A 57206-nucleotide genomic window follows, 5' to 3' on the forward strand; every position below is an offset into this window, starting at 1 on the left:
ATGTCGGGCAAGATCATCAACATCCACCACTCCTTCCTGCCGAGCTTCAAGGGCGCCAACCCTTACAAGCAGGCCTACCAGCGCGGCGTCAAGCTGATCGGCGCAACCGCCCATTACGTCACCGCCGATCTCGACGAAGGCCCGATCATCGAGCAGGACACCGCCCGCATCACCCATGCGCAGTCGCCCGACGACTATGTCTCGATCGGCCGCGACGTCGAAAGCCAGGTGCTGGCGCGCGCCATTCACGCCCATATCCATCACCGCACCTTCATCAACGGCAATCGCACAGTCGTCTTCCCGGCCAGCCCCGGAAGCTACGCCTCAGAACGCATGGGCTGAGAGATGGGCGAGGTCATCGACGGCAAACTTGTTGCTGCATCCGTAATCGAGACGGTCAAGAGTGCGACGGCAGCGCTGGAAAAGATGAGCGGCGTCACCACCGGCCTCGCGGTCATCATCGTCGGCGACGATCCGGCAAGCCACGCCTATGTCGGCTCCAAGAGCCGCATGGCCAAGGAATGCGGCTTCAAGTCCGTCCAGCACACGCTGCCGGCGGACACGAAGCAGGAAGAGCTCGCAGCGCTTGTCGCCACGCTTAATGCCGATCCGTCGATCCACGGCATCCTGGTGCAGTTGCCCCTGCCGAAGCCGCTCGACAGTGAACCGATCATCCAGTCGATCCTGCCGGAAAAGGATGTCGATGGCCTCAGCGTCGTCAATGCCGGCAAGCTCGCCACCGGCGACCTGAAGACCGGGCTGGTCTCCTGCACGCCCGCCGGCGCCATGGTCTTCGTCCGCCGCACCCATGGCGAGGATCTCTCCGGGCTCAATGCCGTCGTCATTGGCCGTTCCAACCTGTTCGGCAAGCCGATGGCGCAATTGCTGCTCAACGCCAATGCGACGGTGACGATGGCTCACTCCAGAACCAGGAACCTCGCCGAGGTCTGCCGCAATGCCGATATTCTGGTCGCTGCCGTCGGCCGGCCGGAGATGGTCAAGGCCGATTGGGTCAAGCCCGGCGCAACCGTTATCGACGTCGGCATCAATCGCGTCCCGGCCCCCGAAAGAGGCGAGGGCAAGACCCGGCTCGTCGGCGACGTTGCCTTCCGCGAAGTCTCCGAGATTGCCAGCACCATCACGCCCGTGCCCGGCGGTGTCGGTCCGATGACCATCGCCATGCTGATGGCCAACACCGTCATCGCCGCTCATCGCGCTGCAGGGCAGGTGCCGCCAAAGTTTTGAGTGGAATGCCGTCTGGCGGGCTTGCCATGACGCGAAAGATTTATATACTCAGGAAACAAATATTCCGTAGAGGAAATAAGAGGGAACGGAAATGGCTCTATCATGGCGTTTCTCCGCCTTGGCGGATCGGCATCGCGCTCTGGGATCGAAGCTCGAAGACTGGAGCGGTATGGGAACCGCATGGACCTACGAGAAGGACATGTCGGAAGAGCATGTCGCGGTCCGCACCAAGGCCGGCATCATGGATGTCTCGGGGCTGAAGAAGGTGCATCTGGTCGGCCCGCACGCCATCGCCGTCCTCGACTACATCACCACCCGCGACCTGACGAAGATCTATCCCGGCCGCTCGGTTTACGCGACCATGCTGAACGACCGCGGCCACTTTACCGACGATTGCATCGTCTATCGCACCGGCCCGAATTCCTGGATGCTCGTGCATGGATCCGGCTCCGGTCACGAGGAAGTCGTCAAGCAGGCGGCGGGCCGCAATTGCGCGGTACTCTTCGACGACGACCTGCATGACCTGTCGCTTCAGGGTCCGCTTGCGGTCGACTACCTCGCCAAATACGTGCCCGGCATCCGCGACCTCAAATATTTCCACCACATGCAGACGACGCTGTTCGGCGCGCCCGTGATGATCTCGCGCACCGGCTATACCGGCGAGCGCGGCTACGAGATCTTCGTGCGCGGCCAGGACGCCGTGATGGTCTGGGACAGGATCGTCTCGGAAGGCAAGGAGATGGGTATCATCCCCTGCTGCTTCTCGGTCCTCGACATGCTGCGCGTCGAAAGCTACCTGCTGTTCTACCCCTACGACAATTCTCAAATGTATCCCTTCGCCGACCAGCCGCCCGGCGACAGTCTCTGGGAACTCGGCCTCGATTTTACCGTCAGCCCCGGCAAGACGGGCTTCCGCGGCGCCGAGGAACATGCGCGCCTCAGGGGCAAGGAGCGCTTCAAGATCTTCGGCATGCTGATTGACGCCGACGGACCGGCCGATCTCGGCGATGAGGTTTTTGCCGACGGCAAGAAGGTCGGCGTCATCACCTGCCCGAGCTATTCCTCACTGACGAAGAAATCCATGGCGATCGCCCGCCTCGACGTTGACAAGGCGGTGCACGGGACGAAACTCGAAGTCCGCGGCAAGACCGTCAAGGCAGCCGCCACCGCCCATACGCTTCCCTTCGACGATCCGGAGAAGAAGAAGAGGATTGCCGTAGGTTAAGGAGCACGCCAATGCTCGTCGCAGGCATCAAGAGCCGACCAGTCTATAGGGGCCTGACCATCCAGCCGCGCGCCCGGCGGCACATTTTCGCACTCGAAGGGGAGGGCGCCAAGGCTCTCCTCGATCAGCAACCCGCGCTTGACGACACCGCTCTTTCCCGCAGCGAAATCCTCTATGTCGCCCGCGGTTCTCAAGGGTCCGGCCTCGATGAGTCCCTGCGCCGGCTCGGCGCCGACATGTTCTTCACGGCGCCGACGATCGCAACGCTGCTCTTCCGACTGAAGGGCTCGCTCGCCACGGCCCATATGGGCACTCGGCTTTATATCTCCGGCACGGAAGGCTTCATCGGCCAGGCGATGCTCGTGGCGCTTGATTACGGCATGGACCACGCCTCCATCATCACCGAGCATCGCGGCTCGCTGGCCAGGCGGGTGCAATGCGTCCATTGCAAGGGCATCACGGACGACGTCACCACCAGCCCCTTCGCCTGCAGCCATTGCGGGCTGACGCTTCTCGTCCGCGATCACTATTCGCGGCGGCTCGCCGCATTCCAGGGCGTCAACATCGACGCGGAAGAGCCAGGCAGCGCGCCTCAGCCAGAGGAGTTGTTCCTTTGAGCGGCGGCACTGAAATTCCCGTGCGCGTAGCGCGGATCACTCCGATCGCCGAGCGTGTCAAGCGTTTCCGCTTCGAGCGACTGGATGGCAAGCCGATGCCGTATTTTTCAGGCGGCGCCCATATCATCGTCTCGATGAACGATGGCGGCCATATGCGCCGCAATGCCTATTCGCTGATGTCTCCCCCGCATGACTGCGCGGCCTATGAGATCAGTGTGCTGCATGTCGAGGATTCACGCGGCGGCTCCACCTTCATGCATGAGAAGGTCAACGAAGGCGACGAGCTGAAGGTCAGCTATCCCGTCAACCTGTTCCAGCCCGACTGGCGCGGGCGCAAGCATCTTCTGATCGCCGGGGGCATCGGCATTACCCCCTTCATCGCGATGATGGAGCAGTTTTCCCGCGAAGGCGCCGCCTTCGAGCTCCATTACGCCATCCGAACACGCGACCGCGGCGCCTACTGGCGGGAACTCCTGGAGCGCTACGGTCCGCATCGCATCAAGATCTATTGCGACGCGGAAGGCGGCGCCATCCCGCTGACGCGTCTGCTCGAGTGCCAGCCGCTCGGCACGCATCTCTATGTCTGCGGCCCCTCCGGCATGATCGACGGCGTGATGAAAGCAGGGCTCGATGCCGGCTGGCCGGAGCAGAACCTGCATTCGGAACGGTTTCTTTCCTCTCTGCCCGGGAAGCCCTTCACGATCGAGCTTCTACGCTCCGGCAAGACTGTGAGGGTCGGCCATCACGAAAGCATGCTGGAGGCGATCGAGGCGGCCGGCGTCGACGCCCCCTTCCTCTGTCGCGGCGGCGCCTGCGGTCAATGCGAAACGGCGGTCGCCGTGTGCGAGGGCAAACTGCTGCACAACGACGTCTATCTGACAAGCGAAGAAAAGGCATCCGGCAGCAAGGTGATGATCTGTGTTTCCCGCTTCGAGGGGAACACGCTGCATCTTGATCTCTGACGGCATCGAAAAAGGAGACCGGACATGGCAATCGCCTTCAAGCAAGAAACATTCCGGAACGATTTCAGCTACCGGAACAGCCCTGGGAATATCCGTCGTTTCCCGTTTCCCTTCGACCGCGACGAATACATGTATTCGGTCAACATGGAGCCGCATGTGCGCGGCCGGGCGGGAACCGTCTACGAAAACCTGATAGATGTCGACGAGCATTACGTCGCCGAGATGCAGGATCGGGCGCTGGTGCTGAAGGAAGATCCGTTGCGCTACCAGGCGCTGCCGCACATGATGAGTGCGCAATGGGATACGCTCGAACTTCTGATGGAAGAGCAGGCGGCGGGTTATCCCGACCACTTCACGCTGATCCGCGACGGCGACCAGTGGCGCTGGATCAACCGGCCGCTCGGCATCGACGACAGCTTCACCTTCGGCGATGCCTCGACGCTGCCCTATGAGCCCTTCGAATATATCACCCGCCAGGCCCAGGGCGATTTCTGCATCGTCGATCAGCGCGACGGCAATCTGTGGATGGATGCCGGCATGGTGACGACGCAGGCTGACTGGTCGCTCGATTTCGACATCGGCATGAACTTCATGGAATGGCACGGGCCGGTGCCGCTCGCCCATCAGATCGGCGTCTTCGACCGGGCGCTGAAATTCCTTCTGAACCTTCAGCAGGGCAAGCCAACGCGGCGTTTCAACTGGACGATGACGATCAATCCGCGGCTCGACACCAGTCCGGAGAATTATCACAAATGGGGCCCCGACCGCACGACGGTGACGCCGGACAATGTCGGCGAGAAGGTGCATCTGCGGGTCGAGCTGCAAAGCCTCTGGCGCCTGCCGCGCTCCAACGCCATCCTCTTCGTCATCCGCTGCTACCTGATGAACATGGAAGAACTCGTCACCGTGCCGAAATGGGCGCGGCGCTTCCCGCGGGTGCTGAAGACGCTGCCGCCGGAACTGATCGACTATAAGGGCCTCACCCGCTACCGCGAGACCACGATCGACTGGCTTTCCAAATATGACGACGGGGCTCCGACCAGCCCCGGTATTTATCCGGATTGAGAGAAATGCCGTAACATCCTGAATTTCTGGATAATTACATCCTCCTTCGATTTCAGTTCGAGGAGTTATCCAGGAGACGATGCCATATAATCAAGAGGGGAATGCTTCATGACAAGAGTAGCCGTGATCGGTGCCGGTCCTTCCGGGCTTGCGCAGCTGCGCGCCTTTCAGTCGGCTGCCCAGAAGGGCGCCGAAATCCCGGAGATTGTCTGCTTCGAAAAGCAGTCGGACTGGGGCGGGCTCTGGAACTATACCTGGCGCACCGGCCTCGACGAATATGGCGAACCGGTCCATGGCAGCATGTATCGCTATCTCTGGTCGAACGGCCCCAAGGAATGCCTCGAATTCGCCGACTATTCCTTCGAGGAGCATTTCGGCAAACCGATCGCCTCCTATCCGCCGCGGGCCGTGCTCTGGGATTATATCAAGGGCCGCGTCGAGAAGGCGAATGTCCGTCACTGGGTGCGCTTCAGCACGCCGGTGCGCATGGTCCGCTTCGATGAGGCCACAAAGAAATTCACAGTGACGGCGCATAACCGCATCGAAGACCGGATGTATGACGAGGAATTCGACTATGTCGTCGTTGCATCAGGCCATTTCTCGACCCCGAACGTGCCTTATTTCGAGGGCGTGAAGACCTTCAACGGACGCGTCCTGCACGCCCATGATTTCCGCGACGCGCTCGAGTTCAAGGGCAAGGACATCCTGATCGTCGGCCGCAGTTATTCGGCCGAAGATATCGGTTCTCAGTGCTGGAAATACGGCGCGAAATCGGTGACGACGAGCTACCGTTCAAAGCCGATGGGCTTTAAGTGGCCGGAGAATTTCGAAGAACGGCCGCTGCTGACCAAGCTCGAAAACCGCACGGCGCATTTCCTCGACGGCTCGAGTAAGGAAGTCGACGCCCTGATCCTCTGCACCGGATACCAGCACCATTTCCCCTTCCTGCCCGACGATCTCCGCCTGAAGACCGCCAACCGCCTGTGGGCCGACAGCCTCTACAAGGGCGTGATCTTCGACAAGAACCCGCAGCTCTTCTATATCGGCATGCAGGACCAGTTCTATACTTTCAACATGTTCGACGTGCAGGCCTGGTGGGCGCGCGACGTGATGATGGGCCGCATCACCCTGCCCCCGGAAGAGGAATTGAAGGCAAACTTCGACATGTGGAGGGCGCGCGAGGAGACGCTCGAGGATGCCGAGCAGATGATCTGGTATCAGGGCGATTACGTGAAGGAACTGCTCGCCGAGACCGATTATCCCTCCTTCGACATCGAAGGCACCAACCGGACCTTCATGGAATGGGAACATCACAAGGCTCACAACATCATGGGCTTCCGCGATCATGCCTACCGGTCGCTGATGACCGGCAACATGTCGCCGAAGCATCATACGCCGTGGGTCGAAGCGCTCGACGATTCCATGGAGGAATATCTGCGCAACTGATGGCGGGGATGCCGCATATTTATTAGGTCCGAATCGATTTTCGGATAAAATCATTCGGCAAATTCAAAGTGCTACGGCCCCGCATGGCAGGAAGAGAGCCGTTCGTTGCGGCTCCTCCAACGTTTAAAGTAAAGTGAGTAATCCAATTCGCAACTCCTCCTTTCGAGCGAGGCCTTCATGGATTTCCAAACGAGCATTCTCGGGCGCATGAGCGGTTTTCTTTACCGCTGCCGCGCCGACGAAAGCTACACGATGCTTGAGATGACCAACGGCATCGAGCGCATTTTCGGTTACCCCGCCGACGAAATCATCGGCAACAGGACACGGACTTTCACCTCGATCATGTACGAGGAAGACGTGCCTTTGATGGACGAGGTGGTCGGGCGGGCGCTCGAGCAGCGGACGGACTGGACGATGGAATACCGCATCCGCCACGCCAATGGCCATCTTATTTGGGTGACCGAGACCGGTGGCGGAATCTGGGACGAGAAGGGTGAACTTCTCTATCTCGAGGGCAGCATCATCAATATCGAATCGCTCTATCAGCGAATCGACGAACAGACCGCCGACATGCGCGTCACCGCCTCGAAAACCAACGAGATCCTGCAGTCGCTGCGCTATCTCAAGCTGCTCGCCGTCAATGCTGGCATCGAGGCCGCGCGCGCCGGGACCGCCGGATCGGGCTTTGCGGTGCTTGCCGCCGAGATGCGAACGCTCGCCAACTCCTCGGAAGAGGCCGCACGCGCCATTTCCGACGCCCAACGCAAGGCGCAAGGCTGATCGTTACCCAAGCGATGGTTGAATTTGCGGCTCACGATGAAGGCCGTCCGGTTAACTATGTCGAGCATCTTCTAGTCGCGCTGTAATTCCAATGAGTTGGTACAATCCCGCCCGCGAAAAAGCTCGTGCCGTTGCAGGGAATGTTAAGGCCGCGTTAACCTTTTGTTAACCATACCGGCGGTAGACATGGTCAACGATTTCTTCACATAGATGACCAAAGTGCTAACAGACGCTCGCTCTATCCGCATCAAGGGCCGCTCTTTCCTGGCGGTCATGCTAACCCCAGATCTGCCGATCGATGATTGGCTGACCAGACTAGACGATCTGGCTGCCCGTTCGGCCGGCTTCTTCCTCGGACGGCCCGTCGTGCTCGATTTGTCGGACCTGCAAATCGACCGGCCGCAGCTGAAGGATCTGATCGCCGAACTTGCCAAGCGCAATGTCAGCATCATGGGGATCGAGGGCGCCCGGCCGTCGATTCTGGGCGCGGGCATGCCTCCAGCGCTGAAAGGCGGCCGCTCCGCCTCCGACATCGAGGTTCAGCCGAACGAGCCTGCCGATTCGGCGGCCAAGCCGGCAGCGACCGAGACCCGCCCCGTAACGACAACGCAATCCATCGTCATCAGGGAACCGGTGCGCTCGGGGCAGTCGGTGATCTTCCCGGAAGGCGACGTCACCATCGTTGGCTCGGTCGCCTCGGGCGCCGAGGTGATCGCCGGCGGCTCCGTCCATATCTACGGCGCGTTGCGCGGCCGAGCCATGGCGGGCTCCATCGGAAACGCATCGGCGCGAATCTTTTGCCGCAAGCTCGAGGCTGAGCTCGTCGCAATCGACGGCATCTACAAAATGGCGGAAGACATGGCTCCCAATCTTCGTGGACAGGCTGTTCAGCTCTGGCTCGAAGAGGACGCGATCATGGCGGAAAAACTGATCTGACTCGGCTGCGGCCACGGCAAAGGAGAGAGAAATGGGGAAAGTGATCGTCGTCACGTCAGGCAAGGGCGGGGTCGGAAAGACGACCTCGACCGCCGCATTGGGAGCGGCGCTGGCGCAACGCAATGAAAAGGTCGTCGTCGTCGATTTCGACGTCGGCTTGCGCAATCTCGACCTCGTGATGGGCGCCGAACGCAGGGTCGTCTACGACCTGATCAACGTCATCCAGGGCGACGCCAAGCTCACCCAGGCGCTGATCCGCGACAAGCGGTTGGAGACGCTGTTCCTGCTGCCGGCCTCTCAAACCCGCGACAAGGACAATCTGACAGCCGAGGGCGTCGAGCGCGTCATCAACGATCTGAAGCGCTACTTCGACTGGATCATCTGCGACAGCCCCGCGGGGATCGAGCGCGGCGCAACGCTTGCCATGCGCCATGCCGACGTCGCCGTGGTCGTCACCAATCCGGAAGTCTCGTCGGTGCGCGATTCCGATCGGATCATCGGCCTGCTCGATGCCAAGACCGCCAAGGCCGAACGCGGCGAGCGGATGGAAAAGCATCTGCTGCTCACCCGCTACGACGCCAACCGCGCTGAGCGCGGCGACATGCTGAAGGTCGACGACGTTCTGGAGATCCTCTCCATCCCGCTTCTCGGCATCGTGCCAGAGAGCATGGATGTGCTGCGCGCCTCCAACATCGGTGCGCCGGTGACGCTGGCGGAAAGCCGTAGCGCGGCTGCGATGGCTTATTTCGATGCCGCTCGCCGGCTCGCCGGCGAAACCTTGCCGATCACGATCCCCGAGGAAAAGCGCAATCTTTTCGGCAAGATCTTCGGACGGAGGGCAGCATGAATATCTTCCGTCTTTTCAACAAGCAGAGAACGGCACCCGCCGCCCGCGAACGCTTGCAGGTGCTCCTTGCACACGAACGCTCATCGGCCGGATCGGACCTTGTTTCGCTGCTGCGCGAGGAAATCCTTGCGGTCATCGCAAAGCATGTTGAGCTCGACCACGACAAGGTGCAGGTGACGATCGACCGCAACGAGTTTGTCTCCACTCTGGAGATCGACGTCGAAATCCCGCTGAACGCAGCCGTGCAGGCCGCTTGAGGGCAAGATCCGGGAGACGACGGAGAACCGGTCGTCGTCTCCTGAACACGAAGTGGGTTACGATCGCGGGCGCGCCTTCTGCGGATCGTAATGTGAAAGCGGCACGATCGTCGCCGGCAGGCGCTTCTGGTGGCCGTCGAGCTTGCCGATCTCGACCTCGGTGCCCGGGCTCGCATGCATCACGTCGATACGGGCGAGCGCGATCGTCTTGCCGAGAACAGGCGAGCGCGTGGCGCTGGTGACGACGCCGATCTGGGCCCGGCCGATGTGGATGCAGTCCCCATGGCCAACCGCCTCGTTGGCCTTGATATCAAGGCCGACGAGCAGATGACGCGGATGCTCCTTGCGCCGGATCAGCGCTTCGCGGCCGATGAAATCGTCCTGCTTGGATTTCAGCGGCACGGTGAAGCCGATGCCGGCCTCGAACGGATCTGTCTGGTCGGTGAATTCGTGGTGGGCGAAGATCAGGCCCGCCTCGATGCGGACCATGTCGAGCGCTTCCAGCCCCATCGGCTTCAGCCCGTGTGGCTGGCCTGCCTCCCAGACGGCGTCGAACACCGTCAGCGCATCCTTCGGATGACAGAAGATCTCGTAGCCGAGTTCGCCGGTATAGCCCGTGCGCGAGACCACGACCGGGGCTCCCTCGAATCCGCCGATGCGGCCGACGGCGAAGCGGAACCATTCGAGTTCGCCGATCGCGGGCTGGCGCGGCGCGGTCCAGATGATCTCCTTCAGGATATCGCGACTCCTCGGGCCTTGCAGCGCGATATTGTGCAGTTGATCGGTCGATGAGCGAACCCAGGCCTTGAAGCCCTTCTTCTCGGCTTGCTGACGCAGCCATATGCCGCTGAAATCATCGCCGCCGATCCAGCGGAAGTTCTTGTCGCCGAGCCTGAAGAGCGTGCCGTCATCAATCATGCCGCCATTTTCGTAGCACATCGCGGAATAGACGACCTGGCCGGTCGAGAGTTTGCGAACGTCGCGCGTCAGGCAGTATTGCAGCAGTTCCTCGGCGTCCGGGCCCGTCACTTCGAACTTCCGCAAGGGCGAGAGATCGATGACGGCGGCGCGCTCGCGGCAGGCCCAGTATTCCTCGACCGGACCTTCGGACGAGAAGCGGTTCGGCAGCCAGTAGCCGCGATATTCCGTAAAATCTCGCGTCAACGCCGAGAGGCGTGGATGGAAGGCGGTTTCGCGCGTCAGTTCGGCTTCGGCATCTGGGGTCATGCGATAGGCTACCGCTCGTGAGAATTTCTCTTTTCCGGAAAAGGTACGGACGTGGATATCGGTCGGATCCCAGCCGTTCGCCGCATCGATATCGTCAGGGCAGGACGATGAGACGCAGACGAGATCGGTCAGAGCCCGCATCAGCACGTAATCGCCGGGACGCGACCAGGGCTCGTCGAGATAGAGCTGGTTGTTGTGGTCGATATTGGTGTTGTAGAAATAGTTCAGCGCTTCCCAGCCCTTGCGCCCGGCAATACCGTAAGGCGCCAGCGCCGCGTTGAAATTGTCCGTGCAGTTGACGTGGCCGGGATAACCCATGTCGTCGTAATAGCGTGAATTGCAGGCGGTCGCGAAAGCGTCGTGGCGGCCGACCGTATCCTGAACGACCTCGACCAGCGGCTCGAAGTCGCGGTCGAAGGCCTTGGATGGCAGGCCGGGCGTGGGATAGCTGCGGCCGAGCAGCGTGCGGGTGACGGTCGAATCGAGCGCAAGATCGAGGCCCTTGTCGACCTTGCGGGCGGCAAAGGCCTGGAAATCGGTACACTGGCGCCCATAGACGTCGATGATCTGAATGAATTCGCCGGCGCGCACGAAATAGGCGGCGGCGCTTGCCGCCCGGATGCGGATATCCTCGATCGGATCGGCCGCCGGTTCCGGCAGGGCGGAGGCATAGTCGCGAATCAGCAGGCTGCGCTTGATCCGGATCTCGATCGGCGTCGCCGTATCCTGCGCCTCTGGCGACATGGCGCCGGCGGGTGCCGCAACGATCAGCAGACCCTTCATGGCAATTGTGAACTCTGCCCGGCTGCCCGGCGTCGATCCTGCCCCGAAGATGCGGAGCGCTCCGGCGGCTGCGAGATCGGCCCCGCGCCGCTGAAGTGCCGCGCGCGTGCGGGCAGCACTCTCATCCTCCGCCTGAAGAATGGCCTTCAAACCCTCGGCTGAATTGCTGAATACCGTTCCGAGACCGGCTGCCTGGAAGCGACCTTTTTCGTCAAGGAAGGAGAGTTCGCAGATCTGTCCGCCTTCGCTGTCGATGACGCTCACGCGGTCGCCCGCCTCCACGCGCACGACGACCGATCCGCCACCCTTTGCCCGGTAACGTTCCATGCCCTCCGGCAGGGCGGGATTACCGGGATAATGGACGAGGCTCGGAACGACCGTTCGGGGGCCTGGGATGACAGGATGAAGTTCTCGCATTCTACCCTCTTGGGCGATCGGCATGGCCTTCGGCATACACCCATACAGGTTACAAAATGCCTGTGGAAAGTAAAGTGATGTTGACTAAAAAGAAAATATCTTCACTATGCATCAAGAGTTCAGACTCGGAGAATCCGTCGGGAGCGCGGATCACCAAAATCATCCGAGCGGGCTTGAGACGGTCAGGGAGACACGTTCAGGGAGACGTACAGAGATACGTCCGGAACAATCGAATGGGGAATTTCACCGATGACAGATATTGTGGAGGCCGGAATTGCATCCGGCACCGAAGGTAAGCTTATACGCGCGCTCGACTGGAAGGGCGCATTCTGGGTGGCTGCGGGCGTGCCGCCGCTCGTTCTCTTCTCCATCGGCGGCATCGCAGGCACGACAGGCAAGCTCGCCTTCGTCGTCTGGATCATCTCGATGGTGATGGGTTTCCTGCAATCCTTCACCTATGCCGAGATCGCCGGCATGTTCGGCAACAAATCCGGCGGAGCCTCCGTCTACGGCGCCACCGCCTGGCTGCGCTATTCGAAATTCATCGCGCCGCTGTCGGTCTGGTGCAACTGGTTTGCCTGGTCGCCGGTGCTTTCGCTCGGCTGCGCCATCGCCGCCGGCTACATTCTCAATGCATTTTTCCCGATTCCGGCAGCCGATTCGCAAATGGTCCTCGACTGGATCGCCGCGCATGCCGCTTCCGTTACGGCCGACAGCCCCCGCGTCGCCGAATATATTGCAGCCCATGCCGGCACGACGCCTGATGATGCGGTCAAGGCGCTGCTCGGCGCCGACGGCGTCGCCGCTCTGACGCCGGCGATCCGCAGCTGGTCGCTCGCAAGCTTCAGCATTCCATACCTCGCCACCGCCAACATCAACGCCACCTTCTTCATCGGCGGCATCCTGATGCTGATCATCTTCGCGATCCAGCATCGCGGCATCTCGGAAACCGCAAGCGTGCAGAAGTGGCTGGCGATCATCGTGCTGGTGCCGCTGCTGATCATCGGCCTCTACCCGATCATCAGCGGCCAGGTCGTCGCCGCCAACGTCACCGGCCTCTTGCCGCCGACCGCCGCCTATACTGCCTCCGACGGCACCTGGAGCAATGGCGGCTGGACGCTCTTTCTCGGCGGCCTCTACATCGCCGCTTGGTCGACCTACGGCTTCGAGACGGCCGTCTGCTACACCCGGGAACTGAAGAACCCGAAGACCGATACCTTCAAGGCGATCTTCTATTCCGGCCTGGCCTGCTGCCTGTTCTTCTTCCTGGTGCCATTCGCCTTCCAGGGCGTTCTCGGCCATGCCGGTATGCTCGCCCCGGGCATCGTCGACGGCACGGGCGTTGCCGAAGCGCTCGGCGGCCTGATCGGCGCCGGCCGGGTGATCACCCAGCTGCTCGTCGTATTGATGATCCTGGCGCTCTTCCTCGCCATCATGACGGCGATGGCCGGCTCGTCGCGCACGCTCTACCAGGGTTCGAAGGATGGCTGGCTGCCGAAATATCTCGACCATGCCAACGAGCACGGCGCCCCGACGCGGGCGATGTGGACCGACTTCGCCTTCAACCTCTTCCTTCTGGCGATCGCTTCGGATGCCGGCGGCTATTTCTTCGTGCTTGCCGTCTCGAATGTCGGCTACATCATCTTCAACTTCCTGAACCTCAATTCCGGCTGGATCCACCGGATAGATTCCGGCCATATCGAACGCCCCTGGAAGGCGCCGAGCTGGCTGATCGGCCTCAACACCGTGCTCGCCTTTGTCAACGCGCTCTTCCTCGGCGCCGGCGCCAAGGTCTGGGGTTACTCCAATGCGCTCTGGGTCGGCTTCATCTTCGCGGCCCTTATCCTGCCGGTCTTCGCCTATCGCCACTATGTGCGCGACGGCGGCAAGTTCCCGGCAGGTGCGATGGAGGATCTCGGCCTCATCGGCCAGGATCTCGGTGTCAAGAAAGCCGGCATGCTGCCCTATCTCGCACTTGTCGGCGGCCTGGCAATCGTCCTTTTCGCCAACTGGTTCTTTCAGCTTCCGGCTTAAAATCGCCTCCCAAGCAGAAAAGCCGCCAAGCCGCCATGGAAACATGGCGGCTTTTTCATGCGCTGATTCTTTGATTTGATCCGATGAGGGTCAGCCGATCCGACCGAGAGGCAAACCCATTCCACCACCGTCAGACAATGGTCTCGCCGCCGTCGACGACGAGAATCTGCCCGGTCATGTAGGATGAGCGGTCCGAGACCAGGAAGAGAATGGGCTCGGCGATTTCGGAGACATCAGCCCAGCGTCCGAGCGGCACCTTCTCGGCGACATAGGCCTCGATCGCGCCGCGGCCGCCCATTTGGGCGATGAAGGGTTCGTTGAACGGCGTGTCCACCCAGCCCGGGCAGAGCGCGTTGACGCGGATGCCGAACCGGGCGTAGTCGCCGGCCATCTGCCGGGTCATCGCGATGACCGCATGTTTCGTCGTCGTATAGGCAATCATCTCGCGATCGTAGAGTACGCCCGACGAGGAAGAGGTGTTGAGGATGACGCCGCGGCCCGCCCTCTTCATCAGCGGCATGACGAAGCGAGCCGCCATGAAATGCGCTCGGACATTCAGGCTCCAGGACCTGTCGAAACCCTCGACAGCGACCTGCTCCAGATCGCCCGCCACCTGTGCGCCGGCGTGATTGTGGAGGATGTCTATCCGGCCGTGACGTTCGGCGACCGCAGCGATGCCGGCTTCGAGTGCCGTGTCGTCGGTGACGTCGAGAACAAGGCACTCAGCCCTGCCGCCGGCGGCCTCAATCCGGCGGACGGTTTCGGCGGCACTGGCGGCATTCAGGTCGGCCACGACGACGAAGGCACCTTCTCCTGCCATAATCAGCGCGCCGGCCTGGCCGATGCCCGAGCCCGCTCCGGTGACGATCGCGACGCGATTTTCAAGAATCATTGGTGTTTCCCGTTCAGTTTGTTGTTTTCTCGCGCATCAGAAAGCGCGCGATGAGGATCAGTCCCAGCGATGCGACAAGCACCATCGTGGCGATGGCGTTGATCTCCGGTGTCACGCCACGACGGATCGAGGCGAAGACATAAATCGGCAGTGTCGTGTTCGAGCCTGCGACGAAAAAGGCGATGATGAAATCGTCAAAGGAGAAGGTGAAGGCGAGCAGAAAACCGGCCAGGATTGACGGCAGGATCTGCGGCAGCACAATCTGGCGAAAAGTGGTCAATGGCGTGGCGTAGAGATCGCTCGACGCTTCGACGATGTCACGGCCGAGGCTGGCGATGCGTGCTTTGACGATCATTGTCACCAGCGCCATGGTGAAGAGCCCATGGGCGGCGATGATCGAGCCATAGCCGAGTGAAAGCTTCGGCGCCTGTTCGCCTGGCCAGACGGCGGCAATCAGTGGATTGACGAAGCCGAAGACCTCGACCAGCGCCACCAGCGTCGCAATGCCGATAACGACGCCGGGAACGACGATCGCCGCAGCAAACAGCCCGTCGAAGACCGCTCGCGCCCGGGCGCCGAGCCGCTCCATGCCGATCGCCGCCATTGTGCCGAAAATGGCCGCCAGCCCGGCACTGGTAAAGGCGATGGCCAGGCTGTTCTGCAGCGCTTCCATCAGGAAGGTGTTGGCAAGCGCCTTGCCATACCATTGCGTCGAGAAGCCGGTGAAATCGCTGGCATTGCGGCCGGCATTAAAGGAGAACAGCACGACAAGCGCGATCGGCGTATAGAGGAACAGGTAGACTGCGGTGACCAGCGCGCGCATCAGACGAGATCCACTTGGCGGGTACCGGCAACGCGCCAGGCGATGCGCATGGCAATCAACAGCACGATGACGACGACAACGACGAGAGTGACGGCGATCGCAGAGCCGAACGGCCAATTGCGCGACTGCAGGAAGAGATCAACCAGCGCATTGCCGATGAAGAAGACTTTGCCGCCGCCAAGCAACTGCGGGATCAGATATTCGCCAAGCAGCAGGATGGTGACGAGGGCGATGCCGGTCATCACGCCAGGAAGCGACAGCGGCAGCGTGATGCCGAAAAAGGTCGAAAGCGGCCGCGCGCCGAGATCGGCGGAGGCCTCCAGAAGGCGGCGGTCGAGCTTTTCGAGGCTGACATAGATCGGCATGATCATCAGCGGCAGGTAGCCGTAGACGATGCCGAGCAGCACGGCGCCCGGTGTGTTCAGCAGCCTGACATTTTCGATGCCGACCATCTCCAGGAGATGCGGAATGCCGCGCGCGCCCAAGATGTACATCCAGGCGTAGGTGCGCACGAGAAGGCTCGTCCAGAAGGGCACGACGACGAGGGAGACCAGCAGCAGCCGGTATTTGGCGCTCGCCTTGACGGCGAGGTAATAAGCAACCGGATAGGCGACGAGCAGGCAGGCGAAGGCGCCGATCGGCGCAAGGATCAGCGTGTTCTTGAAGGCCGCGGCGCGCGAACCAAGATTGGCAAACTGCGCAAAGGTAAAAGCCGCCTGATAACCACCTTCGGGCGCCCGCTCGCCGAAGGCAAAGACGATGATGGCGATGAAGGGCAACACCAGGAACACGAACAGCCAGATGCTGGCCGGACTGACAAGAGCCGCGGTGACAAGGCGCCGATTGGTTTCAGGAGCAAAAGGCATCGAAAGGTTCTTTATCCGCCGATTCTAGGCACGAGACCGGCCCCCTCGCGCCAAGGCGGTGGGGCCGGAGTTGGGAACGGCGATCAAGCCGACTTGAAACGCGCCATCAGCTCCGCCCGGCCTGGATCGGTCAACGTCACCGCCGCGCCGAATTCCAGCGGCGTCAATGAAGCCTCGTCCGGATAGACGATCTTGTTCGCCGTGATTTCCTTCGGCAGCAGCGCGATGACCCGGCTGTCAGTCGTCGGTGCACCATTGGCGACGTGCTCCTTGACGGCATTGGCCGGATCCATGAGGTAGTTGAGCAGCGCGTAACCCGCCGCCTTGTTCGGCGCGTCCTTCGGGATTGCGTAATAGTCGGTCCAGATTTCGCCGCCGTCGGTGCCAAGCACATAGGCGATCTCGGGAACGTCTCGGTTGAGCTGCGCCCCGTCATTGGTCCAGCACATGGTGAGCCAGGCGTCGGTGGCGCGCATGGCCGGTTGGTAGTCGCTGTTGATGGCGAAAAGGTGCGGTTTGACTTTAATCAGCAGTTCCTCGGCCTTGGCGAGTTCGTCCGCCTTGATCGAATTGAAATCGTAGCCGAGCGACACCAGCGCGCTGCCGATCGTCGTCAGCTGATAGTCGTGCACCATGGCGCGGCCGTCGGCTTCCGTCTGGGCGATGTCAAAGAAGTCCTTCCAGCTCGAAAGCTTGGTCTTGATCTTCGCGGTATTGACCGAGAACCCGGTCGTACCCCAGTTCTTCGGCACGGCATAGGTCTTGCCGTCGATCATGCCTTCCTTGGTGAAGCGCGGATTTTCCGTCGCTTGGCTGAAATTCGGGATCTTGGAGAGATCGAGTTCGTCGATCAGGCCGAGCTTGTGGTAGGTGGAGATCGTGTAGTTGGTCGGCACGAAGAGTGACCAGCCGGAGGCGCCCGCCTGGAGCTTGGCCAGCATTTCCTCATTGGAGCCGAAGACGTTGACCTCCACGGCAACGCCGGTCGCCGCCTTGAAATTCTCGAAGGTCGCAGGGTCATGGTAGTTCGGCCAGGTGGCGATCGACATCTGGGTACCGAGGTCCTCGGCGTAGGCGGGCGTCGACAGGGCACCGGGGAAACGCGACAGCACGGCGGTCGCAAGCCCGAGGCCGGTGACGCCGAGGAAGTGGCGGCGGCTGACGGAGCCGCGCTTCAGGCGCATGAACTCGTCCATGAAGCCTTCAGGCGTAATAGGCAGATGATCCTTGTAGTCCTTGCTCATGATGCTGTTCCCTTGTTCTGGTTTATGCATTCGATGCTTATGAAACTTGGGGTGAAGAAACCTCGCCTGGAAAAACGTGGGCCATATCGGGATCGAAGCCGAGGAAAACCGCTTCACCTGGCTCGACCAGATCGCTCTCATTCATGCTGCGCCGGTCGGCGGTGACGAGGAAATCGCCGAGACCCGGAACAGTGACGGCATATTCGGCCGAGGAGCCGAGGAAGATGCGGTGCGTGACCGTGCCTGCAAAGGACGTGCTGCCGACCGCAGCCCGCGTCAGCCGGATCGCCTCGGGACGGATCGCAACGATCACATCGCCCGTCGCAAGGCCAGGGCGGGCAATGGCTGCAAGCGCCGACCCGTCGCCAAGGCGCAGCGTCGTGCCACCGGTTTCCATCGTCGCACCGATCCGGTTGGTCTTGCCGACGAAATCGGCGACGAAAAGATCGGCCGGGCGGTCGTAGACCTCTTGCGGCGTACCGAGCTGACGAATGCGCCCGGCGCTCATGACGCAGACGACGTCCGCCATCGACAGCGCTTCTTCCTGATCGTGGGTGACGAGCACGAAGGTGATGCCGAGTTCGCGCTGCAACGTCTGCAATTCGATCTGCATGGCCGAGCGCAGCTTCTTGTCGAGCGCGGCCAGCGGCTCGTCAAGCAGCAGCACCGAAGGCCGGTTGACGATCGCGCGCGCCAAGGCCACCCGCTGCTGCTGGCCGCCGGACATCTCGTGGATGCGCCGCTTGGCGAAACCGCCAAGCCGCACCATCTCGAGCGCTTCTGCCGCGCGGCGATTGATCTCGGCCGCCGCAATCCTTGGCCGCATCTGCCGCAAGCCATAGGCGACGTTCTGTTCGACGTTGAAATGCGGAAACAGAGCATAATGCTGGAAGACCATGTTGACGGGGCGGCGATAGGCCGGAACGCCGTTCATCTCCCGCCCGTCGATCAGCACGGCGCCCTCGCTCGGCTGCTCAAAGCCGCCGATCATGCGCAGACACGTGGTCTTGCCGCAGCCGGAAGGGCCGAGCAGAGCGAGAAAAGCCCCCTTCGGTACATTCAGATTTATGTCGGTCACGGCGGTCACCGCGCCATAATTCTTGGTGACCGAACGGAATTCGATATCGTTCGTCGAAGCGGATGCCACGCGTCTGTTCCCTGCGGTTGGTTGGTATGGGCAGTCTAGCGCTGCCTTTTTGCCACCGTCGTTAGAGAAACAGTAAGCCAGGGCCGTCGGCGCGGTATATACCCCGAAAGAGGTATTCTGCCTCACATCTCTTCGTGGAAGGTGTATATGAAACTTAGCGTATTCCTGCTGAGACGGTTTGGAGAGGCTATCGATGAGCATTGATCTCGAGGCGCTGTTTCTGGCTTTCGACGTCACCGTCGGAAAGCCCGCCATGGCGGATGCGGAGTTTGGTGAGACGTTCCGCCGGATGATGGCGGCGCTGGTGCGCTTCGATTATGTCGTGGTTTTTGCCTATCGCGGCAAGGAGCGGCCGATTGATCTCTACAGCACCTTCGATCCAGAGGAAAACGTCGTTTTCGTCACCCTCTATCAGGTTGGTCCGTACCTGCTCGATCCATTTTACCATACCGCCCGCGCGCGCCGCCCGGGCGTCTTCCGCATGCGCGAGCTGGCGCCCGACCGCTTCTTCTCCAGCGAATATTACCGGAGCTATTATGTCCAGACGGGACTTGCCGAGGAGATCGGCTTCTTCGTGACACTCGACGACGATATCACCGTCGTGCTGTCGCTGATGCGCCGGGAAAAGACCGGCCCGTTTCCGCCGGCTGAATTCGCGCTTCTGAAAAAGGCCGAACCTTTGGTGGCGAGCCTTGTCCGGCATTTCTGGCCGCGGCTCGGCGCCCGCTTCGACGCGCAACGCGATGCCGGCTTGCGAAAGGGGAGGAAAAGCGGTGCGGCGGCGCAGGCGCTGCAGCCGGCCGACACTGTCTGGCGCGACCTCAAGTTGACGAGCCGCGAAACCGCGATCGTCGATCTGGTATTGCAGGGACATTCCTCGGAATCGATCGGCCTCAGGCTCAACATCTCGACGGGCACGGTGAAGGTCCATCGCCGCAACGTCTACCGCAAGCTCGGCATCTCCTCGCAGACGCAGCTTTTATCGATCTACCTGAAGACAATCGGCAGCACTGGCGACCGACCAGCAGCCCAAAGCACGAGTCGATAAGCCTCGACCCGGACGGCCTGTCCCCTTCGGCATGAAGCAGACAGGCTTCGTTCAGTTGCGGCCGGAGGGCTCAGCGGCCGCCTTCGATCTTGCGGTGGCGCTGGTTGATGCCGCCCTTGCCGTAGGGATAGTCCAGAGGTTGCGGGGCGCTGACCTCGTTGAGCTTCGCCATCTCCTCCTTGGAGAGTTCGACCTTCATCGCGCCGAGATTGTCGGCGAGCTGTTCGGGGGTGCGGGCGCCGAGGATGACCGAGGTCACGGCCGGCTGCGCCGCCGTCCAGGCGAGCGCCACCTGCGCCATGCTGACGCCGCGGGCTCTGGCGATCTCCTCGACCGCGCCGATGATCGCCCAGGTGCGTTCCTGAGCGTTGCGCGGCGCATATGATTCGCTACCGCGATTGGGGTTCTCGCCAAGGCGGGTGGCGCCGGTCGGCATCTCGTCCCGCTTGTACTTGCCGGTGAGCCAGCCGCCGCCGAGCGGCGACCACGGCAAGAGACCCATGCCGGCATCCTGGCAGGCCGCGACGATTTCGAGCTCGATGTCGCGCGCCAACAGGCTGTATTGCGGCTGCAGCGTCACCGGACGGGTATAACCCCGCGCCTTGGCGATCTCCGAAGCCTTGGCGATATGCCAGCCGACATAATTGGAGAAGCCGTAATAGCCAATCTTGCCTGATGAAACCGCATCGTCGAGGAAGCGCAGCGTCTCTTCGATCGGCGTCAGCGCGTCCCACGCATGCATCTGGTAGAGGTCGATCTGCTCGAGGCCGAGGCGGCGCAGCGAGTCGTCGAGCGCCTGGCCGAGATGCCGGCGCGACAGGCCGATATCGTTGGGTCCGTTGCCCATCGGAAAACGCCCCTTGGTGGCGACGATCGCCTGGCGGGCCTCAGTCGGGCGCGCCTTCAGCCAGCGGCCGATGATCTCTTCCGACTTGCCGGCACTGTAGACGTCGGCGGTGTCGATGAAATTGCCGCCCCAGGCGAAATAATCGTCGAGCAGCTTGTGCGAGGCCGCTTCGTCGGCCTCCGCGCCAAAGGTCATGGTGCCGAGGCAATAGGCGGTGACGACGGTCCCGCTCGGACCGAGCTTGCGATAATCCATGTCTTCCTCCTCATGCGGATACCCGCGGCCGACGCGCAAAATCGTCGGGGTAGAAGCCGGGGCTCCTGCAATCAATGACAATATCGTGCTTGAAGCGGCCTCTGCCGCCGGATGAGGTGTAGCGCCCCAAGCTGGGGTAGCGCGGGGGCGAGAGCAGAATAGCCAATCCCGCCCGTGCGACAAGTGGGAAAAAATATTTCCGACAACGTTTACGGATTTTGCCGAAACAGAGCAGCGATCAGATCGGCGGCGGCAACACCGGTCTCATAGGCGCCATGTGCCGTCGAATAACGGGCGCGTGAACAGGCTTCGCCGGCAAAGAAAATCCGCCCGTCATGCGGTGCGGCAAGGACCCCGCGCAGATCAGAGGCGCCGGGTTCCGCATAGGAATAGGAACCGCCGATATGAGGCGTCGCGGCCCAAGCCGAGACCGCCGCCATCGACAGCTGCTTGCGGATGTCGGCGCCGAATTGTGCGGCCAGCTCGTCCGCGGCGAAGGAGAAGGCAGCCTCCGCTCCCGCCCGCTCCAGATCATGCGCGAGATCGCCGGCAAAATAGGCTTCGACGACTGGAGCGCCGAACGGCCGCAGCTGATAGGTGCCGGTCGCACCGCGACTGGTCGAGCCGAGCATATGCGTATCCGCCGGCATTGCCTCCGGATCGGCGAGGCCGAGGAAAAGCTTGTCGGCAAGCCCCAGCGGCAAACGAGCTGCCGCTTCGATCTTGTCGGGCAGGGGAGGATCGAAGGCGATCCTACCGGCGGCAAGCACGTTCGTGGAAACAGTGACGAGCACAGTCCGGGCGGTGATCAATCCCTGGCTCGTCTCGATGCTGATACGGCCGACATGGCGGTGGTCGACTCGTCTTGCTTCAACGCCAAACCTTGTCCGGAGCGGCGCACCATAAAGCGCGATCAATGTTCCGTAGCCCTGCCGCACACGCCAGTCGGGACCGGCGCCCGGATCATACCTGTTGTAGTCGGCGATCGACGAGCGCTCCAATTCTGCGCCGGTGATGTAAGTGCCGATCGCCCGGATCTGGCCGTTCCAGCGACCGTCCGGCTGGAGCTCTGCTGCCAGGTCGCTATCCATGCCTTCATGGCTTTCGAGGCGTTCGAAATAAGCGCCGATCGCCTGCTGCGCCGCCTGGATCTCCGCATCATCCCGCTGGAGCCGCCGCCCGCCGTTCCAGGGTGCCGGCGAGCGGTCGACCATCAGACCGATCTCACCGGCAATCTCCGTCCAGGCATTGGTCCGCGCCCCGTGCAGCCATCCGCAACCGAGATCGAAACCCACATCACCGGTTCCGGGCAGCCCGACCGTCCAGGCCCGGCCACCAAGGCGGTCAGCGGCTTCGAGCAGGAGGACAGAAAGACCGGGCCGGATTGCCAGCAGGCGTCGGGCAGCGGCAATACCGGCAGCGCCGGCGCCGATGATGACGACGTCTTCGTCGGCGTCCATGATGTCGTCACGGGGCATGGATTCTCCTTCAGCCGCTGATCCTCAGCTAAACTTTCCTGACCATGAAAGGCAAGGGCTGGGCATAGCGCGCCGCGGGCGATGGATTCGCCCGCGCCTCCGTGACATACAAGTTCGATGAGCGTGCACAGAGATTCGCAACTCGACATGTTTGCCAAGGCATCGCCCGCAATGGCCGAAGCACGCGGTCCATCGCGCCGGCGGCCGTCACCGCCGGCCCCCTCCGCTGAAGACATGGCGCGGGCACTCGAGGAGAGCGGCAATTACCGGATCCTGAGGAAACTCGCCGCCCGGCCGGTCGCGGTGGCGAGACAGCCTGGATTTTCGCGGCTCGGCGTCATCCTCGATACCGAGACAACGGGCCTCAATCACCGCAGCGACGAGATCATCGAAATCGGCGCCGTCGCCTTCACCTTCAGCGATGACGGCGCGGTCGGCGATGTGGTCGGCATCTATGGCGGCTTGCAGCAGCCCTCCAAGCCGATCCGGCCCGACATTACCAGGCTGACCGGGATTTCCGAGGCCATGGTCGAAGGACAGGTCATCGACATGGCCTCACTGAGTGCCCTGATCGAACCGGCGGACCTCATCATTGCCCACAATGCCGGGTTCGACCGGCCGTTCTGCGAGGCCTTCTCACCCATTTTCGCCAGCAAGGCCTGGGCGTGCTCGGTTTCGGAGATCGACTGGAGCGCCCGCGGCTTCGAGGGAACGAAGCTCGGTTATCTCGTCGGCCAGGCCGGGTATTTCCACGAAGGCCACCGAGCGGTGGACGATTGCCATGCGCTCCTGGAGATTCTCGATCGACAGCAAGGCGACGGTGAAAGCCCCTTCGCCGAGCTGTACCGCGCCAGCCAGCGCTGCCGCATCCGCATCTTTGCCGAACACAGCCCATTCGAGATGAAGGATCATCTGAAGGCAAGGGGCTACCGCTGGTCGGACGGAAGCGATGGCCGCCTGAAATCCTGGTGGATCGAAGTCGGCGAAGACGATCTCGGTGACGAGCTTTCCTTTCTGCGGTCGGAAATCTACCGGTGGGAGGCCGATCCGCCGCTCGTCCGGCTGACGGCGTTCGACCGTTTCAAAGCCTGACGTCGACCGCTGCGCTTTAGAACCCATGCAGTTATCGCATAGGTGCAGTGATGCATTGGCGCTGCAACAACCGAGGGTCCCGTATTATATACAGCGCATCGAAGCAAACGAAGCGCCAAGGACTGGCAGCTAGGCTTCGAAAGCCCACGGAAAGGGGATCATCATGAACGTAGCACGCTCTTTCAACAATTGGCGCAAGTACCGTCAGACGGTCGCTGAACTGGGCCGTATGTCCACGCGCGAACTGGATGACCTCGGCATCGGCCGCGGCGACATCCGCAACATTGCGCGCGCAGCCGTCGCCCGCTAACGCCAGACAGACCACCATTTTCGAGACTTGCCCAGCGCCTGCTTCCTCCCGAGCGGGCGCTTTGCTTTTGGCGTTTGGCCGTCCGATGGCGAGATCCCCGCTTTTCGCATAACGCATAGCTGCCCTGCAAAGAAATGCCTATCATCTGAGCAGGAAATAAGTATGATTATTCCATCGAAGCGATGCACCTCCTCCCGCATCCCTTCGAACATGCAGGCGCCCCATCCTCCTCCCAGGGTCGCTTGCGGGAACGGCAGCACTCCTCCTCCCAGCTGTCGTTCGGTTTTTATCGAAAGCCTGCCGCACCTCCTCCCGCGGCAGGCTTTTTTCGTTTCGGCCGAGGAGTGTCCGCCGCGCCAAAAGCGGCCGCTGGCGATCGCTTCACGTCTGCTCAGCCAAGTCCCGGACAAACCTGTTGACACCAAACTTGTCGTACAACTATGTAACCAAACGGATACCGCCGCAGCGGAAGACGCCTGACGGATGGGCTTGCGCAACAGCGACGATGCGTGACGACAACGAAGCTGAAGGAAAATTGACATGCAGATCGACGTGAGGCACGCCTCCCACCCCGAGGCCGTGCGCAATTACGACACGGAAACGCTGCGGCGTCACTTTCTGGTGGAGACCGTTTTCGCAGGCGGCGAGATCCGGCTGACATATTCCCATTACGACCGGATGGTTATCGGCGGCGCCACGCCGCTTGGCCCCGCGCTGACGCTGACGGCGCCGACGGCGATCGGACAGGAAACCTTCCTCGCCGAACGCGAACTCGGGGCCCTGAACATCGGCGGCGCCGGCCGCATCACCGTCGACGGCACGAGCTACGACCTGGCCAAGTATGACTGCCTCTATGCCGGCAAGGGCTCCAAGGACATTAAGTTCGAGAGCGCCGATGCTGCCAATCCGGCGAAGTTCTATCTGGTCTCGACGCCGGCGCACCAAGCGCACCCGACCGTGCTGCTCACCCGCGAGAAGGCGCGCCACCTGACGCCGGGCGAAGCCGCGACGGCCAACAAGCGGTCGATCTATCAGTTCATCCACCCGGAGGTCTGCCAGTCCTGCCAGCTCACCCTGGGCCTCACCATGATTGAGCCGGGCAGCGTCTGGAACACCATGCCCGCGCATACGCATGACCGGCGCATGGAAGCCTATCTCTATTTCGATCTCGAAGCCGACCAACGCGTCTTCCACTTCATGGGCGAGCCGCAACAGACCCGGCATATGCTCGTCGCCAACGAACAGGCCGTCATCTCGCCGCCCTGGTCGATCCATTCGGGCGCCGGCACCAAGAATTACAGCTTCATCTGGGCGATGGCCGGCGACAATAAGAGCTTTACCGACATGGATCATATCGCCATTGCGGATCTGAGGTGAGCACCGTGGCAAACCTCTTCGACCTCTCCGGAAGAACCGCCGTGGTCACCGGCGCCAATACCGGGATCGGCCAGGCCATCGCGGCCGCCCTGGCCGAGGCTGGTGCGGCGATCGTTGCGGTCGGCCGCTCCTCGATGGAGGAAACCGAGGCACTGGTGAAGCAGGCAGGAAGCCGCTTCCATGTTATCAAGGCCGATCTCGGCACGATCGAACCGGTCAAGGGGATCGTCGCCGAGACGACCCAGACCTTCGGCGGCATCGACATTCTCGTCAACAATGCCGGCATCATCCGCCGTGCCGATGCGCTCGACTTCACCGAGGAAGATTGGGACGCGGTGATCGACGTCAACCTGAAGACGGCCTTCTTCCTGTCGCAGGCGGCCGGCCGCCACATGGTCGAGAAGGGCAGGGGCAAGATCATCAACATCGCCTCGCTGCTCTCCTTCCAGGGCGGCATTCGCATCCCCTCCTATACCGCCTCCAAAAGCGGCCTTGCCGGGCTGACAAAGCTGCTCGCCTGCGAATGGGCCGGCAAAGGCGTCAACGTCAATGCCATCGCGCCCGGTTATTTCGTCACCAACAACACGACGGCGCTGCGTGAGGATCCCGATCGCAACGCCGCCATCCTGGCCCGTATTCCGGCGGGACGCTGGGGAACGCCGTCCGAACTTGGCGGTGCTGCCGTATTCCTGGCGTCGCCTGCATCCGATTACGTGCACGGAACGGTGCTGCCCGTCGACGGCGGCTGGCTGGCGCGGTGATCGCTTTCGCCGACTGACGAAGCACAGGGTCTCGGCTCGCGTCGTCTTTGCCTTTCCGGCCGGCATGCGCTAGCAAAAGCATACCGGCCGGCGCAGCCGCTCCGAAAGGCAGGATTTGACAAGGGATGACGGACAAAGACAACGCGCTTTCCAGCACCATTCGCCAGCCGTCGAACCTGCGCAGCAACCTTGCCGATACGCTGATGGCGCAGATCGAGTCCGGCGACCTCAAGCCGGGCCAGCGCCTTCCTACCGAACAGGCGATCATGGCGGCGACCGGCGTCAGCCGCACGATCGTGCGCGAGGCGCTCGCCACCCTGCGCGCCAAAGGACTGATCACCACCCATCAGGGCCTCGGGGCTTTCGTCTCGGACGATCCGACACCGAGATCCTTCTCCATCATTCCGAATGACTTGCAGTCGATCGATGAGGTCCTGCGGGTGCTGGAACTGCGCATGGGGGTCGAATACGAGGCGGCCGGTCTTGCCGCGCTGCGGCGCACGCCGGAAGATATCGACCGGATGCAGGACCGGCTCGATGCTCTCGACAGGGCGCTGGAAGAGGGCGGATACGGGGCAGAGGAGGATTACGCCTTCCACCGGTCGATCCTGGTCGCGACGCAGAATTCCTACTACGGCCGCCTCTTCGATACGTTCGGCAATATCATGGTGCCGCGGCAATGGGCGCGTTTGGACAAGATGACGGCTGCGGAGCGCAAGCGCCATGCCGCTCGCATGCGCAGGGAACACCACGCCATTTTCTCGGCGATCCGTGACGGCAACGAACCTGCTGCGCGGCGCGCCATCCGAACGCACCTGTCGAAAAGCACGGCGCGCTTCGAAGAGCTGCGCGATGCCAGCACTTCGTCCTGAATGGTTACCACTTCGGCGTCATCAGTCGCCGCCAGGCGGCGTGATCGGTCTGCAGGGCAACGGCGGCATGCGCCGCAGGCAGAAGCGGTTTGCACCTGCGCCGGCCGAAGCGCCGCTTGAAGCCGAGGATATTTTCGACGAAACTCCTGGCGTAGAGGCCAGGTCCGCTCGAATAGATGCGCCAACCGCCGTCGACGGCAATCTTTCCGGTCTTGGCGCGCGCCCATTGCGCCGCCGCCTGATAGCGGTCGTGGAAAGCCGCGTCGCTGCTGCTGAAATAGGTATTGCGCTGGCGCAGTGAAGCATGCGGCAAGACCGTCGTGACGGCGATCGGATTGACGACCGCGATTGCCTTCCACAGCTCTTCCGCTTCCGCCTCCAGCGCCAGCGTTTCGCAATAGCGCAGATGCGCATGCACATACATCAGCCCGATCTCACGGCCGAAGAAGGACGAGGATTCGGCCCGGCGAAACAGCGTTTCGGGCCCGCCGGAATAGGTCGCCGGCCTTTCCATCAGCCGCACGCCATCGGGGAAGAGCAGGTGCTCTTCGATCAGCCGCATGTGATGCCGCCTCTGCGCCGGCGTGAACAGCTTGCCGAGCATCGCCTGCGTCATCGAGATCAGCGAGAAGGAAAGGCCGGTGCGTTTGTCACTCGGATGCAGCAGCAATTCGACGCCGTCATGGGCCGGATCGAAGATGCCGTAGCCGGCGACGACGCCGTCACGCACGAGATGCCGGTTGAAATCCCGGCGCATCGCGGTTGCGATCTTCCTTAGCGCCCTGGCCTTATCATCAAGGCCGAGGCGGCGCAGAATGGCGGAATACCGGACGATCTGCTCATAAAGCAGAGCAACTGTCCAGCTGCTGACCATCCAATCGCGCAGATGCGGATCGGCCGGCTGCAGTGAATCGTTCCAGTCTCCCTCGCCATAGCGGATCAGATGCGTTCCCGGGATGAACTGTGTGCGGACGGTCTCGAGCAGCTTCTCGACATGGGTGGCGATGGCATCGGCCACGGGCGCCTTCTGCATGGTCTTTTCGTCGCGCCAGGAGACCTTCTCGTCGAGGATGGCGAGATCGCCGGTCGCTTCGATATAGTCGCAGAGCGCTTTCAACGGCCACACGATGACGTCGCCGTGACTGTCGCCCGCCCGGATGTTGGCATAGGGCTCCAGCATGAACCATTGCGGCCAGTCGCCTTTTTCCAGATATTGTTCGCTAAAGACGGTCTTCACCACCTCCCTGGCTTCGCGGTCGTGCTCATAGGCGAGCAGGAATTCGATCGGTCCCTGGCAGGCGTCGCGCGTGCCCCAGGCAGCACCGGTGTATTGCTCCAGGCCGTGCGGCACGCTCAGATGCACGATGGCGTCATGCGCGAGCCAGGGCAGGAGGGTCGCCTGGGCAGCGAGATCGGGGGAAGAGCTGTCGATCGTCATGCCGCGCACGGCGTTGCGCCAGAATGCCGATGCCGGCGCAAGCATCGCCTCATTGGTGACGCCGCCCTCGTAACGCTGCGCCAGCCGTTCGGCTTCTTCGGCATCGGTCATCGAGCCAACGACGGCAAAGGAGAGCGCTTGCGTCGGCCGGGACTTGAGTGCGATGAACGCGCCGTTGCGCGCAACGCCATCGGCATAGAGGAGCTCGTCGCCGCCGATCTTATCGATGGCGTCGGGTGTCGGACTCACCAGCCAGTAGACGGCATCGGGATAACGCTCGCCCCAGAGCCAGGCCGGGTCCGGCCGGAAAGAGATGCGTTTACGCTCAGGATCGAATTCGATCTGCCCACCGGCGTCATATTCGCGCTCCCCGAGCACGATATGGCCAAACACCAGGAAGCGGCACGGCTTGCCCTCCACGGTAACGCTCCACTGCATTGCCGCATCCTCGCCGGAAGCGACCGCCGTGACGATGATCCTGCGCTCCGGGCACTGATAGATCCAGCGGCAGTCGCTCAGTCCCATTTCGAAAGCCGACGGCACCGCCAGAAGCTGCCAGCCCGCCCCGAGGTCGGCCATGATGCGCAGCCCGCTGGCGCGCGTCAGATTGTAGGGATCGCGCGACACCGAAAAGAGCTTGTGGAAGGACGTATTGCCGATCGTCAACTGCGCGGCGAAAATTCCTTGCATCCAGCAGCTGGCGGCAAGGGTGGTATCGTCGAGCAGCATGTTTTGGCCGCTCCGCACGATGGCGCCATGGCGCCGCGCGACGACGAGTTCCTTGTCACGCAGGACGACGTGGCGGTTGAGGACGCCATCCGGCATGAAAAATGAAAGAAGCTTTCCGTGCGCGCGCTCTTCGAGGCTCCGCTCCGGGTAGAGCTGTCGGATCGCCTTCAGGTCCAACGTCTCGGCCTCCAGCAGGGGCGCATCCTGGAGCAGGCTGCGAACGGCCGCGGCCCCCTCCGGATCGGCGGTTGCACTCTCCGGTGCCGCGATACCGTCAAGCCGCGAAAGGTCGGCATCGCTCGAGGCCTCGGGATGATCGGCGGCGAACAGGGCAACGAAGGTGGCTGTCGCGCCGTCTGCTGACACGGAAAGCGGCCTCGACTGAATGGCGGGACATGCCGTCTCCTGCTGCCGCCGTTCGCCCGGAAGGCTGCTGCCGAAGGGCCCGACCAGATGGTCGCCCTGCCGGTGCTTCGCCTGCACCAGCTGGATCGCATCCGTGGCGTAGGCGGCCGCGCCATCGAAGCATCCCTGGACGAGCCAGGGATTGCGGGCGCCCGACTGCTTGAGATTTTGCCGGTTCATGACGACCGGGCCGAATGTCTCGTGATCGGCGATATGGTGATCGACATATTGCGAAGCATAGGCCTCGCTGTTCATCAGGAAGCCGCGATCGCCGAGACCGACGTCCTGGACGAGCACCAGATCCACCGGCAGCGTTCCCTTCTTCGGATGCTTGAGCGAGACGCGCCAGAACCAGGCCGTTTCGGAAGCATGAAGCTCGAGCCGGACGGTGTAGCTGATATCGGCGGCCATGCCGCTCCAGGAAAAGCTCGTCGCGTCGTGCCCGAAGCGGCCATCGGCACGCGGGCCGACGATCTCGGCGACATCAGGCTTAGCGCCGCCGATGCGCAGATAAAGGCGACTGATGCCGCCGTAGAGCGGCGAGCCCTGGATCTGATTGATCTGCACCGCTCCCTTGTCGTCGGCATATTCGATCACAAACAGCGTGCCGTTCGGCAGCGCCGAGATCGACAGGCCGGAACCGTTGCTGATCGCAAGGAGACCCAGCTCTTCGCGTCGTGGCATTTGCAAACTGCGCTTGAGGTTCAGGGCCATTGAGATCTCGTCGATTGATATCAGAGGGGAATCAAAGGATGGCGTAAAAAGATTGAGAGAAATCTTACCGGTGATGGGAAGACCGACAAGTTGCCGCGGCTGATAAACTCACATCAAAGTGCTACCGAAACTCGCCTAAAGCGGAACAGAGTCAGGCAGAGCGGATTAGAAAACGAAAATATAACGGCGGTGCAAATTGCTACCGCCACTTTTCGGGGAGAAATCCCGACCGTCCTTGAACGGGATCCGTATCGGGCAGGGGTACTGACGAGATTTTCGACAGCATTTCCTTCGAAGCAGCCGAAGTCTGAATATCGGCATGCTGCCCCTTGGGATAGGCCCCGATGACCTCGAACTCCGCCGTGCAGCCGAGATTTTGGTGCCCGGTTCCGGCTGGAAGCACCAGACAGTCTCCCGCCGCGACTTCGATCGCTCGACCGCCGGGACCGCCGATCAGCAGTGTGGCGCTGCCACGTGTAATTCCGAGCACTTCATGAGCACCGGAATGGTAGTGCTGATAATCGAAGACACCGTTCGTCCAGATGCCGGTCCAACCGTTTGTCGCGAAGCGACTTTTGAAATCAGCAGGTTCATCATCGGCAAGATAGAGCAATACAGGCAGACGAGGGTTGTTCGGGACCCAGCCGCTCGGTTCGAAAATGATCGTCTCGGTGTTCATACCAACCTCCCAATGCCAGTGGCTTCAAAAGCCAAACTTTTGGCGAGCGCCGGCGGTTCCACCATGGACTGGGCTTCGTCACTGACGTTCTTCGCCCGGCGCCGGCCGCCTGGCGAAGGGGACTGAGAGCAGGGCGCAGCCGGTCAGGATGGCGACGACCATCCAGGCTTCGTTGATCGCCTGAACGCTCGCCGCGGTCTGTACCAGCGGATCGAGCGTTGCCATGGTATCGGCATCGAAGCTGTGTCTCGATATGATCTCGGCAGGCACGCCGACAAACGTGGCCGCCTCGATGTCGCCGGCCTGGAGGCGTGCCCAGAGGTCTTGTCCCAGCGGCTCCGAGCGTGTGTAGATGATGGTGTCGATCAGCGCGATGCCGATGGCGCCGCCGAGATTGCGCATCAGATTGAAAAGCCCGCTCGCATCGGGAACGCGATCGGCCGGAAGCGTGCCGAGCGCCAGCCGCGTCGGCGGCAGCAGGCAGAACATGATGGCGACGCCGCGCACGACCTGAGGCCAGAACATCGCATCGTAATCCGAGCGCGGATCCTGAAACGCGCTCATGCCGACACCGATCGTAAACAGGGCGAAACCGGCGGCCGAGAGCAGCCGCGCATCCATACGCTTCTCCAGCGCAACAGCGACTGGCGCGGTGATCAGCTGTGCGACGCCGGTGACCAGCATGGTCACGCCGATCTCAAGGGCGTCGTGTCCCCTGATGAAAGCGAGAAAGACCGGCATGAGATAGACCGAGCCGAACAGGCCGATGCCGAGTATGAAGCTCAGAACCGAGCCGACCAGAAAATTCCGATCGCCGAAATTGCCGAGATCGACGATCGGCCGGCGCCGGCGCAGCGTTCGCGTGATGAACGCGCCGCCCGACAGAAGACAGACGGCCAGCAGGCTCAGCACATAGGCGGAGGTCCAGCCGCTGGTCGGCGCCTCTTTGAGACTGAGTTCCAGCGCTGTCAGCGCTGCCGCCATCAAGAGGAGCGACAAACCGTCGAGATGCCTGAGTTCGGATGGATCGGCTGCCTGCTTCGGAAGGAAGCGAGCCGCCAAAACTGCCGAAGCAAGCCCCGGAAGAATGTTGATCAGGAACAGCCAGTGCCAGGAATAGGTTTCGGTCAGCCATCCGCCGACGATCGGGCCGACAGTGGGCGCAAGCACTGCAAGCACGCCGGCAATCGTCGTCGCAAGCGCTTGCCGCATATCTGGAAACAGGATGAACACGGCTGAAAAGACCGAGGGGATCAGCGTCCCGCCGGAAAAGCCCTGAAGCACTCGCCAGGCGACCAGCGCGCCGAAGCTGCTGCTGGCCGCACAGCCGGCGGACGCAGTCACGAACAGGGTTATGGCGACGACGAACAGCCACCGCATGGTCAGAAGCCGCGTCAGCAGGCCGGTCAGCGGGATCGCGACCACCTCGGCGATCAGATAGGCGGTTTGTATCCAGCTCATCTGATCCGGATCGATATCAAGCGCCGACTGGATGGTCGGCAGCGATGTCGCCACCACCTGAACGTCGAGGATCGCCATGAACATGCCGACGCACATGGCCAGGAAGCCGAACCAGACGATGGCGGGCCTTCCATCAGGACGAGCAGCTTCAAGTCGTTCCGACATGCGAGGATCCCGCCAGCGCGGCAATGTCTGCATCGGTGATAAATCTAGAGCCTTCATGATTGCGATCGAAACGATCGCCATGTCAACCGGCAGAGCGAGGAGATCGTCACCAGCCGGGCGTTGGTCGCTCATGCCCGAAACGCGACCGAGCCTGACCGGGAAGGCCAGGCTCGGTGTTCGATCGGCGAATTTGGGCCGGACGTTCTATGCGCCCTGCTCCCTTTGCGTCGGCCAGGATTAGCCGCGGAAGAGCGACAGGATGTTCTGGGACGACGAATTCGCGATCGACAGCGACTGGATCGCCAGCTGCTGCTGGGTTTGCAGGGCAGAAAGCCTGCTCGACTCCTCCTCCATATCGGCATCGACCAGCCGGCCGACACCCGAGTCGATCGAATCCGAGAGTGCACCGACGAAGTCTTCCTGGAGTTCGATGCGGGTCGAGATCGAACCCAGCTGTGCACCTGCCGACGTCATCGCCGAGAGCGCCGATTCGACGGTTGTCAGCGCCGACTGGATCTGGCCGAGTGTGAAGTTGGTGATATCCATCGAGTAGACCGAGCCGGTCGCGCCGGACGACGTGCCGAGAATGCCGGTGGAGGTTTCGATCGAGCCGCCGCTCATGCCGAACAGCACGTTGCCCATCGAGGCGGTATCCAGAGCATAATCCGTCATTTTCACCGAAACGGCGCCGGAGCCGTCGCGGACGAAGGACGATACGACGCTCACGGTTCCATCAGCGCCGGCGACCCAGTTTTCGCCGGAGAAGGAAGCCGACTGAGCGATGCTCATCAGTTGCTCCTGCAGCTGGCTGATTTCTTCCTGGACCTTGGACTTGTCGACACCGTCTTCGGTCGCGGCCACGAGCTTGGCTTTGATCTCGTCGACGACGTCGATCGCGCTGTCCATTGCCGTGTAAGCCGTATCGACCTTTGCCGCACCGAGGCCGAGGGCGTCGGACACGGCTGACAGCGCCTTGTTATCGGACCGCATCGTGGTCGCGATCGACCAATAGGCGGCGTTGTCGGATGCGGTGTCGACCCGGTAGCCGGTGGAAACACGGTTCTGTGTCGATTCGAGATTGGAATTGACGCTGCGCAGCGTCTGAAGGGCTGCCATCGCGGAATTGTTGGTATTGATGCTGGTCATGGAAATGTCGCCTGATTCGGAAGTTGGATGTGTTGCATCCCGGGGACATCCGGGCCGTGGCGAGCAGCCTCATGCTTATCGATCCCTCTTCGGGGTGGTCAATTCGCCACTGTTGAGCCAATTATGGTACTTAAAGGTACCTTAATCGTTAACGCAAACGGCGAAGCCATTATTTTTTCCCAAATTACGACACCCCGGCGATGCCGTCGGCAGAATTTGTCCTGATGCCGGCCAGCAGAAATTCCGCGTGGCCGATTGACGGCCCGGCGGGAAACTGGCTATCACTATTAAATCAATTTGATTGACTTCAACCGCCGCTCCCATTCCCTGCCGTGCAGGAACGTCCAAAAAAACTCGTTTTCCTCAAAGGAAGAGTGACCAATGTCGACACCGCGACCGAATGCCCTGCGGCTTGAAACCCTTTGGAACCCGCCTACCGAGGGCAAGGAATTCTCCTATGTCCTGCGCCTCAAGAACCTCGGCAGCGAACCGCTTTCGAATTTTTCCCTCTGCGTCAGCGGTCCGGGCCGCGTCGACCCCGCCGGACGCGTCGAAGGCGCAACGGTGTCGCAACGGCTTTCGAATTTCACCGAATTCCAGCCGCCGGCCAACTTCGTGCTCGGCGCAGGCGAAACCTGGACGATCTCCGTCTATGCGCTCAGCTGGCAGTTCCGCCACTGGACGGACGGCGCGACGAGCGCCTATCTCGTACTGTCCGACGGCAACACCATCGTGCTCGCTGTCGAGCCGACACGCTCTTCCGTCAGCAATGCACCGCTGAAGCGCGGTGCCGAGATCTATCCGGTTCCCGTCAACGCGCCCGTTGCGGTGTCGATCATTCCCTGGCCAAACCATGTGGCGGTCGCCTCGCGCCGCCCGCTGCCGGCCGGTTTTGCGCCGCGGGCGCAGAGCCCTGAAGGGGAGGCGGCGGCGAAAAGCTTCACGGCACTGGTGGAGCATCTCTTCGCCGTCGAGGGAATCGTACGCACCGAGGCCGAAGGCGCGGTTCGTGTCGGCCTGAAGGGCGCCGCCGCCTTCGGGCCGGAGGCCTACCGGCTGAGCTTCGAAGAAGAGGCGATCACGATCGAGGCAAGCAGCCGGACCGGCTTCCTTTACGGCCTCGTCACGCTCGGCCAGATCTGGCGCGGCGCCAGGCTGCATCCCGGGACCTTCCAGTTTCCGGCATCCGGCGAGATCATCGACGAGCCGTCGATGGGCTGGCGCGGCCTGCATCTCGATGTCGCCCGCCAGTTCTACGGCGCAGCCGAAGTCAAGAAGCTGATCGCGGTGCTGGCCTGGAACAAACTCAACCGCTTCCACTGGCACCTTTCCGATGACGAAGCCTGGCGGGTGGAGATCGATGCCTACCCGGCCCTGACAAAGATCGGCGCCTGGCGCGGTCACGGTCTCGCCGTGCCGCCGCTTCTGGGTTCAAGCCCGGCCCGGACGGGCGGCTACTATACAAAGCCTGTCATCCGCGAGATCGTCGCCCTCGCAAAGAACTTCGGCATCGAAATCGTGCCGGAGATCGATATGCCCGGACATTGTTATGCCATGCAGCAGGCGATACCTGAGCTGCGCGATCCGGACGAGAAGGGCAGCTATTACTCGGTTCAGGGTTTTCCCGACAACTGCATCAATCCAGCGCGCGAGCAGACCTATGAGATCGTCGAGACCATTCTCTCGGAACTGATCGAGCTTTTCCCGTTCAAGACGATCCACCTCGGCGCCGATGAAGTTCCCCTGGGCGCATGGTCCGGCTCGCCGGAAGCGCTCAAGCGGCTGCGCGCCATCGCCGGCGACGAGGTTGCCGATGCGCATGCCAAGCGGCTGAACGTCGTCACCAACACCCATGGCGCCGACGACATTCACGGCTCGGGCGCCGCCATCCTGCAAGCAGAATTCCTCGAGCGCGTCCAGCGCTTCCTGGCAAGCAAGGGCTGCATCACCGGCGGCTGGGAGGAAGCCGCGCACGGCGACGTCATCGACAAGTCGAAAAGCTATCTCTGCAGCTGGCGCAATGTTGAGGTTTCGGCCGAACTCGCCGAACGCGGCTATCAAATGGTCGTCTGCCCCGGCCAGGTCTATTATCTCGACATGGCGCTGAGGCCGGACTGGGATGAGCCCGGCGCCAGCTGGGCAGGAAATTCGGACGCGGAAAAGCTCTACAATTTCGATCCGGTCGGCGGCTGGACAGCGAGCCAGAAACAGCAGCTGCTCGGCATCCAGGCCTGCATCTGGTCCGAACCGATGACGGACCGCGCCGTCTTCGATCGTCTCGTCTTCCCGCGCCTTTCGGCACTTGCCGAAACAGGCTGGACGAAACCCTCGTCCAAGTCATGGGAACGCTTCAAGGCGCTCGCTGGGCTGATGCCGCTGCTCTATGGATTGCAGGAGTCATAGCGCCCGGCTTCACTGTCGCGGTCGGTAGGCAGAGGGCGTGACGCCTGTGCCGGCCTTAAATGCGCGGGTCATGTGGCTCTGGCTGCTGAAGCCGCAAGCCGAGGCGATCTGCGCGATCGGGTCCGCGCCGCGCAACATCGATTTCGCGCGCTCGACGCGCCGATGGGCCACCCAGCCATGCGGGGACACGCCGTAGCTTGCCCGGAACATCCGCTGAAAATGAAAGGCGCTGAGCTGCCCAATCGCCGCCAGATCCTGCAAGCGGATGGTCTCACCGAGATGAGCCTCGATATAATCCAGGCAGCGGCGCCTGATATGGGGAGCGAGCCCGCCGCTGATCGCGCAGGGGCGCGTCCCTCCATAACGCGGATCAACGAAGAAATCGTTGATCGTCTCAGTCATCGCTTCTTCAGCCAGCAGATGCTCACCCGCTGACATCGCTTGCCTCAGCTGCCGAAGCGTGCGCGCCAAGACGGGTGCATCGGCGAAGGTCACTTCGGAGACAGCCATAAGCCTGGAATCACGGTCGAACGTCTCGGCAAACATCCGGCGCATCTGATCGTCCGGAACATAGAGATGAACGAAGTCGAAAGGATCGGTGATTTCCCATTCGGACGAGTGCCCCTGTGGCATGACGCACAAGGCGCCGGGCCGGCCTCGCGCGGCGGGGCTGCCATCCAGGCGGCGCGTTCCGGCGCCCCCGTTGAGATAAAGGCTGAACGTATGTCCGTCCGGCCGTTCATAGCTCATCCTGTCGCTGCCATTGCTCCAGAGGGCCGCCGATCGCCCGAACCCAAGATCGATCGACTGCGACATCCGCGCCGAGGGCGATGCGGACAAAAACCTGAAAACCGAGAGGCGGCTATCTTTCACCAATTCTTCCCACACATGTGACGTCTTGCGAACAATACCGGTGGACGGCCGACGTGGCGAGCGAGAACTCCGGGGCGAGAAATTTAATAGCAAGAATCTGCAAGAGACCGGCTCACCGTTCGCCTATTCATGGAGAAAACGAGGATCACTCCATGGCAAATGCCGCTCTCTTCATCGCGACCGCCCTCATATGGGGGACGACCTGGATCGCCATTGCGATGCAGGTCGGTCCCGTGCCGGTCCTGGTCTCGGTCTTCTACAGATTTGCCGTCGCAGCAGTGATCCTCGTCGCCATCCTGGCTTTCATGCGGCGCCTCAACCTCCCTGCCTTGCGCGATCAACCTTTCATCCTGGCGCAAGCGGTCTGCCTCTTCAGCCTCAATTTCATCTGTTTCGACAACGCCGCCGGCTTCATTCCCTCAGGGCTGATCTCGGTCATCTTCTCGCTGGCAACGATCTACAATGCCGTTAATGCGCGCCTGTTCTTCGGCGACCACATCACAGGCCGCACGCTTCTCGCAGCGGCGCTCGGAGCCACCGGCCTTCTCTTGCTGTTCGGAGAGGAGGTGGTCGTCGATTTCGATATGGGCACATTGAAAGGGATCGGGCTCGCAGCGCTGGGCACGCTGTTCTTCTCGCTCGGCAACATGGCATCGCGCCGAAATAGCGCGGCCGGGATCTCACCGCTGACCGCCAATGGCTGGGGCATGACCTACGGCGCGATCGTCCTCCTCTTGCTGATTGCCGTGACGCAAACACCGATCGTGGCGCCGCCCGACATCAGCTATCTTGCCGCCCTGCTTTATCTCGCGGCAATCGGATCGGTGATCGGCTTCACCACCTATCTCATGCTGGTCTCCCGCATCGGCTCCTCGCGCGCTGCCTATGCCACCGTCCTGTTCCCGATCGTCGCCCTGTCATTGTCGACAGTCTTCGAGGGCTACCACTGGAGCGGTCTCGGCCTGATCGGCCTGGGGATGACGCTTCTCGGGAATGTCGTCATATTTGCACGACCTCTGCCCCGTCGCGTGCGCCAAGCAGATGCGCGGCTGCCGGCAGGCGGGTGAGGGTGTTAGCCGACCGGCTTTTGCAGGACGTCGAAGCGCGGATTGGTTTCCGAAAAAATTGGCAGGGCGGCAGCGCCGAGGATCGCCGTATCCTTGCCGGTCATGCCGATCATAACGCGGGGTATCGTCCGCTTTCGGTCGGGATCGATCGGATCGTGCAGCGGCTCGAGCCGCTCGGCAACCCGCCGCATCAGCGATGTCGATACGCTGCCGCCGAGCACGATGGTCTGCGGATCGAAGGCGAGTTCCAGAAAATCGAGTGTCTGCCGCAGGGGCTCGATGGCCTGATCGAGCCAGGCATCAACGCCTTCGCCGCCTTCGGCGATCAGCGCGTCGAGATTGTCGGGGGAAAGCTCGCCGGCATTGGCGATGCCCATGAATTCGTAAGCGACTGAGGGCGAGATGTAGCGATCGAGGCAGCCGCGCTTGCCGCAGCTGCAGAGCCTGCCATGCGGCTCGACGATAATATGGCCGATCTCGCCGGCATTGTTGCGGCTGCCCTTGTAGAGGTGGCCGTCGAGAAACATTCCGGCGCCGATACCGCCGCCGCCGGCCAGAAACAGATAGACGAAACTGCCGAGGCCCCGGGCAACACCGTGAAGGCGCTCACCGATCGCCGCCGCCGTCGCGTCGTTCTCGACCAGAACCGGCACTCCGACCCGTTGTTCCAGTGCATGCCCGACCGGAAAATCCTGCCAGCCCGGCAGGCTGTGCGGGCTGAGAGATGTGGTGCCGCCATCGGCGTAGCGGCCGGGCAGGGCGATGCCGATACCAAGCAGCCTGTTCCTGTCGAATGCAAAAGCCTCTTGAAGATCCTCGACGATTGTTTGCAGCGCCGGCATGGCCCTTTGCGGATCGGGGTGTTCGACCAGGTGCTCGATGCGGGCGCAGACGGCGCCCGAGAGGTCCGTCAGAACACCGCTTGCGCGCCGGCGGCCAAGCTCCAGGCCGATCGAATAGGCGCCGTGCGGATTGATGGTGTAGGGAATGATCGGCTGGCCTCGCGCCAGCTTCTGCGCCTCGGCCGCAACGAGAAGGTGCGAGCTCTCCAGTTCCTCGACGATGTTCGAGACGGTTTGAGGCGTCAGCGCCGTCATCCGGGCGATGGCGGCCCGCGACAGCGGACCGTGGGTGCGCACAGCCTCGATCACCACGCGCCGGTTGTGAGACTTGGCCTGCTCGAGATTGGTGCCAGAGATCGCCTTCATGTCGCTTTCGAAGCAAGTGAAGCACCACCCTTGTCACAAGACGGATGGCGATGAAAGCCACATTCTTTGACTGATTATCGAAGCTCGGCGTCGGCAGGCGCAACGGCATTTCGTCTCTGCAGCAGGGCGAGGATCGTGATCCCCGACAATCCGGTGACGGCGCTCAGCATGGCGGTCCCGGAATAACCGGTCACATAGGTGCCGGCGGCAAAGACCAGCGCCCCGATGCCCGCGCTGGCAAAAACGTTGACGGAGATCAGTGCGCTGCCGAGCCCCGGCCGGTCGGCGATGAGATCCTGCAGATAGGTGATCGGGATGCTGATGATCGCCGCCGCGCCGATGCCAGCGAGCAAGGTGAGCGCGTAGAGATGCCACGGCTGGGAGGCAAAACCAAGTACGCCGAGGAATGCGGCATAGACGATGGTGCCGGCGGCAAGCGCGGTCATCTGGCCCGCATCCCGCGCGATCCGCGACCAGACGATGATGAAGACGATCTCGAGCAAGGCGACGATCCCGACCAGAATGCCGACGTCGCTGAGCGCGCCGTGGGCCGCGCCGGTGGCGATCAACGGCAGCAGGGCGTCGTTCAGATGCAGCGTACTGGTGATCAGCGCCACCCCGATGATATGCGCCGAAATCCGCGGTGAAATCACCTGCCGTAGGGCGCCGAGATAGGAAAGATGATCAATGGTGGCGATCTCCGTTGCCGCCCGCTTCGGCAGGGCGAAGAGGATGATGCTCTGGCATAAGAGACAGGAGATGGCGGCAAAGAGATAGGCCGGCAGCATACTCGATGCGCCCGAAAGCAGAAGGCCCGTAATGCCGGGAATCAGCACCCAGGAGAGCGAGATCATGGCGCGCACGCCTGAGTTGGCCGTCACCATGTCGTCCCGGCTCATGCCCTGCATCGCCGCGCGCGCATTGGCAAACAGCAGTGAATTCAGCGCCCCATAGATCGGGAGCGGCAGCAGCGCGCTGAAGACGAAGACGGGCGCGCTCGGAAAGGCATAGACCATGCCGTAGCCGGCAATGCCGAAGATGCAGGCGCCGATCATCGCTGAACGGTATTCGCCGAGCCCGTCGGCGAGATTGCCGAGCAGAACGCTGATGACCACATTCACCGCCGCCGAAGCAAAGGCCAGGAAGGAATAGAGACCGTCGCTCAAGCCCAATTCGCGGATGCCGACGATCGAACGATAGGGCGCGGTCATCGCTCCCGCCATGCCGAAGGTGAAAATGGCGATCATGCTGGCGCGGATCGCCGGATTGCGGAAGACGTCTGGAAAGAGGCGGCTCATGAAATCATCAATCGTCAGGGAAATCGGCAGGCGCAGCCGCGGCGGGCAGTCCCGAAGGTCATGTCATGCTATCGCGTCTCTAAAAACAAAGCCCTGACCGTCAGTAATGTTCGGATTGGGAAAAGGTTCTCGCCAGCTCGGCCTGGCCGGCCGTAAGGCCGCAATCGACCGGCAGGCAGATGCCCGTGATCGCTGCGGCGAGCGGCCCGGCAAGGAAGGCCACGGCATTGGCAACATCCTTCGGATCGACGACGCGCTGCAGCGGATACCAGCGGCGCGCCTCCTCGAACACGTTCGGATTGGCCCTCGCGCGCGCTTCCCAGGCCTGCGTCTTCACCGTGCCGGGTGCGACGGCATTGGAGCGAATGCCGAACTTGCCGTATTCCACGGCGACCAGCCGGGTGAAATGCAATAGGCCCGCCTTGGCGGCGCTATAGGCCGGATGCCCGAAAACGTTCATGCCGTTGACCGAGGCGATGTTGACGACGGAGCCCTTCGAGGCCTTCAACATCGGCTCGAAGGCGCGGAAGCATAAAAACGCCGCTTCGAGATTGAGCGCATTATCGGCCCGCCAGATCTCTGGCGTTGTATCGTGCAGGCTGGTGGCGCGGGCGGCCCCGGCATTGTTGACGAGGGTTCGCACGACGCCGCTGCCGGCAGCACGTTCTGCCAATCCGGCAATGCTCGCCTCGCTGGTCACGTCACATCCGACGGCGACGAAACGCTCCTCCGGTCCGAGTTTCGAAGCCGCGGCGGCAGCGGCAGCCGCATCGATATCGGCAAGCAGTACGACATCATGGTCATCGGCGAGCCGCGCGGCAATCGCCGCGCCGATATCGCCTGCAGCGCCGGTCACGACGGCGATCGATTGGGTCATTGATTGTCGCTCCCGTTCATATGCGTCAGTCTCCAAGCAATTGCCGGTCGTCGCCGTCGCGGTGAAGGACAAGCTGCTGCTTGATACGCCGCAGCGTCACCGTCGCCTTCGGCTGAATGGCGTAGGCAATGAGGCTCGACAGGATATCGACCATCGCGAGGTAGGCGATACGAGTCGAGGTCGGGCGGTAGATATTGTTGCCTTCGGGAAGATCGATCGGCACGACGATTTCGGCGGCCTTGGCAACCGGGCTATCCGTCTGGGTCAAAGCGATCGTTTTCACCTTGGTGTCGCGGGCAAGCTCGAAGGCCCGCACCAGCTCCATATTGCGCCCCGAGAAGGACGAGCCGATCAGCACGTCGCCCGGTTTCGCCGCGGCCGCCATCATCAGCTGCATGCTGTGGTCGGAACTCGCCGTGATGCGAAGGCCGAGACGGAAGAGGCGGTTCTGCAGCTCATCGGCGATCATCGACGAATTGCCGCCCGAGCCGAAGGCGTAGATCATGTCCGCCTTGGCGATATGGGAAACGGCGGCTTCGATAGCGGCCAGATCGAGCGACCGATGCAGGAGAAAGAGGGCGTTCTGGGCCTTGGTGATGATATCCTGGGCGACATCGGCGGGATCGGTGCTTTTCGATTCCGGCTTCAGATAGCGCACGCCGATATGAGCGGTGCGGGCAAGCTGCACCTTGAAATCGGAAAAGCTCTCGCAGCCCAGCCGCCGGCAAAAGCGCGTGACGGTCGGCGGCGACACCTCGGCCCGCTCCGCGAGCTCGATGATCGAGGCGTTCACTGCAAACTCGAAATCGTTGACGATGATCTCGGCGATGCGGCTTTCGGAGGGAGAGAGCCGGCCCTTGTCTTCCTGCAATGTCGAAAAGATATCCAAACCCGCTCCCCCGATGGTATCCGCTAATCACCCTTCTTCTTATAGGCCACGCAGTCGATCTCAACCTTGCAATCGACCATCATCGACGATTGCACACAGGCACGCGCCGGCGGATGCTCGCCGAAATACTCCTGATAGATCTTGTTGAAGGTCCAGAAGTCGCGCGGATCGTCGAGCCAGACGCCGACGCGCACGACATGCTCGACGCCGTAACCGGCTTCCTCCAGGATCTCAAGAACATTGGCGATCGTCTTATGGGTCTGGGCGATGATGTTGCCATCGATGATCTCGCCGCCTTCCATCGCAACCTGGCCGGAAACATAGAGCCATCCGTCAGCTTCGACGGCGCGCGCGAAGGGCAGCGCCTTGCCGCCGGCGCCGGTTTGAACAGTGCCATAGCGCTTGATAGGCATTCTCAAGTCCTTGCAAATTATTTTCTTGATAAGTTGACAAGTGACCATAGAAAGCAGAATTTGACCAGAGAAAAACGCCTTTTATGAAAAGAATTTCAATCCGGGGCAGCCATGCGCGATCCATTCCAGAATCCTTTCCCATCCGATAGCGCCCGCCACGCGATCTGGGAGATGCTCGTTTCCCGCGATATCGATGCCTTTCTGGCCGCTGATTGGTCGATGGTGGAGCATGACTTCGTGGGAGATGGCTTCATCGGCATCGATGGCCGCAAGGAGACAAACCCCGACAAATGGCGGCTCGCTTTCCCGACGCTTAAAGCCTACCGCGACGAGTGGCTGAGGCAGGCGGAGGATTTCGCCAAACAGAGCTTCGCCGAAGATGCGCGCACGGCGATCTTCACCACAACGACGCTCGAAGATATCGAGATCGAAGGCGACATGGCGCTTGTTCGCAAGAAATTCGACGGCGGCATTACCAAGGCGGACGGCACCCGCGATGTCCTGCAATGGCAGACGCTTTATTACTGCCGGCTTCACCAAGGACGCTGGAAGATCTCAGGTTTCACCGGCTACCTGCCGAACCCGATGGGTTGAAGCGGAGCCGATAAGAAGAAGGCCACTTTCTTGCGCATTTTCACGGCAGCACTGGCGACCGAGACCAACACCTTCTCCCCGATCTGCGTGGATCGCCGCGCCTTCGAGGCCTCACTCTATGCCCCGCCCGGCCAGCATCCCGAAACGCCGACGCTCTGTACCGCGCCGATCACCGTCGGCAGGCGCGTCGCCAAAGAAAAGGGCTGGGACCTGATCGAGGGAACCGCCACGTGGGCCGACCCCGCCGGCCTCGTCAACCGGGCCACCTACGAGGAGCTGCGCGACGAAATCCTCGGGCAGCTCAGGGCGGCAATGCCTGTTGATGCCGTCGTCATGGGCCTGCACGGCGCCATGGTGGCGTCCGGATATGAGGATACGGAAGGCGATCTTCTCCATCGCATGCGCGAAATCGTCGGGCCTGACGTGCTCATCTCAGCCGAACTCGATCCGCACAGCCATTTGACCGCAAAACGCGTCGCAGCGCTCGATTTCGCGGTCTATTTCAAGGAGTTTCCGCATACGGATTTCGTCGATCGCGCCGAGGACCTCTGGCGCATCGCGGTGGAAACGCTCGAAGGCCGGGTCAAACCTGTCATCTCGGTCTTTGATTGCCGCATGATCGATGTCTTCCCAACCTCGCGCGAACCCATGCGCTCCTTCGTCGACAAGATCATGCAGATCGAAAAGGACGACCCCGAGATTCTCTCGATCTCGGTGATCCACGGTTTCATGGTCGGCGACGTCCCCGAAATGGGAACGAAGCTGCTTGTCGTGACCGACAACAAGCCGGAAAAAGGCGCGGCGCTGGCGCGCGAACTCGGCCTTGAACTCTTTTCCAAGCGCGGCACCTTCATGGTCCCGCAGATCGACGAGAGGCAGGCCGTCGCGCGCGCAATGGCCGCGACCGCATGGCCCGTCGTCATCGCCGACGTCTGGGACAATCCGGGCGGTGGCACGGCAGGAGATGCGACTGTCATTCTCGCGGAGCTCATGGCCCGCGGCGTCACGAGCGCCGCCATTGGTACCATCTGGGATCCGGTGGCCGTGCAGATTTGTTTTGCAGCGGGCGAGGGGGCGGAAATTCCGCTGCGCTTCGGCGCCAAGTCGGCACCGGGCACGGGCAATCCCGTCGACGGCACCGTCAGGGTCGTCAAGCTGGTGAGGAATGCCGAGATGCAGTTTGGTGAGAGCCTGGCGCCCTTCGGCGATGCCGCCCATATCGTCCTCAACGGCATCGACATCATTCTCAATTCGACCCGCGCCCAGAGCTTCGATCCAAGCCTGTTTTCGGTGATGGGCATCGATCCCGCGGAGCAGAAGATCCTGGTGATCAAATCCACCAACCACTTCTTCGCGTCATTCTCAAAGATTGCGGCGGAAATCCTTTACTGCTCCGCCGGAACGCCTTATCCCAATAATCCGGCGACGACACCATACCGGCGGGCGCCGAAGACCATCTGGCCGATCGTGGCCGATCCACACGGGACAGAACGCGGAGCCGCCTGAATGCATGACAATCGGTTTGCCGTCGTTGCCAAGGCCGGTGACCGGATCGCCGATCTCTCGACGCCGCGACCCGTGATCGACGAGGACCGGCTGGCTGCCAACATCGCCCGCGTTCAATCCTATATGGATCAGCATGGGCTGAACTTCCGCCCGCATATCAAGACGCACAAGATTCCGGCACTCGCCGTCGCGCAAGTCGCCGCCGGCGCCAAGGGCATCAATTGCCAGAAGGTCACCGAAGCCGAGGTCTTCGCCGAAGCCGGTTTCGGCGACATCCTGATCACCTTCAATATTCTCGGACAGCAGAAGCTCGAGCGCCTGGCCAAGCTGAACGAGAAAATTCCGGCCCTCAAAGTCGTTGCCGACAGCGAAGTGACGGTCGACGGGCTCGCGGCACATTTTTCCGGCCACAAACCGCTGACGGTGCTTGTGGAATGCGACACGGGCGGCGGCCGCTGCGGGGTGCAGACGTCCGAGGAGGCGGCCTCGCTTGCCAAACGCATCGCCGCTGCCGATGGCTTGGTCTTCGGCGGCATCGTAACCTATCCGAAGCCGCAATCGGCCGCCGCCGTCGAAGCCTTCATCGCCGAGACGCTGCGGCGCCTGCAATCGGACGGCATAACCTGTCCGATCGTCAGCAACGGCGGAACGCCCAGCCTATTCGAGGCGCATCTTGTCCCATCGGCCACGGAACACCGCGCCGGCACCTATATCTACAACGACCGCCAGATGGTGCGCATGGGCCATTGCACCGAAGACGATTGCGCCATGCACGTGTTGACGACTGTCGTCTCACGGCCGACTGCCGACCGGGCCGTCATCGATGCCGGTTCGAAGGCGCTGACATCGGATCTTCAGGGTTTCAGCGATTACGGCCTGATCGTCGGTTATCCCCAGGCGCGCATCACCAGCCTGTCGGAAGAACATGGCGTGATCGATCTGTCGAACTGCACTGGCCCGCGGCCACAGATCGGTGAGAGGCTCTTCATCATCCCGAACCACACCTGCGTGGTATCAAACCTGTTCGATACGATGGTTTTCCATCGCGGCGGTGTGGTGACCCGCGTCGAGGACGTCGCGGCCCGCGGCCTCGTCTGGTAGAGCTGGTTTCCGGTTGAGGGCGAAATGGGTCGACGGGCGCACCATGCTCTGATTGTTTGATTAAGGGCTACAATGCAGGCTCCGTCCTAACATAGAAGCCTGCATTGGTCCCGCGAGTTCCGGCACCCTCGGTCGCCGGGTCTTGTCAGAGGCGGGCTTCCAGGATCAGGTTGAAGGGCGTCTGCATGGCCTTGCGGAAGCGGGTGAAGCCCGCCTTGCGGAAGACGTCCTTGAGCCTTGCCTCGCCAGCCTGGGCGCCGAGCACGATGTGACCGCCGTCGGAAATCGCATGGGCGCAGCAAATCGTCGTCGAAGCGGCATAATAGAGCCGGCCGACCGGCGAGATATTGTCCTCCACCCGGTCATTGGCGAAGGGCTCGACCAGCATCACCGTGCCATCCTTGGCAAGCGCCTTGGCCGCATGCGTGGCGGCTGCCACCGGATTGCCCATATCGTGCAGGCAGTCGAAGAAGCAGATGAGGTCATAGCCCCTCCCCGGATAGGTCTCGGCGCGTGCGGCCGAAAAGCCCGCTCGATCGGAAACGCCCGCCTCGCCCGCCACCCTGCGTGCTTCGTCGACCGACTTTTCGTGCGTGTCGAAGCCGTGGAATTTCGAGTTCGGGAAGGCCTGCGCCATCAGCACCGTCGAATGGCCGTGGCCGCAGCCGACATCGGCGACCAGCGCGCCGGCCTTCAGCTTCTCCACCACGCCGTCGAGCGCCGGCAGCCATTCCGGCACGAGGCTGGCGCGGTAGGCGTTGCGGTAGAAGGACGCGACGCCACAGAAGAGCCGGCCATCCTGGTCACCCCAAGGAATGCCGGCGCCGGTGCGGAAGGCCTCGACCGCCTTTTCCTCGTCGGCCCACATGGAAGCCGGCGTTGCCCAGGCATTCGGGATGAAGAGGGGGCTGTCCTCGTTCGCCAGCACGAAGGCCTGTTCCGGCGTCAGCTCATAGGTGCCGCTGACAGCATGATAGGTGACATAGCCGCCGGCCACCTGCGAATTCAGCCATTCGCGCACATATCGTTCGGCGCAGCGGGCGCGGGTGGCGATCTCGCGAGACGTGAGCGGACCGCGGTCGGCCATTGCCTTGTAGAGACCGAGGCGGTGGCCGAGGCTGACCATGACACCGCCATAGCCGGCGGAAAGATCGCTGACGACGCGGCCGACCAGCGTGTCGAGCTTCGCACTGTCGATGGTCCTGCTTTGCATGGTATCCATGATGTTTCTCCCTGGTTGGAAACCTCCGTTCGAGGTCCAGGGAAGATCGCAGACCGGGAGCGTCAGCGGCAGAGCGGTGCTGGCCATGATCGGGCCATTTGCGCCACGCCAGGGAAGCTGCACGTCCGCAGTGGCCCCGGCTGCGCTCCGGGGTTATCATTGCTGCCAAGGGGGAACCGATGATGACCGGAACGCAGCAGGAGGCAGAGCGGGCGCCGGGGCCGCAGCCGCTCCATGTCAGCCTGGTGGCGCTGCCGGAGGCGGCAGTCTCGACGCTCAGCGGCATCTTTGATGTGATGAACGCCTTTTCCATCGTCCCGCCGGAAGACGGCATTGCCAAGAGGCCTCCTTTCCACGTCGAGATCGTCGGCGAACGGGCCGGCCCGCTGACGCTCGCCAGCCGCGTGCCGCTGGTGGTGCAGCGGCCGGTCGCCGACATCGAGCGGACCGACATCGTCATCGTGCCGTCGGTCGTGCTCGGGCCGGAAGGCTGGGTGAAGCGCCGCTATCCTGAACTGGTGGAATGGTGCCGGAGGATGCATGTGAGGGGGGCGCTGATCTGCTCAGCCTGTTCGGGCATCTTCCTGCTTGCCGAGACCGGGGTCTTCGATGGCGCCGATGCCACCGTCCATTTCGGCTATGCCCAGACGTTCCGCGACGCCTATCCAGAGGTCCCGATCCATCCCGAGCAGGTGCTGGTGGTCGCCGGCAAGCGGGACGAGCTGATTACGTCAGGCGCCTCGATGACATGGCACGATCTTGTGCTTTACCTGATCGCCCGCCATGCCGGGGCGACGGCGGCGCAGACGGTGGCCCGATATTTTGCGCTGCAATGGCACCAGGACGGGCTGGCTCCCTACATGGTGTTCGAGGGGCGGCGCGACCATGGCGACCAGGCGATCCAGACCGCGCAAGACTGGCTTGCCGTCCATTTTTCGGTCGCCAATCCGCTGGAGGAGATGGTCAGGCAGGCGGGGCTGACGGAACGGACCTTCAAGCGGCGGTTCACACGGGCGACCGGCATGAGCCCGATCGCCTATGTGCAACGGCTGCGGATCGAGGAGGCGAAGCGGCGGCTAGAGCGAACGGAGGCTTCCGTCGACGAGATAAGTTGGCAGGTAGGGTATGAGGAACCGGCCTTCTTTCGACGCTTGTTCAGGAGGATAACCGGCTTGGCCCCTGGGAACTATCGCCGCCGGTTTCAGGTGCCGGCCTATGCTAAGCGACCTTTTACTGGCAAATGAAATTTGGCAATCACCTGCCGTATTGAGCATGACATATGGCCAACGGATAGGCAGCAATCAACCTTCTGCGCCTGCTCAACAAGGGGCCGCGACGGCGCAGAACAGCCGCATCTTCGAAGCGAACCTCAGTTCTGCAAGGCCCAGTCCGCAGTCTGCCAGCGCATCTGCCCGCGGTCGGCAACGACCCGGCCGAGGCCTGGGAAGGGCATGTGGGTGGCGGCGATGAGGGCGCCTTCCGAAGCGGCGCGAGGGAAAAACCGGTCGCGCATCGCTTTGGCTGCTGCACGATCCTGCTCGAACAGGAAGAACACATCGGTGGCCGCAGGATGCACGACGGGAAAGATCATGTCCGAGACCATGATCAGGCTCTGTCCGCCATCTTCGACCCGCACCCCGATATGTCCGGGTGTATGGCCGGTCAGGTCGACAATCGAGACGCCCGGTACAATTTCTCGCTCTCCGTCGATCGCCTGAAGTCTCGGGTAGAGACGCACGACCTCCTCCGCCATCTTGAAGCTGGTTTGAAGATAATCGGGCGCGCCGTTGCGCTTGGCCGGATCAGTCCAATGGGTGACGTCGCGGCGATCTACATATAGTTCGGCCTTGGGATAGTTGTTCTTACCGCCGAGAATCAGCCCACCCATGTGGTCCTGATGCATGTGCGTTACGATCACCGCGTCGATCTGGTCGGGCTGCAGGCCGAGAGCGGCGAGCGCCTGCGGCAACTGCCCGGTCTGCCCGATCGAGCCCGCTGTACCGGCATCGATCAGGATGCGGCGTTCGCCATCCTCAACGAGGTATTGGTTGAAGAGGAATCGCACCCCACTCGGCCGGGCGGTGAACTGCGCGACTGCCGCCTGTTCGACCTCCGCCGCGGTGCGCCCCGGAAAATATTCATAGGGCATGTCGGCATACCCGTCCGTCAATGCCGTCACCGTAAAGCGGCCGATGCGGATCTGCGCGAGAGGCGTAACGCTGACCGGCGCTTTGGCGGCCTCCTGCGTCGCAGCAAGCGCGGACGCGCCTTCAATCATACCTCCGCCAAAGAGGCTTCCCCCGAGGAGGCCAAGAGGGAGTGCGCTTGCAAAGGCACGACGCGAAAGCTGGGGCATGACGTCCATCCTGATGATCGGCAAATATTGGGGAGCCTGGCAGCGCCCTCGAACGACGTGAAGCTATGACATCCACAAACAGTAGGGTATCCTGCCATTTCGGGAAGCTTACTCTCAGATTTCGGAAGGATTGGATGGATCGTTTTGACGCGATGTCGGTACTGCTGGCGGTGGTCGATGCCGGCAGTCTTTCTGCCGGGGCGCGGCGGCTCAATGCACCCCTCGCCACGGTCAGCCGCAAGGTCGCCGATCTTGAAAAGCACCTCGGAGCGCGCTTAGTGCTGCGCACGCGCCGCGGTCTCTCGCTGACAGAGGAGGGGCGCGCCTTCGTCGCCGCCTCACGTCGCATTCTCGAGGACCTGGACGCGGCGGAGCGGCAGGCCAGCGGCGATCATGGCGCGCTGCGTGGCGGGCTTCATGTGACCGCACCGATTGCTTTCGGCGAGCGCTATCTGCTGCCAATCGCGCTGGAATTTTTGAAGGAGCAACCCGACATCGACCTGCGCCTGACGCTGGTTGATCGGCAGATAAATCTGGCAGATGAGCAGGTTGACGTGGCTCTGCGAATTGGTCACCTGACGGACAGCGCGCTGATCGCGACGCGCGTCGGCAGCGTCCGCCGGGTTATCTGTGCGAGCCCCGAATATCTGGCCCGCCGTGGCGTGCCGCGTCGACCGGAAGACCTCGCGCGACATGACGGCATAAGCTTCCAGGGCTTTGCGACCGCGCCAGAATGGCGCTACCGCCGGGACGGTCCGGCCTTCACCATCGAACCGCGGTCCAAACTCGCGGTCAACACGACGGAAGCGGCCATTCAGGCTGCAATGGCCGGCATCGGCATCATCCGCGTGCTGTCTTACCAGATTTCCGATCAGCTGCGCTCCGGCGCTCTGCAGGAACTGCTGACCGAGTTCGCACCGGAACCTCTGCCTGTGAACGTTATGCACGGTCCAGCCGATCCCCTATCGCTGAAGGTGCGGTGGTTCCTCGACTGGATCGGGCCTCGCCTCCGCGCGCGGATGGCCCAGTAGCGTACCCGCAGGTGTGCATCCGCCCATGACGATCAGGCACCGGTGCGACTGCTTCACACAGGCAGGAAATTCATTTTCGGATTGCCGATGAAGCCGTTGGCGGGCTTGTGATAAAGCTCGAGCGGTGCGCCGGTCTGGGAGATGTTGCCGGCGTCGAGCACGACGATGCAGTCGGCCATCGTCATGGCTTCGACCTGGTCGTGCGTCACATAGATCAACGTTGCCTTCAACGCCCTATGCAGCTTGGCAAGCTCGATGTGCATAACGGCGCAACAGCGGCCGTTAGATCGAACGACTGTCATATGCCCAATGCAGCAGCGCCTGGCGCTGGCGCGGCCGGCACCAGCAATCTCCAGGCTCGCAGGCTCGGCGAAGCTGAGCGATATGGCGGCGAATGGCTTTCCAGCGGGCGATCTGTCGCTCGTCCTCGCCAGGCATGCGGCGACCTTGATAATAGCGGCAATACCACTGGAACCAGCCACGCGGATCGTCGGGATGTATCCATCCTTTGGCTCGCCAGACGTTAAGGGGTTGGCTGGCGTCGACACCGAAGCAATTCAGTGACGGATCCTTTCGCAGCGGCGACAGACGGGCCTCTGCGAACCAGCCTTCCGGGAATTCGTCACGACAATCGGTGATGTATTTGCCGCCGAACACGCCGAGTGCAAGCATCTCGGCGGGGGTCAGCTCTGGCCGGAAGTCGGGATGGAAGTTGCGGCCACTCGGTGCAGCGAGAACGTATCGGTAGCCTTGCTGCATCCGATCATTCACGACGATCCACCAGGGTTTCATCGGGCGCCCTCCGACAGCGGTTTCGGGCGGTTGCGCCGCCAGATGGACACGTTCAGTGCCGCCGCGAAACTCACCCACGTGAGGTAAGGAACAAGGAGCAGGGCAGCACCCGAATTCGCGGGATAAAACAAGATGATCGTCGCCAGGATCGCAGCCCAAAGCAGCATGATCTCCACCGCGGCAAGCCCGGGTTGGTGAAGCGCAAAAAAGATCGGCGACCACGCAGCATTGAGCAGAAGCTGGACTGCATAGACACTGAGCGGGAATGCTGCGCCGGCAATGCCTGCCTCCAGCCACAGGAGCCAGCCCGAGAGTCCGATCGAGGCATAGAGTACCGTCCAGACCGGGGCGAACAGCCAAGGCGGCCGCCATCCTGGCTTGTCGAGCTGCTTGTACCATTCGCCTGACCGAAAAATCACGCCGGTGGCCGCCGCAGCAAAGCTCGCGGCCTGAAAGGCGACCAGCACAAGAAGGGAATCCATGTCCATCCGACAAAAGGTGGAGGGAGCCGCCGACGCGACAAGCGAGTCCCTCCAAAGGCCCTATTGGTTCTGGCGAGCAGCGAACTCGCCGGAACCCATTGCAGAAAACAGCGGGATGACCTGCCAGGCGGCCGACAGCCCCACTAGGACGTAAACCACCCGGGCGAGCCCCGAGCCGGCCCCGAATATGGCGGCCACGAGGTCAAAGCCGAATAACCCGAGCAGCCCCCAGTTCAGCCCGCCTACGATGACGAGGATGAGCGTTAGTATGTTGATAAACTTCATGGTTCTTCTCCAGTTGAGGGACGGGGTCAGCCTTCTGGCGGCACGATCACCTTGTCGATGACATGGATGACACCATTAGAGGCAGCAATGTCGGCGGCGGCGACGGCGGCGTCGTTGACCTTGACGGTGGAGCCCTCGACGTTGACGTCGATCATTTTGCCATTGACCGACTTCGCCTCATTGATACCCGCCACGTCCTTAGCCATGACCTTGCCCGCGACCACATGGTAGGTGAGGATCGCGGTGAGCTTTTGCTTGTTTTCCGGCTTCAGAAGGTTTTCGACGGTACCGGCCGGCAACTTGGCGAAGGCTTCATCGGTCGGAGCGAAGACCGTGAACGGACCCGTTCCCTTGAGAGTGGCGACCAGGCCTGCCGCTTCGAGCGCGGTCGCCAGCGTCTTGAATTTACCCGCCTCCACGGCAGTGTCGACGACATCCTTCTCCGCGGCGACCCCGCTGAAACTGCTGCCAAGCGTGATTGCTGCAGCGACTAAAAGGCTTCTCAACTTCATGTCATTCTCCTCTCGATGACAGGTGCGCGTTGCACCTCACATCTTTCATTTGGAGAACAAAGATTTTATTGCCACTCAAATTTTCGTGAGTAGAAACCGAATTGTCTTGTAATGAAAATAGTCATTGGGGTAGTTTCCCGAAACGAAAAGGAGTTTACGAGTGCTCTCCGACACGCTGTCCAATGAGCTTCAGCGCTACGCGATCGGCCCGCGTATCAAGACACTGCGACTGAGAAAGAAGCTGGGGCTGGTGCAGTTGGCGGGGCATACAGGGCTCTCGCCTGCGATGCTTTCGAAGATCGAGCGCGGGCAGATGTTTCCGACGCTGCCCACGCTGCTTCGGATCGCTATGGTTTTCGGGGTCGGCCTCGATCACTTCTTCAAATCCGACAAGGAGGAGCCGCTCATTGCGGTCGTCCGCAAGCACGAGCGCCTCAAACTTCCAAGCCCGCCGGGCGAAAAGAACCCGGCCTTCCTCTTCGAAAGCCTCGATTATCCCGCATCCGACCGCCGGATGGAGGCGTATTACGCCGAGTTCCCGATCGATTCGTCGCCCTCGGAGCCGCATCAACATGGCAGCGCCGAGTTCATCTACGTGCTCAGCGGTCGGCTCGTCGTCATTGTGGACGGCAAGGAGACAGCGCTGGATGCGGGCGACGCTATGTATTTTGACTCAAGCGTTCCGCACAGTTACCGCCGGGAAGGCGAGGGAATCTCGACGGCTCTTGTTGTGATTTCTCCCTAGGCGGCCGCTGCCCTGTGTCAACCGATGCATTCGCGGAGCGTGTCGGCCACGCGACGCCAGTCGGACTCTGTCTCGGGCGGCTCCATGTATTTCATCACCACCAGACCGTTCGCGAACAGCCGGCCGTCGGTCGTCGGGATCAGCGCTGAAACGTGCATGCCTTTACTGGGATGAGCTCGGTTTCCCATGTGAGATCGGCGTCGGTTCTGTAGCCGACACGACCGACCGCGACCTGGCCGTGGATGCGAACGCTCCACACGTCATCGGCAACTCCGCCCGTCAGCCGTTGATGCGGACCGCGTCTTCACCCCATTGTCCGAGCGCTTCCCATCCCATTGGCGATACTCTTGGCGGCGATGATTGACGGAAGAGGGTGTCATCTCGCCCCCGACGGGACTCCTGGTGGAACAAACCAAGCCAGTCGGCTCAAGCCGCCGTCGGGTTGATCACGTTCGTATCGATTTCGGTCAGTTCCACGCGACGCTCGAATGCAATGCCCGCTTCGTCGAAGAGGTGGCAGTCAACGGCATTGATGCCGGTTGTCACAGGTGCGTCGGGGCGGATGCCGACGCTGCCGGGGAGCATGGCGCAGAAATTTTCGGCCTCGCCGTTGAGTGAGGCATAAGCGACCGTATTGGCGCCGAGGCGTTCGATGACCGTCGGGGTCACGGTGAAGACGATATCGCCGCCGTTCAACTGGATGTGCTCCGGCCGGATGCCGAGCGTCAGCGTCTTGCCGGCCATGCCATCGCGCGGGGTCACCGGCAGAACGGCGGTCTGGCCTTGATAATCGACTTCGACGCCATTGGCGCTGACGCCCTTGCAGGTTACCGGCAGGAAATTCATCTTCGGATTGCCGATGAAGCCGGCGACGAACTGGTTGGCGGGTTTGTGGTAGAGCTCCAGCGGCGCGCCCGTCTGGGAAATGTTGCCGGCGTCGAGGACGACGATGCGGTCGGCCATGGTCATGGCTTCGACCTGGTCGTGCGTTACATAGATCATCGTCGCCTTCAACGCCCGGTGCAGCTTGGCAAGCTCGATGCGCATGTCTGCGCGCAGCGCCGCGTCGAGGTTGGAGAGCGGCTCGTCGAACAGGAATATCTTCGGTTCGCGCACGATGGCGCGGCCGATCGCGACGCGCTGGCGCTGGCCGCCGGACAACATGCCGGGTTTCTGCTGCAGCCGCTGGTCGAGATGCAGGATGCGCGCGGCATTCTCGACCTTGGCCTTGAGTTTTGACTCTTCCATCTTTTCGACGCGAAGCGGGAAGGCGATGTTCTCGAAGACCGACATATGCGGGTAGAGCGCGTAGGACTGGAACACCATGGCGATGCCGCGCTTGACCGGCGGCAGGTCGTTGACCCTGACGCCGTCGATGACGATGTCGCCCGCGGTCGTCGCGTCGAGGCCGGCGATCATGCGCAGGAGCGTGGACTTGCCGCAGCCGGACGGGCCGACGAAGACGACGAACTCGCCATTCCTCACTTCGAGCTGCACGCCCTTCAGAACCTCGTAGTCGCCATAGAACTTCTGGACTTTGTTGAGAAGAAGCTGTCCCAAGAATCTGTCTCCGCCGCCGGCCTTCGTCGCATATCATCATAAGGAGAAGGATCGCGGATTGTCGCCTCCGCGATCCCAAGGCGTTAAAGCAAGCTTATTTGAAGGCTTCGATTTCGCCAGCCGCCTTCTTGAGCGCGGCCTCCGGTTCGGCCTTGCCCGTCACGACAGACTGGATCATCTCGATCATCGAGTTCTGGAAGCCCTTATAATCGGTGAACAGCGGCTCGGGACCACCATAGCTGATGCCCTCGATGAGCGGCTTCCAATAGGGATCCTTGGCGACGAACTCATCGACCTTTGCGGAGGGACGCAGCGGTGTGAGGCCGGCGCCGCCCTGCAGTTCGTATTCCGACTGAACATCCGGCGAGGTGATGAACTTGGCGAATTCGGTTGCCTTGTCCTCGACTCCCGAGCCCTTGAAGATCGCAAGGCTGTCGGTGATCAGCAGCGTGCCGGGGCCTTTGGCGTCGGGACCGAGCGGCAGCGTCGTGATGCCCCAGTTGATCTTCGTTTCCTTCAGGCGGGAGGCGGCGCCCGATCCAGCCTGGATCATGGCAACCTTGCCGTCGAGGAAGATGGCGCGGACTTCGTTCTGCTCATAGGCCGTGGGGCCTTCCTCGGAGTAGGGGACGATATCCTTGTAGGCTTTCAGCGCAGCGAGGATCTGCGGGCTGTCGAGCGTGATCTTGCCTTCGGCGTCGGTCACCGCACCGTTGTTGGTGTAAACCCAATGCATGAACTGGTGCATGGTGTTGTCGAAGGTCTTGGCGGAAAGACCGAAGCCCGGAATGCCGGTCTTTTCCTTGATGGTCTTGGCCATCTCGATTTCTTCAGCCCAGGTCTTCGGCGGCTTCTCGGGATCGAGGCCGGCCTGCTTGAAGAGATCCTTGTTCCAGTAGAGCGCCTTGGTGGAGAAGGCGATCGGAACGCCCCACTGATTGCCCTCGAAGGTCACCGTATCGACGATATGAGGGTAATAGGCCTTCTTCTCGTCATCGGTCATCGGCACCGGAACGATGAGGTCGTTCTGCGCGAATTCCTTCAGCGTGCGCGAGCCGACATAGGCCATGGCAACAGGCGTGCCGGCGGCGGCAAGCGTCGTTGCCTTGTCCTGGCACTGCGCCCAGCCGACGACCTCAGGCGTGACCTTCCAGCCCGCGTTCTTTTCTTCCCACTGCTTGATGTATTTGGTGTGGACCGGATCGATCGTGTCGCCGCAATAGATCCAGCTGATTTCCTTGTCGGCCGCATGGGCAGTGACCGCGGTCAATGCCGTCGAACCGAGCAGGGCGAGCGCCATAAGGCCTGTCTTGATTGCTATGCTCACGTTGTGACTCCCAATGTGGTTGTTAGCTGTTCACTGATTATTGCTCTTATTGTTTCACCGCACCGGCGGTCAGACCGCCGACGAGGTAACGCTGAAGGAAGAAGATGACGACCATCGCCGGCGCAATGCCGACGAAGGAAGCCGCCATCAGTTCGTTCCAGATGACCTCCTGCTTGCCGAAGTAAGCAAAGAGCCCCACCGGCAAGGGCATGTATTCGGTCTTCGAGTTGAACGTCAGCGCGAAGATGAATTGCTGGGCGTAAGCGCCGATGAAGGTGGTAATGGCGACGACGATAATGCCCGGCATCGCGATGGGCAGGATGACGCGGCGAAGCGTGTAGAAATGGCTGGCGCCATCCATGAAGGCGGCTTCGTTGAGCTCCTGGGGAATACGGATCATATAAGTGCGCAGCAGCCAGATCGCCGAGGGGATCAGGAAGGCGACGCCCGGCACGATCATGGCGAGATAGGTGTTGAGCACGCCCATGCTGCGCATCAGCCGGAAGAGCGGGATGAGCAGCACGGCGCCGGAGAACATGTTCACCGTCAGGAAGGCGCCGAGCAGGATGCCCATGCCCTTGAATTCGAACTTGGCGAAGGCGTAAGCGGCCGGAATGACCAGGCAGAGCACGATCAGCGTGACGATGATCGAGATGAAGAAGGAGTTGAAGATATAGCGCCCGAAGCCCGGCACGCTGATCCACATCGTCCGGTAGGCCTCGAAGGAGCCGTTCTCAGGCCAGAAGCGGTAGGGCGAGGAGAAAAGCTGGGCGAGCGGCTTCAGCGACACCAAAAAGCCCTCGACGAAGGGCGCCAGCACGAAGAACAGGAACACCGCGATACCGCAATAGATCAGGACGATTTCCCACCAGCGGTAGCGGTCGATCATGGCGGGGCTGCTCATGCGCGCTTCTCCGGATTGAGGCGGCGAGTGACACGGAAATAGGCGAAGCAGAAGAGCGACAGGAAGATGCAGATCAGCACGGCGCGCGCCGCACCTTCACCGTATTTCTTCGAACCGATCGCGGTCTGATAGGTATCGATGATCATCGTCGTCGTCTCGCCGCTCGGGCCG

General features: G+C 62.0%; 54 protein-coding genes and 2 pseudogenes (1 of these 56 running past the window's edge). 26 read left to right on the forward strand and 30 right to left on the reverse strand.

Annotated features, from left to right (window positions below):
* The 11 genes from CO660_RS27935 to minE all read left to right on the forward strand — a co-directional run.
* The coding region (locus tag CO660_RS27935; RefSeq protein ID WP_280953005.1) for a formyltransferase family protein at nt 1-342 on the forward strand (342 nt) is incomplete at its 5' end.
* Nucleotides 343-345: 3 nt separating this feature from the next.
* Nucleotides 346-1245 (forward strand): bifunctional methylenetetrahydrofolate dehydrogenase/methenyltetrahydrofolate cyclohydrolase FolD, encoded by a 900-nt coding sequence (gene folD, locus CO660_RS27940; protein ID WP_097601350.1) that lies wholly within the window; start codon nt 346-348, stop codon nt 1243-1245.
* 91 nt (nt 1246-1336) lie between these two features.
* The gene (locus CO660_RS27945) at nt 1337-2470 is read left to right on the forward strand and encodes an aminomethyltransferase family protein (RefSeq protein WP_097601351.1); all 1134 of its coding nucleotides are present in this window, start codon (nt 1337-1339) and stop codon (nt 2468-2470) included.
* A gap of 11 nt (nt 2471-2481) precedes the next feature.
* Complete coding sequence (locus CO660_RS27950) at nt 2482-3087, forward strand: dimethylamine monooxygenase subunit DmmA family protein (RefSeq protein ID WP_097601352.1); 606 nt, start codon at nt 2482-2484, stop codon at nt 3085-3087.
* Complete coding sequence (locus tag CO660_RS27955) at nt 3084-4049, forward strand: PDR/VanB family oxidoreductase (protein ID WP_097601353.1); 966 nt, start codon at nt 3084-3086, stop codon at nt 4047-4049. Before CO660_RS27950 ends, CO660_RS27955 begins: the two co-directional genes overlap by 4 nt.
* A gap of 24 nt (nt 4050-4073) precedes the next feature.
* The gene (locus CO660_RS27960) at nt 4074-5114 is read left to right on the forward strand and encodes a DUF3445 domain-containing protein (protein ID WP_097601354.1); all 1041 of its coding nucleotides are present in this window, start codon (nt 4074-4076) and stop codon (nt 5112-5114) included.
* Nucleotides 5115-5222: 108 nt separating this feature from the next.
* A complete protein-coding gene (locus tag CO660_RS27965) occupies nt 5223-6560 on the forward strand; it encodes an NAD(P)/FAD-dependent oxidoreductase (RefSeq protein ID WP_085781200.1) in 1338 nt (445 codons plus the stop codon).
* 177 nt (nt 6561-6737) lie between these two features.
* Nucleotides 6738-7340, forward strand: a complete 603-nt coding sequence (locus tag CO660_RS34395; protein WP_097601355.1) for a PAS domain-containing protein — start codon at nt 6738-6740, stop codon at nt 7338-7340.
* A gap of 210 nt (nt 7341-7550) precedes the next feature.
* Nucleotides 7551-8276 carry a septum site-determining protein MinC gene (gene minC / locus CO660_RS27975; protein WP_097601356.1) on the forward strand — a complete coding sequence of 242 codons (726 nt, stop codon included), beginning with the start codon at nt 7551-7553 and terminating at the stop codon, nt 8274-8276.
* Between the two features lie 31 nt (nt 8277-8307).
* Nucleotides 8308-9123 (forward strand): septum site-determining protein MinD, encoded by an 816-nt coding sequence (gene minD / locus CO660_RS27980; protein WP_064684611.1) that lies wholly within the window; start codon nt 8308-8310, stop codon nt 9121-9123.
* On the forward strand, nt 9120-9380 hold the full coding sequence (gene minE / locus CO660_RS27985; protein WP_011428260.1) for a cell division topological specificity factor MinE: 261 nt from the start codon (nt 9120-9122) through the stop codon (nt 9378-9380). Before minD ends, minE begins: the two co-directional genes overlap by 4 nt.
* A gap of 57 nt (nt 9381-9437) precedes the next feature.
* On the opposite strand, the gene CO660_RS27990 is transcribed toward minE, so the two are convergent.
* Nucleotides 9438-11807 carry a DUF1989 domain-containing protein gene (locus tag CO660_RS27990; protein ID WP_097601357.1) on the reverse strand — a complete coding sequence of 790 codons (2370 nt, stop codon included), beginning with the start codon at nt 11805-11807 and terminating at the stop codon, nt 9438-9440.
* A 249-nt stretch (nt 11808-12056) separates the two neighbouring features.
* On the opposite strand from CO660_RS27990, the gene CO660_RS27995 reads away from it, so the two are divergent.
* A complete protein-coding gene (locus tag CO660_RS27995; protein WP_097601358.1) occupies nt 12057-13841 on the forward strand; it encodes an APC family permease in 1785 nt (594 codons plus the stop codon).
* Between the two features lie 130 nt (nt 13842-13971).
* Here the strand turns inward: CO660_RS27995 and CO660_RS28000 are convergent, their stop codons facing one another.
* The 5 genes from CO660_RS28000 to CO660_RS28020 all read right to left on the reverse strand — a co-directional run bounded on the left by CO660_RS28000 (nt 13972) and on the right by CO660_RS28020 (nt 18813).
* On the reverse strand, nt 13972-14733 hold the full coding sequence (locus tag CO660_RS28000; RefSeq protein WP_097601359.1) for an SDR family oxidoreductase: 762 nt from the start codon (nt 14731-14733) through the stop codon (nt 13972-13974).
* A gap of 13 nt (nt 14734-14746) precedes the next feature.
* The gene (locus CO660_RS28005; RefSeq protein ID WP_085781194.1) at nt 14747-15556 is read right to left on the reverse strand and encodes an ABC transporter permease; all 810 of its coding nucleotides are present in this window, start codon (nt 15554-15556) and stop codon (nt 14747-14749) included.
* The gene (locus tag CO660_RS28010; protein WP_097601360.1) at nt 15556-16422 is read right to left on the reverse strand and encodes an ABC transporter permease; all 867 of its coding nucleotides are present in this window, start codon (nt 16420-16422) and stop codon (nt 15556-15558) included. The genes CO660_RS28005 and CO660_RS28010 overlap by 1 nt, the downstream gene beginning before the upstream one ends.
* An 83-nt stretch (nt 16423-16505) precedes the next feature.
* Nucleotides 16506-17666: a spermidine/putrescine ABC transporter substrate-binding protein gene (locus CO660_RS28015; protein WP_085781192.1), complete on the reverse strand. Its 1161-nt coding sequence runs from the start codon at nt 17664-17666 to the stop codon at nt 16506-16508.
* Nucleotides 17667-17703: 37 nt separating this feature from the next.
* On the reverse strand, nt 17704-18813 hold the full coding sequence (locus CO660_RS28020) for an ABC transporter ATP-binding protein (protein WP_085781191.1): 1110 nt from the start codon (nt 18811-18813) through the stop codon (nt 17704-17706).
* A 193-nt stretch (nt 18814-19006) separates the two neighbouring features.
* Here CO660_RS28020 and CO660_RS28025 point away from each other — a divergent pair, with 193 nt between their 5' ends.
* Nucleotides 19007-19861: a helix-turn-helix transcriptional regulator gene (locus CO660_RS28025; RefSeq protein ID WP_097601361.1), complete on the forward strand. Its 855-nt coding sequence runs from the start codon at nt 19007-19009 to the stop codon at nt 19859-19861.
* Nucleotides 19862-19931: 70 nt separating this feature from the next.
* Here CO660_RS28025 and CO660_RS28030 read toward each other — a convergent pair whose 3' ends face one another.
* On the reverse strand, nt 19932-20963 hold the full coding sequence (locus tag CO660_RS28030) for an aldo/keto reductase (protein ID WP_085781189.1): 1032 nt from the start codon (nt 20961-20963) through the stop codon (nt 19932-19934).
* A 209-nt stretch (nt 20964-21172) separates the two neighbouring features.
* Entirely contained in the window at nt 21173-22441 is a 1269-nt protein-coding gene (locus CO660_RS28035) for an NAD(P)/FAD-dependent oxidoreductase (protein WP_097601362.1), read from the reverse strand.
* Nucleotides 22442-22558: 117 nt separating this feature from the next.
* On the opposite strand from CO660_RS28035, the gene CO660_RS28040 reads away from it, so the two are divergent.
* From CO660_RS28040 to CO660_RS28065, 5 genes are all read left to right on the forward strand, one after another.
* Complete coding sequence (locus CO660_RS28040) at nt 22559-23533, forward strand: 3'-5' exonuclease (protein ID WP_097601363.1); 975 nt, start codon at nt 22559-22561, stop codon at nt 23531-23533.
* A gap of 163 nt (nt 23534-23696) precedes the next feature.
* Nucleotides 23697-23843: a DUF1127 domain-containing protein gene (locus tag CO660_RS28045; protein WP_097601364.1), complete on the forward strand. Its 147-nt coding sequence runs from the start codon at nt 23697-23699 to the stop codon at nt 23841-23843.
* Between the two features lie 540 nt (nt 23844-24383).
* Nucleotides 24384-25220: a 5-dehydro-4-deoxy-D-glucuronate isomerase gene (gene kduI / locus CO660_RS28055; protein WP_097601366.1), complete on the forward strand. Its 837-nt coding sequence runs from the start codon at nt 24384-24386 to the stop codon at nt 25218-25220.
* Nucleotides 25217-25981, forward strand: a complete 765-nt coding sequence (kduD, locus tag CO660_RS28060; RefSeq protein WP_280953018.1) for a 2-dehydro-3-deoxy-D-gluconate 5-dehydrogenase KduD — start codon at nt 25217-25219, stop codon at nt 25979-25981. The genes kduI and kduD overlap by 4 nt, the downstream gene beginning before the upstream one ends.
* Nucleotides 25982-26106: 125 nt before the next feature.
* Nucleotides 26107-26853: a FadR/GntR family transcriptional regulator gene (locus CO660_RS28065; protein ID WP_097601367.1), complete on the forward strand. Its 747-nt coding sequence runs from the start codon at nt 26107-26109 to the stop codon at nt 26851-26853.
* A gap of 4 nt (nt 26854-26857) precedes the next feature.
* Here CO660_RS28065 and CO660_RS28070 read toward each other — a convergent pair whose 3' ends face one another.
* The 4 genes from CO660_RS28070 to CO660_RS28085 form a co-directional block, all read right to left on the reverse strand.
* Nucleotides 26858-30139, reverse strand: coding sequence for a cellobiose phosphorylase (locus CO660_RS28070; RefSeq protein ID WP_097601368.1), 3282 nt, complete (start codon nt 30137-30139; stop codon nt 26858-26860).
* A gap of 199 nt (nt 30140-30338) precedes the next feature.
* Nucleotides 30339-30818, reverse strand: a complete 480-nt coding sequence (locus CO660_RS28075; RefSeq protein ID WP_097601369.1) for a cupin — start codon at nt 30816-30818, stop codon at nt 30339-30341.
* A 78-nt stretch (nt 30819-30896) separates the two neighbouring features.
* A complete protein-coding gene (locus tag CO660_RS28080) occupies nt 30897-32444 on the reverse strand; it encodes a DHA2 family efflux MFS transporter permease subunit (RefSeq protein WP_097601398.1) in 1548 nt (515 codons plus the stop codon).
* A gap of 237 nt (nt 32445-32681) precedes the next feature.
* Nucleotides 32682-33590, reverse strand: coding sequence for a flagellin (locus tag CO660_RS28085; protein ID WP_097601370.1), 909 nt, complete (start codon nt 33588-33590; stop codon nt 32682-32684).
* Between the two features lie 381 nt (nt 33591-33971).
* On the opposite strand from CO660_RS28085, the gene CO660_RS28090 reads away from it, so the two are divergent.
* Nucleotides 33972-35993 (forward strand): beta-N-acetylhexosaminidase, encoded by a 2022-nt coding sequence (locus tag CO660_RS28090; RefSeq protein ID WP_097601371.1) that lies wholly within the window; start codon nt 33972-33974, stop codon nt 35991-35993.
* A gap of 9 nt (nt 35994-36002) precedes the next feature.
* On the opposite strand, the gene CO660_RS28095 is transcribed toward CO660_RS28090, so the two are convergent.
* Nucleotides 36003-36743, reverse strand: a complete 741-nt coding sequence (locus CO660_RS28095; protein ID WP_097601399.1) for an AraC family transcriptional regulator — start codon at nt 36741-36743, stop codon at nt 36003-36005.
* Nucleotides 36744-37018: 275 nt separating this feature from the next.
* On the opposite strand from CO660_RS28095, the gene CO660_RS28100 reads away from it, so the two are divergent.
* A complete protein-coding gene (locus CO660_RS28100) occupies nt 37019-37933 on the forward strand; it encodes a DMT family transporter (protein WP_097601372.1) in 915 nt (304 codons plus the stop codon).
* A gap of 5 nt (nt 37934-37938) precedes the next feature.
* Here the strand turns inward: CO660_RS28100 and CO660_RS28105 are convergent, their stop codons facing one another.
* The 5 genes from CO660_RS28105 to CO660_RS28125 form a co-directional block, all read right to left on the reverse strand.
* Complete coding sequence (locus CO660_RS28105; RefSeq protein ID WP_097601373.1) at nt 37939-39141, reverse strand: ROK family transcriptional regulator; 1203 nt, start codon at nt 39139-39141, stop codon at nt 37939-37941.
* Between the two features lie 74 nt (nt 39142-39215).
* Entirely contained in the window at nt 39216-40439 is a 1224-nt protein-coding gene (locus tag CO660_RS28110; RefSeq protein WP_097601374.1) for an MFS transporter, read from the reverse strand.
* 100 nt (nt 40440-40539) lie between these two features.
* Nucleotides 40540-41316 carry an SDR family oxidoreductase gene (locus CO660_RS28115; RefSeq protein WP_085781176.1) on the reverse strand — a complete coding sequence of 259 codons (777 nt, stop codon included), beginning with the start codon at nt 41314-41316 and terminating at the stop codon, nt 40540-40542.
* Nucleotides 41317-41341: 25 nt separating this feature from the next.
* Nucleotides 41342-42205 carry a MurR/RpiR family transcriptional regulator gene (locus tag CO660_RS28120; protein WP_097601375.1) on the reverse strand — a complete coding sequence of 288 codons (864 nt, stop codon included), beginning with the start codon at nt 42203-42205 and terminating at the stop codon, nt 41342-41344.
* Between the two features lie 23 nt (nt 42206-42228).
* The gene (locus CO660_RS28125) at nt 42229-42618 is read right to left on the reverse strand and encodes a RidA family protein (RefSeq protein WP_097601376.1); all 390 of its coding nucleotides are present in this window, start codon (nt 42616-42618) and stop codon (nt 42229-42231) included.
* Nucleotides 42619-42729: 111 nt separating this feature from the next.
* On the opposite strand from CO660_RS28125, the gene CO660_RS28130 reads away from it, so the two are divergent.
* The 3 genes from CO660_RS28130 to CO660_RS28140 are packed head-to-tail and all read left to right on the forward strand — an operon-like array spanning nt 42730 to nt 45819.
* Entirely contained in the window at nt 42730-43212 is a 483-nt protein-coding gene (locus CO660_RS28130) for a hypothetical protein (RefSeq protein WP_097601377.1), read from the forward strand.
* Between the two features lie 30 nt (nt 43213-43242).
* The gene (locus CO660_RS28135) at nt 43243-44718 is read left to right on the forward strand and encodes a M81 family metallopeptidase (RefSeq protein WP_097601378.1); all 1476 of its coding nucleotides are present in this window, start codon (nt 43243-43245) and stop codon (nt 44716-44718) included.
* Nucleotides 44719-45819 (forward strand): D-TA family PLP-dependent enzyme, encoded by a 1101-nt coding sequence (locus CO660_RS28140; RefSeq protein ID WP_097601379.1) that lies wholly within the window; start codon nt 44719-44721, stop codon nt 45817-45819.
* 145 nt (nt 45820-45964) lie between these two features.
* On the opposite strand, the gene CO660_RS28145 is transcribed toward CO660_RS28140, so the two are convergent.
* The gene (locus tag CO660_RS28145; RefSeq protein WP_097601380.1) at nt 45965-47041 is read right to left on the reverse strand and encodes a class I SAM-dependent methyltransferase; all 1077 of its coding nucleotides are present in this window, start codon (nt 47039-47041) and stop codon (nt 45965-45967) included.
* Between the two features lie 179 nt (nt 47042-47220).
* Here CO660_RS28145 and CO660_RS28150 point away from each other — a divergent pair, with 179 nt between their 5' ends.
* Nucleotides 47221-48285 (forward strand): helix-turn-helix domain-containing protein, encoded by a 1065-nt coding sequence (locus CO660_RS28150; protein WP_097601381.1) that lies wholly within the window; start codon nt 47221-47223, stop codon nt 48283-48285.
* A 125-nt stretch (nt 48286-48410) separates the two neighbouring features.
* On the opposite strand, the gene CO660_RS28155 is transcribed toward CO660_RS28150, so the two are convergent.
* A complete protein-coding gene (locus tag CO660_RS28155) occupies nt 48411-49397 on the reverse strand; it encodes an MBL fold metallo-hydrolase (protein WP_097601400.1) in 987 nt (328 codons plus the stop codon).
* A 134-nt stretch (nt 49398-49531) separates the two neighbouring features.
* Here CO660_RS28155 and CO660_RS28160 point away from each other — a divergent pair, with 134 nt between their 5' ends.
* Nucleotides 49532-50428 (forward strand): LysR family transcriptional regulator, encoded by an 897-nt coding sequence (locus CO660_RS28160; RefSeq protein ID WP_097601382.1) that lies wholly within the window; start codon nt 49532-49534, stop codon nt 50426-50428.
* Between the two features lie 56 nt (nt 50429-50484).
* Here the strand turns inward: CO660_RS28160 and CO660_RS28165 are convergent.
* The 5 genes and pseudogenes from CO660_RS28165 to CO660_RS28185 form a co-directional block, all read right to left on the reverse strand.
* Nucleotides 50485-50685 (reverse strand): annotated as a pseudogene (locus CO660_RS28165) (ABC transporter ATP-binding protein); the annotation flags it as partial.
* 25 nt (nt 50686-50710) lie between these two features.
* On the reverse strand, nt 50711-51220 hold the full coding sequence (locus tag CO660_RS28170; RefSeq protein WP_097601383.1) for a hypothetical protein: 510 nt from the start codon (nt 51218-51220) through the stop codon (nt 50711-50713).
* Nucleotides 51217-51702, reverse strand: a complete 486-nt coding sequence (locus CO660_RS28175) for a TspO/MBR family protein (RefSeq protein ID WP_097601401.1) — start codon at nt 51700-51702, stop codon at nt 51217-51219. Before CO660_RS28175 ends, CO660_RS28170 begins: the two co-directional genes overlap by 4 nt.
* A 60-nt stretch (nt 51703-51762) precedes the next feature.
* Nucleotides 51763-51987: a DUF378 domain-containing protein gene (locus CO660_RS28180; protein ID WP_097601384.1), complete on the reverse strand. Its 225-nt coding sequence runs from the start codon at nt 51985-51987 to the stop codon at nt 51763-51765.
* Between the two features lie 26 nt (nt 51988-52013).
* A complete protein-coding gene (locus CO660_RS28185; protein WP_097601385.1) occupies nt 52014-52499 on the reverse strand; it encodes a fasciclin domain-containing protein in 486 nt (161 codons plus the stop codon).
* Between the two features lie 160 nt (nt 52500-52659).
* On the opposite strand from CO660_RS28185, the gene CO660_RS28190 reads away from it, so the two are divergent.
* On the forward strand, nt 52660-53244 hold the full coding sequence (locus CO660_RS28190; RefSeq protein WP_097601386.1) for an XRE family transcriptional regulator: 585 nt from the start codon (nt 52660-52662) through the stop codon (nt 53242-53244).
* A 9-nt stretch (nt 53245-53253) separates the two neighbouring features.
* Here CO660_RS28190 and CO660_RS28195 read toward each other — a convergent pair.
* From CO660_RS28195 to CO660_RS28215, 5 genes and pseudogenes are all read right to left on the reverse strand, one after another.
* A pseudogene (locus tag CO660_RS28195) lies at nt 53254-53580 on the reverse strand (aminoglycoside phosphotransferase); the annotation flags it as partial.
* A 90-nt stretch (nt 53581-53670) separates the two neighbouring features.
* Nucleotides 53671-54804, reverse strand: a complete 1134-nt coding sequence (gene ugpC / locus CO660_RS28200; protein ID WP_097601387.1) for a sn-glycerol-3-phosphate ABC transporter ATP-binding protein UgpC — start codon at nt 54802-54804, stop codon at nt 53671-53673.
* 94 nt (nt 54805-54898) lie between these two features.
* Nucleotides 54899-56104, reverse strand: coding sequence for an ABC transporter substrate-binding protein (locus tag CO660_RS28205; RefSeq protein ID WP_085781165.1), 1206 nt, complete (start codon nt 56102-56104; stop codon nt 54899-54901).
* A gap of 73 nt (nt 56105-56177) precedes the next feature.
* On the reverse strand, nt 56178-57035 hold the full coding sequence (locus CO660_RS28210; RefSeq protein WP_085781164.1) for a carbohydrate ABC transporter permease: 858 nt from the start codon (nt 57033-57035) through the stop codon (nt 56178-56180).
* On the reverse strand, nt 57032-57206 hold the end of the coding sequence (locus tag CO660_RS28215) for a sugar ABC transporter permease (RefSeq protein ID WP_097601388.1). 710 nt of this gene lie beyond the right edge of the window; 175 of the gene's 885 nt are visible here — the last part of the coding sequence; the start codon falls outside the window, past its right edge — the gene reads right to left on this strand; it ends in the stop codon at nt 57032-57034. The genes CO660_RS28210 and CO660_RS28215 overlap by 4 nt, the downstream gene beginning before the upstream one ends.

The sequence above is a fragment of the Rhizobium sp. L9 genome (genome assembly GCF_002531885.1).
GTDB lineage: Bacteria > Pseudomonadota > Alphaproteobacteria > Rhizobiales > Rhizobiaceae > Rhizobium.

Coding starts and splice junctions, on each gene's coding strand:
- folD (WP_097601350.1), top strand. CDS start 346: ATGGGCGAGGTCATCGACGGCAAACTTGTTGCTGCATCCGTAATCGAG.
- CO660_RS27945 (WP_097601351.1), top strand. CDS start 1,337: ATGGCTCTATCATGGCGTTTCTCCGCCTTGGCGGATCGGCATCGCGCT.
- CO660_RS27950 (WP_097601352.1), top strand. CDS start 2,482: ATGCTCGTCGCAGGCATCAAGAGCCGACCAGTCTATAGGGGCCTGACC.
- CO660_RS27960 (WP_097601354.1), top strand. CDS start 4,074: ATGGCAATCGCCTTCAAGCAAGAAACATTCCGGAACGATTTCAGCTAC.
- CO660_RS27965 (WP_085781200.1), top strand. CDS start 5,223: ATGACAAGAGTAGCCGTGATCGGTGCCGGTCCTTCCGGGCTTGCGCAG.
- CO660_RS34395 (WP_097601355.1), top strand. CDS start 6,738: ATGGATTTCCAAACGAGCATTCTCGGGCGCATGAGCGGTTTTCTTTAC.
- minC (WP_097601356.1), top strand. CDS start 7,551: ATGACCAAAGTGCTAACAGACGCTCGCTCTATCCGCATCAAGGGCCGC.
- minD (WP_064684611.1), top strand. CDS start 8,308: ATGGGGAAAGTGATCGTCGTCACGTCAGGCAAGGGCGGGGTCGGAAAG.
- minE (WP_011428260.1), top strand. CDS start 9,120: ATGAATATCTTCCGTCTTTTCAACAAGCAGAGAACGGCACCCGCCGCC.
- CO660_RS27990 (WP_097601357.1), bottom strand. CDS start 11,807: ATGCGAGAACTTCATCCTGTCATCCCAGGCCCCCGAACGGTCGTTCCG.
- CO660_RS27995 (WP_097601358.1), top strand. CDS start 12,057: ATGACAGATATTGTGGAGGCCGGAATTGCATCCGGCACCGAAGGTAAG.
- CO660_RS28000 (WP_097601359.1), bottom strand. CDS start 14,733: ATGATTCTTGAAAATCGCGTCGCGATCGTCACCGGAGCGGGCTCGGGC.
- CO660_RS28005 (WP_085781194.1), bottom strand. CDS start 15,556: ATGCGCGCGCTGGTCACCGCAGTCTACCTGTTCCTCTATACGCCGATC.
- CO660_RS28010 (WP_097601360.1), bottom strand. CDS start 16,422: ATGCCTTTTGCTCCTGAAACCAATCGGCGCCTTGTCACCGCGGCTCTT.
- CO660_RS28015 (WP_085781192.1), bottom strand. CDS start 17,666: ATGAGCAAGGACTACAAGGATCATCTGCCTATTACGCCTGAAGGCTTC.
- CO660_RS28025 (WP_097601361.1), top strand. CDS start 19,007: ATGAGCATTGATCTCGAGGCGCTGTTTCTGGCTTTCGACGTCACCGTC.
- CO660_RS28030 (WP_085781189.1), bottom strand. CDS start 20,963: ATGGATTATCGCAAGCTCGGTCCGAGCGGGACCGTCGTCACCGCCTAT.
- CO660_RS28035 (WP_097601362.1), bottom strand. CDS start 22,441: ATGCCCCGTGACGACATCATGGACGCCGACGAAGACGTCGTCATCATC.
- CO660_RS28040 (WP_097601363.1), top strand. CDS start 22,559: ATGAGCGTGCACAGAGATTCGCAACTCGACATGTTTGCCAAGGCATCG.
- CO660_RS28045 (WP_097601364.1), top strand. CDS start 23,697: ATGAACGTAGCACGCTCTTTCAACAATTGGCGCAAGTACCGTCAGACG.
- kduI (WP_097601366.1), top strand. CDS start 24,384: ATGCAGATCGACGTGAGGCACGCCTCCCACCCCGAGGCCGTGCGCAAT.
- CO660_RS28065 (WP_097601367.1), top strand. CDS start 26,107: ATGACGGACAAAGACAACGCGCTTTCCAGCACCATTCGCCAGCCGTCG.
- CO660_RS28070 (WP_097601368.1), bottom strand. CDS start 30,139: ATGGCCCTGAACCTCAAGCGCAGTTTGCAAATGCCACGACGCGAAGAG.
- CO660_RS28075 (WP_097601369.1), bottom strand. CDS start 30,818: ATGAACACCGAGACGATCATTTTCGAACCGAGCGGCTGGGTCCCGAAC.
- CO660_RS28080 (WP_097601398.1), bottom strand. CDS start 32,444: ATGTCGGAACGACTTGAAGCTGCTCGTCCTGATGGAAGGCCCGCCATC.
- CO660_RS28085 (WP_097601370.1), bottom strand. CDS start 33,590: ATGACCAGCATCAATACCAACAATTCCGCGATGGCAGCCCTTCAGACG.
- CO660_RS28090 (WP_097601371.1), top strand. CDS start 33,972: ATGTCGACACCGCGACCGAATGCCCTGCGGCTTGAAACCCTTTGGAAC.
- CO660_RS28095 (WP_097601399.1), bottom strand. CDS start 36,743: ATGAGCTATGAACGGCCGGACGGACATACGTTCAGCCTTTATCTCAAC.
- CO660_RS28100 (WP_097601372.1), top strand. CDS start 37,019: ATGGCAAATGCCGCTCTCTTCATCGCGACCGCCCTCATATGGGGGACG.
- CO660_RS28105 (WP_097601373.1), bottom strand. CDS start 39,141: ATGAAGGCGATCTCTGGCACCAATCTCGAGCAGGCCAAGTCTCACAAC.
- CO660_RS28110 (WP_097601374.1), bottom strand. CDS start 40,439: ATGAGCCGCCTCTTTCCAGACGTCTTCCGCAATCCGGCGATCCGCGCC.
- CO660_RS28115 (WP_085781176.1), bottom strand. CDS start 41,316: ATGACCCAATCGATCGCCGTCGTGACCGGCGCTGCAGGCGATATCGGC.
- CO660_RS28125 (WP_097601376.1), bottom strand. CDS start 42,618: ATGCCTATCAAGCGCTATGGCACTGTTCAAACCGGCGCCGGCGGCAAG.
- CO660_RS28130 (WP_097601377.1), top strand. CDS start 42,730: ATGCGCGATCCATTCCAGAATCCTTTCCCATCCGATAGCGCCCGCCAC.
- CO660_RS28140 (WP_097601379.1), top strand. CDS start 44,719: ATGCATGACAATCGGTTTGCCGTCGTTGCCAAGGCCGGTGACCGGATC.
- CO660_RS28145 (WP_097601380.1), bottom strand. CDS start 47,041: ATGGATACCATGCAAAGCAGGACCATCGACAGTGCGAAGCTCGACACG.
- CO660_RS28150 (WP_097601381.1), top strand. CDS start 47,221: ATGATGACCGGAACGCAGCAGGAGGCAGAGCGGGCGCCGGGGCCGCAG.
- CO660_RS28155 (WP_097601400.1), bottom strand. CDS start 49,397: ATGCCCCAGCTTTCGCGTCGTGCCTTTGCAAGCGCACTCCCTCTTGGC.
- CO660_RS28160 (WP_097601382.1), top strand. CDS start 49,532: ATGGATCGTTTTGACGCGATGTCGGTACTGCTGGCGGTGGTCGATGCC.
- CO660_RS28170 (WP_097601383.1), bottom strand. CDS start 51,220: ATGAAACCCTGGTGGATCGTCGTGAATGATCGGATGCAGCAAGGCTAC.
- CO660_RS28175 (WP_097601401.1), bottom strand. CDS start 51,702: ATGGATTCCCTTCTTGTGCTGGTCGCCTTTCAGGCCGCGAGCTTTGCT.
- CO660_RS28180 (WP_097601384.1), bottom strand. CDS start 51,987: ATGAAGTTTATCAACATACTAACGCTCATCCTCGTCATCGTAGGCGGG.
- CO660_RS28185 (WP_097601385.1), bottom strand. CDS start 52,499: ATGAAGTTGAGAAGCCTTTTAGTCGCTGCAGCAATCACGCTTGGCAGC.
- CO660_RS28205 (WP_085781165.1), bottom strand. CDS start 56,104: ATGGCGCTCGCCCTGCTCGGTTCGACGGCATTGACCGCGGTCACTGCC.
- CO660_RS28210 (WP_085781164.1), bottom strand. CDS start 57,035: ATGAGCAGCCCCGCCATGATCGACCGCTACCGCTGGTGGGAAATCGTC.